Annotated in this window: 53 protein-coding genes, 2 pseudogenes and 1 riboswitch (1 of these 56 running past the window's edge); of the genes and pseudogenes, 17 read left to right on the plus strand and 38 right to left on the minus strand. The window is 44.2% G+C overall.

Annotation, left to right across the window (positions count from 1 at the left end):
- Both QD47_RS17150 and mntR read right to left on the minus strand, forming a co-directional pair.
- On the minus strand, positions 1-996 hold a 996-nt coding region (locus QD47_RS17150; RefSeq protein WP_044647269.1), incomplete at its 3' end, for a copper amine oxidase N-terminal domain-containing protein.
- 137 nt (positions 997-1133) lie between these two features.
- Positions 1134-1559, minus strand: coding sequence for a transcriptional regulator MntR (gene mntR, locus QD47_RS17155; RefSeq protein ID WP_044647270.1), 426 nt, complete (start codon positions 1557-1559; stop codon positions 1134-1136).
- A 246-nt stretch (positions 1560-1805) separates the two neighbouring features.
- On the opposite strand from mntR, the gene splB reads away from it, so the two are divergent.
- Entirely contained in the window at positions 1806-2870 is a 1065-nt protein-coding gene (splB, locus tag QD47_RS17160; RefSeq protein ID WP_044647271.1) for a spore photoproduct lyase, read from the plus strand.
- Here the strand turns inward: splB and QD47_RS17165 are convergent.
- The 8 genes from QD47_RS17165 to adhE form a co-directional block, all read right to left on the minus strand.
- A complete protein-coding gene (locus tag QD47_RS17165; protein WP_044647272.1) occupies positions 2863-3579 on the minus strand; it encodes a cytochrome c biogenesis CcdA family protein in 717 nt (238 codons plus the stop codon). The genes splB and QD47_RS17165 overlap by 8 nt on opposite strands.
- Before the next feature lie 151 nt (positions 3580-3730).
- Positions 3731-5749 carry a methionine--tRNA ligase gene (gene metG, locus QD47_RS17170; RefSeq protein ID WP_044647273.1) on the minus strand — a complete coding sequence of 673 codons (2019 nt, stop codon included), beginning with the start codon at positions 5747-5749 and terminating at the stop codon, positions 3731-3733.
- Positions 5750-6167: 418 nt separating this feature from the next.
- On the minus strand, positions 6168-6458 hold the full coding sequence (gene yidD / locus QD47_RS17175; protein ID WP_044647274.1) for a membrane protein insertion efficiency factor YidD: 291 nt from the start codon (positions 6456-6458) through the stop codon (positions 6168-6170).
- A gap of 1 nt (position 6459) precedes the next feature.
- Entirely contained in the window at positions 6460-6951 is a 492-nt protein-coding gene (locus tag QD47_RS17180; RefSeq protein ID WP_044647275.1) for a Fur family transcriptional regulator, read from the minus strand.
- Positions 6952-7204: 253 nt separating this feature from the next.
- Positions 7205-9424 (minus strand): copper amine oxidase N-terminal domain-containing protein, encoded by a 2220-nt coding sequence (locus tag QD47_RS17185; protein ID WP_044647276.1) that lies wholly within the window; start codon positions 9422-9424, stop codon positions 7205-7207.
- Positions 9425-9644: 220 nt separating this feature from the next.
- A complete protein-coding gene (gene pflA, locus QD47_RS17190; protein ID WP_044647277.1) occupies positions 9645-10403 on the minus strand; it encodes a pyruvate formate-lyase-activating protein in 759 nt (252 codons plus the stop codon).
- A gap of 65 nt (positions 10404-10468) precedes the next feature.
- Positions 10469-12730 carry a formate C-acetyltransferase gene (gene pflB, locus QD47_RS17195; RefSeq protein WP_044647278.1) on the minus strand — a complete coding sequence of 754 codons (2262 nt, stop codon included), beginning with the start codon at positions 12728-12730 and terminating at the stop codon, positions 10469-10471.
- A gap of 325 nt (positions 12731-13055) precedes the next feature.
- On the minus strand, positions 13056-15668 hold the full coding sequence (adhE, locus tag QD47_RS17200; RefSeq protein ID WP_044647279.1) for a bifunctional acetaldehyde-CoA/alcohol dehydrogenase: 2613 nt from the start codon (positions 15666-15668) through the stop codon (positions 13056-13058).
- Between the two features lie 258 nt (positions 15669-15926).
- Between adhE and QD47_RS17205 the strand changes: the two genes are divergently transcribed.
- Positions 15927-16643 carry a Crp/Fnr family transcriptional regulator gene (locus tag QD47_RS17205; protein WP_014282255.1) on the plus strand — a complete coding sequence of 239 codons (717 nt, stop codon included), beginning with the start codon at positions 15927-15929 and terminating at the stop codon, positions 16641-16643.
- 262 nt (positions 16644-16905) lie between these two features.
- Here the strand turns inward: QD47_RS17205 and QD47_RS17210 are convergent, their stop codons facing one another.
- Positions 16906-17673, minus strand: a complete 768-nt coding sequence (locus tag QD47_RS17210) for a DODA-type extradiol aromatic ring-opening family dioxygenase (protein WP_044647280.1) — start codon at positions 17671-17673, stop codon at positions 16906-16908.
- A gap of 339 nt (positions 17674-18012) precedes the next feature.
- Here QD47_RS17210 and QD47_RS30885 point away from each other — a divergent pair, with 339 nt between their 5' ends.
- Positions 18013-18291, plus strand: a complete 279-nt coding sequence (locus tag QD47_RS30885) for a hypothetical protein (protein WP_235332290.1) — start codon at positions 18013-18015, stop codon at positions 18289-18291.
- Positions 18292-18369: 78 nt separating this feature from the next.
- On the opposite strand, the gene QD47_RS17215 is transcribed toward QD47_RS30885, so the two are convergent.
- The 6 genes from QD47_RS17215 to QD47_RS17240 all read right to left on the minus strand — a co-directional run bounded on the left by QD47_RS17215 (position 18370) and on the right by QD47_RS17240 (position 23727).
- Positions 18370-18693, minus strand: coding sequence for a winged helix-turn-helix transcriptional regulator (locus QD47_RS17215; protein ID WP_044647281.1), 324 nt, complete (start codon positions 18691-18693; stop codon positions 18370-18372).
- Positions 18694-18961: 268 nt separating this feature from the next.
- The gene (locus QD47_RS17220) at positions 18962-19693 is read right to left on the minus strand and encodes a ThuA domain-containing protein (protein WP_044647282.1); all 732 of its coding nucleotides are present in this window, start codon (positions 19691-19693) and stop codon (positions 18962-18964) included.
- A gap of 20 nt (positions 19694-19713) precedes the next feature.
- Positions 19714-20682: a sugar phosphate isomerase/epimerase family protein gene (locus tag QD47_RS17225; RefSeq protein ID WP_044647283.1), complete on the minus strand. Its 969-nt coding sequence runs from the start codon at positions 20680-20682 to the stop codon at positions 19714-19716.
- A gap of 77 nt (positions 20683-20759) precedes the next feature.
- The gene (locus tag QD47_RS17230) at positions 20760-21842 is read right to left on the minus strand and encodes a Gfo/Idh/MocA family protein (RefSeq protein WP_044647284.1); all 1083 of its coding nucleotides are present in this window, start codon (positions 21840-21842) and stop codon (positions 20760-20762) included.
- Positions 21835-22602, minus strand: coding sequence for a sugar phosphate isomerase/epimerase family protein (locus QD47_RS17235; RefSeq protein WP_044647285.1), 768 nt, complete (start codon positions 22600-22602; stop codon positions 21835-21837). Before QD47_RS17235 ends, QD47_RS17230 begins: the two co-directional genes overlap by 8 nt.
- A gap of 18 nt (positions 22603-22620) precedes the next feature.
- Positions 22621-23727, minus strand: coding sequence for a Gfo/Idh/MocA family protein (locus QD47_RS17240; RefSeq protein WP_044647286.1), 1107 nt, complete (start codon positions 23725-23727; stop codon positions 22621-22623).
- 162 nt (positions 23728-23889) lie between these two features.
- On the opposite strand from QD47_RS17240, the gene QD47_RS17245 reads away from it, so the two are divergent.
- The gene (locus QD47_RS17245) at positions 23890-24708 is read left to right on the plus strand and encodes an AraC family transcriptional regulator (RefSeq protein WP_044647287.1); all 819 of its coding nucleotides are present in this window, start codon (positions 23890-23892) and stop codon (positions 24706-24708) included.
- Positions 24709-24816: 108 nt separating this feature from the next.
- Here QD47_RS17245 and QD47_RS17250 read toward each other — a convergent pair whose 3' ends face one another.
- The 5 genes from QD47_RS17250 to QD47_RS17270 all read right to left on the minus strand — a co-directional run bounded on the left by QD47_RS17250 (position 24817) and on the right by QD47_RS17270 (position 29163).
- Positions 24817-26301, minus strand: a complete 1485-nt coding sequence (locus QD47_RS17250; RefSeq protein ID WP_044647288.1) for an alpha-N-arabinofuranosidase — start codon at positions 26299-26301, stop codon at positions 24817-24819.
- A gap of 335 nt (positions 26302-26636) precedes the next feature.
- A complete protein-coding gene (locus QD47_RS17255; protein WP_044647318.1) occupies positions 26637-26921 on the minus strand; it encodes a hypothetical protein in 285 nt (94 codons plus the stop codon).
- Positions 26922-26976: 55 nt separating this feature from the next.
- Positions 26977-27297, minus strand: a complete 321-nt coding sequence (locus QD47_RS17260) for a hypothetical protein (protein WP_044647289.1) — start codon at positions 27295-27297, stop codon at positions 26977-26979.
- Between the two features lie 68 nt (positions 27298-27365).
- The gene (locus QD47_RS17265; RefSeq protein WP_044647290.1) at positions 27366-28310 is read right to left on the minus strand and encodes a Gfo/Idh/MocA family protein; all 945 of its coding nucleotides are present in this window, start codon (positions 28308-28310) and stop codon (positions 27366-27368) included.
- A 163-nt stretch (positions 28311-28473) separates the two neighbouring features.
- Positions 28474-29163: a TerC family protein gene (locus tag QD47_RS17270; protein WP_044647291.1), complete on the minus strand. Its 690-nt coding sequence runs from the start codon at positions 29161-29163 to the stop codon at positions 28474-28476.
- Positions 29164-29516: 353 nt separating this feature from the next.
- On the opposite strand from QD47_RS17270, the gene QD47_RS17275 reads away from it, so the two are divergent.
- Positions 29517-30134 (plus strand): TVP38/TMEM64 family protein, encoded by a 618-nt coding sequence (locus QD47_RS17275; RefSeq protein WP_044647292.1) that lies wholly within the window; start codon positions 29517-29519, stop codon positions 30132-30134.
- 306 nt (positions 30135-30440) lie between these two features.
- On the plus strand, positions 30441-31412 hold the full coding sequence (gene msrA, locus QD47_RS17280; protein ID WP_044647293.1) for a peptide-methionine (S)-S-oxide reductase MsrA: 972 nt from the start codon (positions 30441-30443) through the stop codon (positions 31410-31412).
- Positions 31413-31512: 100 nt separating this feature from the next.
- Here msrA and QD47_RS17285 read toward each other — a convergent pair whose 3' ends face one another.
- The gene (locus QD47_RS17285; protein ID WP_044647294.1) at positions 31513-32316 is read right to left on the minus strand and encodes a lipid II flippase Amj family protein; all 804 of its coding nucleotides are present in this window, start codon (positions 32314-32316) and stop codon (positions 31513-31515) included.
- A 149-nt stretch (positions 32317-32465) separates the two neighbouring features.
- Here QD47_RS17285 and QD47_RS17290 point away from each other — a divergent pair, with 149 nt between their 5' ends.
- A complete protein-coding gene (locus QD47_RS17290) occupies positions 32466-32918 on the plus strand; it encodes a DUF2188 domain-containing protein (RefSeq protein ID WP_044647295.1) in 453 nt (150 codons plus the stop codon).
- 63 nt (positions 32919-32981) lie between these two features.
- Here the strand turns inward: QD47_RS17290 and QD47_RS17295 are convergent, their stop codons facing one another.
- The gene (locus QD47_RS17295; protein ID WP_044647296.1) at positions 32982-33686 is read right to left on the minus strand and encodes a YitT family protein; all 705 of its coding nucleotides are present in this window, start codon (positions 33684-33686) and stop codon (positions 32982-32984) included.
- 463 nt (positions 33687-34149) lie between these two features.
- Positions 34150-35040, minus strand: a complete 891-nt coding sequence (locus QD47_RS17300; protein WP_044647297.1) for a DMT family transporter — start codon at positions 35038-35040, stop codon at positions 34150-34152.
- 137 nt (positions 35041-35177) lie between these two features.
- Here QD47_RS17300 and QD47_RS17305 point away from each other — a divergent pair, with 137 nt between their 5' ends.
- A complete protein-coding gene (locus QD47_RS17305; protein WP_044647298.1) occupies positions 35178-35585 on the plus strand; it encodes a hypothetical protein in 408 nt (135 codons plus the stop codon).
- Between the two features lie 6 nt (positions 35586-35591).
- Here the strand turns inward: QD47_RS17305 and QD47_RS17310 are convergent, their stop codons facing one another.
- Positions 35592-35873, minus strand: a complete 282-nt coding sequence (locus tag QD47_RS17310) for a hypothetical protein (RefSeq protein ID WP_412177983.1) — start codon at positions 35871-35873, stop codon at positions 35592-35594.
- Positions 35874-36002: 129 nt separating this feature from the next.
- Here QD47_RS17310 and QD47_RS17315 point away from each other — a divergent pair, with 129 nt between their 5' ends.
- The 3 genes from QD47_RS17315 to QD47_RS17325 are packed head-to-tail and all read left to right on the plus strand — an operon-like array spanning position 36003 to position 39695.
- Entirely contained in the window at positions 36003-37493 is a 1491-nt protein-coding gene (locus QD47_RS17315; protein ID WP_052646787.1) for a spore germination protein, read from the plus strand.
- Positions 37486-38577 carry a GerAB/ArcD/ProY family transporter gene (locus QD47_RS17320; RefSeq protein ID WP_044647301.1) on the plus strand — a complete coding sequence of 364 codons (1092 nt, stop codon included), beginning with the start codon at positions 37486-37488 and terminating at the stop codon, positions 38575-38577. The genes QD47_RS17315 and QD47_RS17320 overlap by 8 nt, the downstream gene beginning before the upstream one ends.
- Positions 38574-39695, plus strand: coding sequence for a Ger(x)C family spore germination protein (locus tag QD47_RS17325; RefSeq protein WP_044647302.1), 1122 nt, complete (start codon positions 38574-38576; stop codon positions 39693-39695). Before QD47_RS17320 ends, QD47_RS17325 begins: the two co-directional genes overlap by 4 nt.
- A 15-nt stretch (positions 39696-39710) precedes the next feature.
- Here the strand turns inward: QD47_RS17325 and QD47_RS17330 are convergent, their stop codons facing one another.
- Positions 39711-42227, minus strand: coding sequence for a transglycosylase domain-containing protein (locus QD47_RS17330; RefSeq protein ID WP_044647303.1), 2517 nt, complete (start codon positions 42225-42227; stop codon positions 39711-39713).
- Positions 42228-42443: 216 nt separating this feature from the next.
- Between QD47_RS17330 and QD47_RS17335 the strand changes: the two are divergent.
- Positions 42444-42911, plus strand: a pseudogene (locus QD47_RS17335) (Y-family DNA polymerase); the annotation flags it as partial.
- Between the two features lie 445 nt (positions 42912-43356).
- Here QD47_RS17335 and QD47_RS17340 read toward each other — a convergent pair.
- From QD47_RS17340 to QD47_RS17355, 4 genes are all read right to left on the minus strand, one after another.
- Complete coding sequence (locus QD47_RS17340) at positions 43357-43671, minus strand: DMT family transporter (RefSeq protein WP_044647304.1); 315 nt, start codon at positions 43669-43671, stop codon at positions 43357-43359.
- 3 nt (positions 43672-43674) lie between these two features.
- Entirely contained in the window at positions 43675-44016 is a 342-nt protein-coding gene (locus QD47_RS17345; protein WP_044647305.1) for a DMT family transporter, read from the minus strand.
- A 96-nt stretch (positions 44017-44112) separates the two neighbouring features.
- Positions 44113-44211: riboswitch (guanidine-I (ykkC/yxkD leader) on the minus strand.
- Positions 44212-44390: 179 nt separating this feature from the next.
- Positions 44391-44909, minus strand: a complete 519-nt coding sequence (locus QD47_RS17350; RefSeq protein ID WP_044647320.1) for a GNAT family N-acetyltransferase — start codon at positions 44907-44909, stop codon at positions 44391-44393.
- Positions 44910-44939: 30 nt separating this feature from the next.
- Positions 44940-45392 (minus strand): MarR family winged helix-turn-helix transcriptional regulator, encoded by a 453-nt coding sequence (locus tag QD47_RS17355; protein WP_044647306.1) that lies wholly within the window; start codon positions 45390-45392, stop codon positions 44940-44942.
- 114 nt (positions 45393-45506) lie between these two features.
- Here QD47_RS17355 and QD47_RS17360 point away from each other — a divergent pair, with 114 nt between their 5' ends.
- Together QD47_RS17360 and QD47_RS17365 are read left to right on the plus strand one after the other, a co-directional pair.
- Positions 45507-46151, plus strand: a complete 645-nt coding sequence (locus tag QD47_RS17360; protein ID WP_044647307.1) for a YczE/YyaS/YitT family protein — start codon at positions 45507-45509, stop codon at positions 46149-46151.
- Between the two features lie 314 nt (positions 46152-46465).
- Complete coding sequence (locus tag QD47_RS17365) at positions 46466-47380, plus strand: dihydrodipicolinate synthase family protein (RefSeq protein ID WP_044647308.1); 915 nt, start codon at positions 46466-46468, stop codon at positions 47378-47380.
- Here QD47_RS17365 and QD47_RS30890 read toward each other — a convergent pair.
- The 5 genes from QD47_RS30890 to QD47_RS17380 all read right to left on the minus strand — a co-directional run bounded on the left by QD47_RS30890 (position 47333) and on the right by QD47_RS17380 (position 52002).
- Positions 47333-47617 carry an arylamine N-acetyltransferase gene (locus QD47_RS30890; protein WP_082067215.1) on the minus strand — a complete coding sequence of 95 codons (285 nt, stop codon included), beginning with the start codon at positions 47615-47617 and terminating at the stop codon, positions 47333-47335. The genes QD47_RS17365 and QD47_RS30890 overlap by 48 nt on opposite strands.
- A gap of 110 nt (positions 47618-47727) precedes the next feature.
- On the minus strand, positions 47728-47967 hold the full coding sequence (locus tag QD47_RS34175; RefSeq protein WP_152643820.1) for a phosphoribosyl-dephospho-CoA transferase MdcG domain-containing protein: 240 nt from the start codon (positions 47965-47967) through the stop codon (positions 47728-47730).
- Between the two features lie 157 nt (positions 47968-48124).
- Positions 48125-49990: a beta-glucoside-specific PTS transporter subunit IIABC gene (locus QD47_RS17370; RefSeq protein ID WP_044647309.1), complete on the minus strand. Its 1866-nt coding sequence runs from the start codon at positions 49988-49990 to the stop codon at positions 48125-48127.
- A gap of 104 nt (positions 49991-50094) precedes the next feature.
- Complete coding sequence (locus QD47_RS17375) at positions 50095-51540, minus strand: glycoside hydrolase family 1 protein (protein WP_082067216.1); 1446 nt, start codon at positions 51538-51540, stop codon at positions 50095-50097.
- Positions 51541-51561: 21 nt separating this feature from the next.
- Positions 51562-52002, minus strand: coding sequence for a DMT family transporter (locus QD47_RS17380; RefSeq protein ID WP_023988632.1), 441 nt, complete (start codon positions 52000-52002; stop codon positions 51562-51564).
- A gap of 377 nt (positions 52003-52379) precedes the next feature.
- Here QD47_RS17380 and QD47_RS17385 point away from each other — a divergent pair, with 377 nt between their 5' ends.
- A complete protein-coding gene (locus QD47_RS17385) occupies positions 52380-53273 on the plus strand; it encodes a LysR family transcriptional regulator (RefSeq protein ID WP_044647311.1) in 894 nt (297 codons plus the stop codon).
- Between the two features lie 594 nt (positions 53274-53867).
- Here the strand turns inward: QD47_RS17385 and QD47_RS17390 are convergent.
- Entirely contained in the window at positions 53868-55136 is a 1269-nt protein-coding gene (locus tag QD47_RS17390; RefSeq protein WP_044647312.1) for a DNA polymerase IV, read from the minus strand.
- Between the two features lie 847 nt (positions 55137-55983).
- Here QD47_RS17390 and QD47_RS30895 point away from each other — a divergent pair.
- Positions 55984-56205, plus strand: a complete 222-nt coding sequence (locus QD47_RS30895; RefSeq protein WP_235332292.1) for a LysR substrate-binding domain-containing protein — start codon at positions 55984-55986, stop codon at positions 56203-56205.
- 251 nt (positions 56206-56456) lie between these two features.
- Here the strand turns inward: QD47_RS30895 and QD47_RS17400 are convergent, their stop codons facing one another.
- Positions 56457-56837: a VOC family protein gene (locus tag QD47_RS17400; protein WP_044647313.1), complete on the minus strand. Its 381-nt coding sequence runs from the start codon at positions 56835-56837 to the stop codon at positions 56457-56459.
- A gap of 458 nt (positions 56838-57295) precedes the next feature.
- On the opposite strand from QD47_RS17400, the pseudogene QD47_RS17405 reads away from it, so the two are divergent.
- Positions 57296-57671: pseudogene (locus QD47_RS17405) on the plus strand (DinB/UmuC family translesion DNA polymerase); its annotated part runs 167 nt beyond the window's last position; the annotation flags it as partial.

A 57671-nucleotide genomic window follows, 5' to 3' on the forward strand; every position in this document is an offset into this window, starting at 1 on the left:
TGCAGCTAAACCACTGGTCGTTCCTGTAGAATTGGCGCGGAAAGGGTTAAACCAGGCATGGAACTCCATCCCCCGCTTGTGCGATTCGCTAATCATAAATTTCATTGGATCATAGCCCGGATTTTTACCTTGGGTGTTCGTCAGGTACTTGCTCCATGGCACCAGATTGGACGGATACAGCGCATCACCGCTGGCCCGGACCTGAACAAAAACCGCATTAATACCCATCCCCTGCAAATCATCAAGCATTTTGGTAAATTCCTGTTTTTGCTTCTCGGTGCTGCTTCGGGCGGCGGAAGAAGGCCAATCCCCGTTAATCGTAGAAATCCAAGCCCCGCGCATGGAAGTCGAAGCTTTCACTTGCACGACATGTCCCTGCGAAGAATTGGAGCTGCCCTCATTGGTTGATGTAGACGGTGAAGTGACACTCGCCTGCTCATCATCATTGATTCCCTGATTCGTATCTACACTTCCCGGATTGTCAGATGTGGTCGTATTGGAGTTGGAGCCGCCACCGGAAGATGTTGTTCCGCCTGTGGCGGCACCCTCTTTACCACTATTTAACGTAATGACTCGCTCTGAAGCTTGCCAGTCCACTTTTAATCCCAACTCTTCCCCAACAAATCGCAGCGGCACCATGACTCTTCCGCTCGTCATACGCGCAGATGCGTCCAATCGAACTGACTTGCCATTCACCATAGCACTCTGTCCGCCGTTTTCCATAGAAATGTTCTTGTCTTGTGCTGTAATGGTTACCGTACCGGACGATGCTGACCAGTTGACCTGGGCGCCTAATCCCTCACTGATCACCCGCAAGGGTACCATCGTTACGTTGGCTCCCTGTACAATGTACGGCGACGCATCACTTTGCAGCGGTTGCCCGTCCAATATAATTTCAATCTCTCCGTTTGGAGCCGCTTGCGCTCCTGGCACAACTGCCATCTGCACCGCCAGGAGTAAACCCGCAGCCAGTGCCCATGTTTTCTTCCAATTCATATGATTACAATCCTCCGCTAACCCGTTAATTTTTAACCCCTGTCTTGTCCTGCTATATAATGGATAGACGCTAATACCCGGGTATTTGTTGCGGTAGGGACAAATAAAAAAGCATCTGTCCTTACGGACGATGCCTGTCAGGAATCACCACTCAATTCCTTGTGTATATCGTAAAGCTGGCGCAAACGATCTTCATCCCGGCGGAAATATTCGACCAATGTCTCAATGCGGGTGATGGAATCCCAGCTTAAATGGTGCTCAATACCTTCCACATCTTTATAGATCAGGTCCTTGTCGACCCCAATCATATCCAGAAATTGCTCTAGTAACTGGTGGCGATCAACCAGCCGTTTGCCGACCTTTTTCCCTTTGGGTGTTAAAATTAATCCCCGATATTTCTCATATACGAGATAGTCGTCCTTATCCAGCTTCTGGATCATCTTGGTAACGGACGAAGGATGGACCTCCAGACCCTCTGCGATATCCGAGACACGGGCGTATCCCTTCTCATCAATCAGCTGGTAAATGCGCTCCAAATAATCTTCCATGCTTGGCGTTGGCACTTGTTTCCCTCTTTTCTGTTATTGAACGGGCGCTTACCGCCTTCATTTCCTGCGTTGAACCTACATATGTAATGATACATGTTATCATTGCCTATTGGCAAGTCTCATCCCTCTGCTCACAGCTATTGCCACGATTTGTTCAATTTAAGCAGGGCACACTAATAGCGTCCCTGTATCATTCTCCTATGGCATGAGTTGGACACCCAAGCTGCTACTGGATATTTATTCCTGAAAGGAGCGTTACCCATGTCCACGCTTGAGCGTACTCCTGTCAAAACCAAAGGAACCAAACCGTTCGTGCCTGATCTGGTATTTTTCGAGCCGGACGCACTGAATTATCCCAAGGGTCAGCGTATTATGGATTGGGTCAAAGCCAAAGACATTCCGTATCGTATGACCACATCTCATAACCGGATTACCAATTTGCCGGGCGAAACCGAAGTTGAAAAGTATAGAATGGCGAAAAAAACGCTGGTCGTCGGTATTCGCAAAACGCTAACCTTTGACCAGTCCAAGCCCTCTGCTGAATATGCCATTCCCATTTCGACCGGATGTATGGGACACTGCCACTATTGTTATTTGCAAACGACATTAGGGGCAAAGCCGTATATACGTGTCTATGTCAATACGGACGATATCTTATCGGCAGCGAAAGGCTATATCGAGGAACGTGCACCCGAAATTACTCGTTTTGAAGCAGCCTGTACCTCCGACCCTGTTGGTTTGGAGCATATCAGCGGATCGCTCGGAGAATTGATTCGTTTTATGGCAGATGAAGAATTTGGTCGCCTGCGTTTTGTTACCAAATATCATCATGTCGATCCGCTACTGGATATTAAGCATAATGGTCATACCCGCATCCGGTTTAGCATTAATTCCGATTATGTTATTAAACAGTTCGAGCCTGCGACTTCACGCTTCGAAGAACGTATTGAAGCAGCGGGTAAAATCGCCCGAGCCGGTTATCCGCTAGGCTTTATTATCGCCCCGATCATCTGGTATGACGGCTGGGAAGAAGGATATGGCGAGCTGCTGCGCAAACTGGGTGAAGCCTTGCCTCAGGATGCCACAAAAGATCTGACGTTCGAATTGATCCAGCACCGTTTTACCAAAACGTCCAAGGCTGTGATCGAGAAGCGCTATCCGAAAACCAAGCTGGAAATGGACATGGAGAAACGCAAGAAAAAATGGGGCCGCTGGGGACAAAATAAATACGTTTACCCTGATGAACAGCAAAACGCCCTGCGAGAATTTATCACCGAGCGCATTTTTGAACATTTTCCATTAAGTCGTATTGAATATTTCACATAACCAGCATCCAATCCGGTGTAATCCGTTGTAAAAACAGCGTTACACCCGTCATATGATCCGTTACTAGCAAAATTCCGGTGATGATCAGCAGTATACCGCCTGTTTTTACAATAATTGACGTGTAACGTGAGGATAGACGAACAGAGCCAGCCAGTAAAGCCAATGCAAAAAATGGAATCGCAAAACCAAGCGCGTAGCCTGTGACCAGCTTGAACCAGGTATGATGCTCTACTGCCGCTAAAGCGATAATAGCTGTCAGCATGGGACCGATACAGGGAGACCAGCCTGCCGCAAATCCGATTCCGATCACAAAGGAACCGGCGTAACCGGCAGGCTTCCATGTCCAGCGAAGCTTATGTTCCCGCATTAAAATCAAGGGCCGTATCACGCCAAGAGATACCAGTCCCATCACCAAGATCCATAGCCCCGCAACTACCCTTAGCGTATCTTTATAATTGCCAAACCATTCTCCAAGCAACCCTACACTTGCACCCAAGGAATAGAATACTACGGAAAAGCCCAGCACAAAAGCTAGGGTATGTCCCATCGTACGATAACGTACCTCAGCCTTATGCCGCCCTTCGGCCAATTCACGTGCCGACATTCCCGTCATATAAGATAAATAAGAGGGGTATAGTGGTAAGCAGCAAGGTGAGAAAAAAGAAACCAGTCCCGCTATGATCGCCAACCCGGCGTTAACATCCGTCATCATCATTTCCTCCCGCCTGTCTTAAGTAAACGCGAGCAAAACAAGCTCTATTACTAAAACATACGTGAGGAAGCAGCCAAATATGTTGCAACCCAAAAAGCGTATGCCCTGGCATGAAAGCCGAAAGACATACGCTTATTACATGTTTTATTTATTTTACAATCGCGCCGTTAGGCATGCTTTCCGGTACTGTAGCCAGCGTGAGTTGATCTCCGTGCGATGCTGCCAAAATCATCCCTTGTGATAGCTCCCCACGCAGTTTCACAGGCTTAAGATTGGTCACACAAATCACCTTGCGTCCAACCATATCCTCCGGGGTGTAAAACTTGGCAATGCCCGATACAACCTGACGCTGCTCATAACCAAGATCAAGTTGGAGCTTCAACAGCTTATCGGCCTTCTTCACAGGCTCACAGGCGATAACCTGAGCCACGCGCAGTTCTACCTTGGCAAAATCCTCAATACCAATCTCTTCCTTCGTCTCGGGCGCTTCCTGACCCGCCTCAGTCGCATTCTGCGGTTGAACCTGCGCAGTAGCTTCCTCCGGCTTCTTGCCGCCCGTCATCGCTTCCACGATGAAAGCAACCTCCTGCTCTGAATCCAGACGTGGGAAGATAGGATTGCCTTTGATCAGTTGCGTTCCTTCCGGAATGCGTCCAAATTGCTTACCGCTTTCCCATGTCGTCAATTCACCTTCCTTGATGCCCAGCTGTTCCCAAATTTTATACGGAGCGCGGGTCAAGAACGGTTGGAGCAAAATGGACGCGATGCGCAAGCTTTCTACCAAATGCACCATAACAGATGCCAGCTCACAACGTTTGTCCTCATCCTTGGCCAGGTTCCATGGTTGTGTTTCGTCAATATACTTGTTGCTGCGGCTAATAAATTGACTGATCGCCGTTAGAGCCACGGAAAACTCCATGTTTTCCATCGCTTCTTCTACTTTACTGTAAGTCGCTGTTGCCATTTCCTCCAAAGCCCCGTCGAATGCTGTTACATTCGCTTCATAAGCCGGTACCTTACCTTCAAAATATTTGTCTACCATCGCTACGGTGCGGTTCAACAAATTGCCCAGATCATTCGCCAAATCAGAATTGACCCGATCAACGAAGCTTTCCGGGGTAAAGGTTCCATCCGCGCCGAAAGGCACCTCGCGCAGCAAGTAATACCGAAGTTGATCCAGACCATAGCGGTCAATCAGCGTTACAGGGTCAACGACGTTACCTTTGGATTTGGACATTTTACCGTCCTTCATGAGCAGCCAGCCATGTGCAAATACTTTTTTAGGCAACGGGAGATCCAGCGCCATCAGCATAATCGGCCAATATATCGTATGGAACCGTACAATTTCCTTCCCTACGATATGCACATTTGCAGGCCAAAATTTATCGTACAGCTCGGTATTGGAGGAACCATAGCCCAGGGCTGTAATGTAGTTGGAGAGCGCATCAATCCACACGTATACGACATGCTTCGGATCCCCCTTCACCTTAACTCCCCAGTCAAAGGTTGTACGAGATACTGCCAAATCCTCCAGACCCGGCTTGATAAAATTGTTAATCATCTCTTTTTTACGGGACTCCGGCTGGATAAACTGCGGGTTCTCCTCATAAAATTTCAGCAAACGATCAGCATACTTGCTCATACGGAAAAAGTAACACTCTTCCTTGACCAGTTCTACAGGATGCCCACTGTCCGGGCTTTTACCTCCAGCCACGTTGCCTTCCGCATCCTTCACCACGTCAACCAGTTGAGTTTCCGTGTAATAGGTCTCGTCAGGGATGCTGTACCAGCCTTCGTATTCACCCTTGTAAATGTCTCCTTGCTTGAGCAAACGATCAAATATTTCCTGTACAACGCTCTTGTGACGTTCTTCCGTTGTGCGAATAAAATCGTCATTGGAAATATCGAGCTTCCGCCATAAATCCTGAATTCCTGCCACAATATCGTCAACGAAACGTTGCGGTGTTTTGCCAGCCGCGCTCGCCTTCTGCTCAATCTTCTGTCCATGCTCATCCGTTCCTGTCAAGTAGCGCACCTCGTAGCCGCGCAGCCGCTTGTAGCGTGCCATCGCATCTCCGGCTACCGTAGTGTATGCATGACCGATATGTAGCTTGTCGCTTGGATAATAAATCGGTGTCGTAATGTAAAATGTTTTCTCATTGGACATGTGTATTGCCTCCTGTTTTGTTCATGGCAGCAAAATAAGGCATGCTCCCCTGAATTCGGTACTCCAATTCATGTTTTTCACACCAATTGGGCACAAAAAAGACCCCCGCCCCTATGGGACGAGAGTCACCTCACGCGTTACCACCCAAATTCCCCGTATCCTCGCAGACTACAGGCTTCACCAGTCACTTCTGACCGCCCATTAACGCTGGATCACGCCTTTCCCTTACGGTCGCCCCCTATAAACATTGAACTGGTGGCAAACACGCTCGGAAGAGGTTCCTCCAGGACCATATTCAGGCTTCGTTCCAGACCGGTTTGCAGCTAACCCCGGCTCTCTGTACTGGACGGCTGACCCTACTCATCCCTTCGCAGGAAAACATTATTATCCAAAATATAACCAAACCCGCATAGCTATGTCAAGTCAATCCCTTCCCGGTACGGTCAGCAAAACGATCTTCATCGGATTTATTCGCCCTCTTTTTAGCAGGAGGCACCAGATCTACACCGCCCGGATGAAAGGGATGGCACTTCGCTATACGTTTGGCTGCCAGCCAGGAACCTTTGAGCGCACCATGCACCTCCACCGCCTCAAGTGCGTACTTTGAACACGTCGGATAGAAGCGGCAGGTTGGTGGCTTTAACGGTGAAATATAGGATCGGTATACCTTAATCGGAGCTTGAACCACTCTGCGTGTGGTAATCTTCATTTCAGTAGCCTCCGTGGCTGTGAGTGTGACCGCTCGCCTGTTTGTATCCCCCATTAGAATTGGCCTCTGCTTGCCCGTTCTTCTTCTGGCATTCCTTGCAATAACCGAAAATCTCAAACTTGTGTTCAACGATTTGGAACTGATCTGTCGTATCTGTCATCTGCATCGGGCAGAAAGAGATCGGTAAAGTTTTCTGACAGCTCAGGCAAATCATATGATGGTGGTGATGATGCTCATTGCAGCTCACCTTGAACTTCATCCCATCCTCAAAAGATACCTGCTCCAGCACACCCAATTCCTGCATCACACGCAAATTACGGTAAACGGTGTCAAAGCTGAGTCCGCTGTATTTTTTACCCATATATTCATAAACGTCTTTTGGGGACAGATACCCTTCATTCTCGGAAAATAACGTGGCCAGCGTCTTGCGCTGATCCGTAATACGCAGCCCCTGAGTGGACATTGTTGCGATAATCTCATCCTTTGTCAGCATGCGTTTCACCCTCCCCTGTCTGTAGTTTCAGGTTATCTGATGCAGGCTTAGGCTTGCATCTACTTATTATACCACGATTAAAGTCAAAGTTATAAGAGATATTCGCGCGCTCTTGATAAAGAAAAAGACGTTCTCCTGTGCTTGAACCGAATCCGCAGCAGGAGAACGCCTTTATTCTGTAAGTGATCTGACTTTAAACGGTGAATGATGAGACCCTTCGGTCTAAACCGATAAACAAAACCGGATGTTCATATTAATTTTTAATAGCTGGTAATGGCATAACTACCACGGAAACTGGCAAGTTACTACCCGCCGCAGCAGTGAAATACATCTCTACACTTTCCTCGATATGACCTGTACGATACAGTACACTCATCTCATTCGGAGCCCATACGGAGCCGTTCGTCGGGATACCCACGACCTGATTATTCACCATAGCATAGCCAGAGTATTCACCACCACGCGGATTAAATGTAATCAGGGAATACGGCGCTACGCGATCCAGTTTAACCTTATACACAACACCAAAATTACCCGCATTGGAGGAAGAAGAACCGTCCAGACCGTCTGAACCAAGCAGGTTCGGGTCTACTTTATTGTCGCCAAGAACGATACGCTGAGCTGTTTTACCAACCTCTTCCGTATATTGAAGCGTAATATCCGAATTCGCATACGTTCCACGGTTATGAATTCCGTCCTTAGGCAGTTTTGCCAGAGTAGGCATTGCAGTCAACGGATCTGCATTTGCATCTAACACAACAACTGTGTATTGAATAGGTTGATCCGTATACAAGTCGGATAAGAGAGAAATGACCTGTTTTTGCTTAATTTTTTGCGCATTCAAATCCTGTAAAATAACACGGCTTTCGCCTGGATTCAGAACTGTGCTGGAACGTTTGCTTCCATCCTGCATGGATTGAAAGTACCGCTGAATCGAAATCTTACCCGCAGCCGTCGCAAACTCAGATGGGCCGGCGAAACCGGAATTTTCGACGTTCAGATTGGCAGCAGTAATATTATTGTTGGTTGCGATAACGTACATTTTTACATCTCTGCCCGTTTCATTCACATGATGGACGAGTATACGTGTGCTGCCTGATCCCATTTCCTGATACACAATACCATCCTGGAATACACGTTCCGGGCTGTTAGCACGGATCAGAAGGCGTGGTGAAGATGTACTGGTTACCGGAATGGTAGCCATGGTAGGCACCTGACTGCCGTCTACACTGTATTTATCACCAAAGGGCGTGAAGATTTTGTTGAAATCATCTTCATTGTACAGCAGTTCATTCGTAATTTTAATCGTTTGACTTACTGTACCCGTTTCGCCATGTTTGTCGGTCACGGTCAGTGTAATGGTCACATCACCTGGCTCGAAAAACGCCAACTTCTTGTTCACCCAGTCACGCTTGGTGATGGCATTCTCATCGTCCGTACTCAAGTCGGTAATGGTAATTTTTTCACCCATTTTGTATTCTTTTTTATCAGTCGTAAACAGAGCCACCGGCGGTTGGTTTGGCGGTCTTACTGTGATGGTCACGGAGTAAGGATCGCTCCAGTTCCCTGCCGAATCAAGAACGGAATATGTAACTACATATGTACCCGGCTCCTGAAATACATCCTGCTTGCCTTCCCAACGCTGGTTCACAATCGGAAGACCTGTAGGAGAAGATTCCTTCGTAAGATACGTAACTGTCGTTTGGCCTGCATAGATATCTTTTTGCTGAACCGTGAAGGAAGCTTTAGGCTTTTGATTCAAATCCATAATAACCTGTTTTGTAATATTATTTACAGTATAAGGAATATTTAAGGCCTGTGTAATAGAGGTCAACGGCACCATAAATACGTTCTTTTGCTGGAATGCCGGTCCCTTCATTTGTCGAGCCTCACCGTTAACCGTATAAATTTTGCTGTCAGTCTTGAAGCGTAGCACGTTTGTACCTTGGGTGATAACGGTTTCCTTGGTAGCAGTGTCATAACTAAACTGTAATCCGACGCGGCTGACAAGCGAACGGATAGCTACATAAGAAACACCGTCCTTGACTGTCATCGGCTGAGTCGCCGTGTACACCTGTCCGTTTTGTTCCATTTTTGCGCTGTTCAAATACAAAATCAGTTGATTTGCACTCATGGATGTTGGAGAACCACCAGGGTTGGTGATCGTTCCATCCCCACCGTATACATCATTGGATACGTTCGATCCGTTGGTTGTATCCGTCGGCAAACCGGACAATGGATCATTGGATACGCCTGTGTTATCAGGTGTCACCATGTCATTTTGTGTTCCTGTGCTATCTTGTCCCCCGATGCTATTATCAACGCCGGAATCTGTGACATTGGCCTGAGCCTGCTGTCCGCTAACCGAATCGGTGGATTGAACAGTGGATACTGCTTCTGCTCCTACAGGGGCTACTGCAGCCACCTGGGCTACCGCAAGCGCGGTGAGCATGGTCCATTTCTTGAAATTCATTCTCTGTCTCCTTCTATTACCAAATTATTATCATCCCCGTAAAAAGTCATACTATTAGACGCGGCTGTTGCCCAAAAGTTGCTGGGAATTTTGCTGAACATGAAAAAAAGGGAACTTTCTCCTGTGGCTGCAAGAAATACTACAACAAAAAACGCCGCCCCATCTGACCTGATGGGGCGGCGGCTTCATAAACAGAAAGTATTTTAACGGTCATTCAACATTATGACGGACGGACGGCGACATTTATCCCTGCAGTCTCCAGACGGCCCTCTTCAATGAGACGGTAAGCCCGTTGAACCTCTTCATCTGTAGGGGACGGAACCCCTTCCAGCGGATACGCCTTGCCGAGCATTTCCCACTTGTATACACCCATTTGATGGTAGGGTAAAATTTCGAACTTTTCGACTCCGTTCAACGTTCCGATAAACCGTCCCAAATTCAGCAGATCCTGCTCATCATCATGAATACCCGGTACAAACACGTGTCTAATCCACATCTTGCGCCCTTGTTCAGACAACCAGCGTGCCGTACTCAGCATACGGTCATTGGACTTGCCTGTAAGCTTAATATGCTTGTCGTTGTCAATATGCTTAATATCCAGCAACACCAAGTCCGTTACGTCCAGCAGTTCATGGATACGGCCTGCATCATTAAAACCGTTACTGTCCAGCGTCGTGTGCAAATTCCAGCGTTGCTTCACTTCTTTGAACAGCTCTGCTACAAAATGAGCTTGCAGTGTCGGTTCTCCACCGGATACGGTCAATCCGCCTCCCGAAGAACGGTAGTAGGCTAAATACGGTTCAATTTCAGCCAATACCTCCTGCAGTGTCATTGGATTGCCTTCATTTAAAGCCCAGGTGTCCGGATTGTGGCAATATTGACATTTTAACAAGCATCCTTGCATAAAAAGCACGAAGCGGATGCCGGGACCATCGACGGTCCCGAAGGTTTCCAATGAGTGTATGTGACCTTTCAACATGTTGCATCTTCCTTCCCGCATCCGCTATGCGTGCGTCGTTGTAATATATAATACGTAAAGCTTTGTTACATTGTACCGTGGAAAGTACGGTTAATAACATCCAGCTGTTGTTCACGAGTCAGCTTGATAAAGTTAACGGCATAACCCGATACACGAATTGTAAGCTGTGGATAGTTTTCTGGGTGATCCATCGCATCCAGCAATTGTTCACGAGCAAACACGTTAACGTTCAGATGATGCGCATGGCTTCCAAAGTAGCCGTCCATCATGGAAACGAGATTCGTTTTGCGTGTTTCTTCTTCTTTACCCAGTGCTTTAGGCACGATAGAGAAGGTATTAGAGATACCATCCAGACTGTGCTCGTAAGGCAACTTAGCTACGGAGCTAAGGGAAGCCAAAGCACCTTTTTTGTCGCGTCCGTGCATTGGGTTCGCACCTGGTGCAAACGGTTCGCCAGCTTTACGTCCATCCGGTGTTGTACCTGTTTTCTTACCGTACACCACGTTGGAAGTAATGGTCAATACAGATTGAGTAGGAATCGCATTCCGGTAAGCTTTGTGCTTGCGGATCATGCCCATGAAGGACTCTACCAGTTCTACTGCGATGTTATCTACACGATCATCGTTATTACCGTAGCAAGGGTATTCCCCTTCAATTTCAAAGTCAATGGCGATGCCTTTTTCGTTACGGATTGGTTTAACCTTCGTATGTTTAATGGCGCTCAGGGAATCGGCTGCAACGGACAGACCAGCAATACCACAAGCCATCGTACGGACAATATCACGGTCATGCAGCGCCATTTCAATCCGTTCGTAGCTGTACTTGTCATGCATGTAGTGAATAACGTTCAAAGTGTTCATGTACAGTTTTGCCAACCATTCCATCATTGGCTTGAAGCGGCTCAGCACTTCCTCGTAATCCAGCACTTCACCTGTAATTGCAGGATATTCAGGACCCACTTGAGCACCTGATTTTTCATCCACACCACCGTTGATGGCATACAACAAAGCTTTAGCCAAGTTGGCACGGGCACCAAAGAATTGCATTTGTTTACCGATTTTCATTGCCGATACACAACAAGCGATACCATAATCATCGCCATAAATCGGACGCATCAGATCATCATTTTCATACTGAATGGAGCTGGTTTCAATAGAAACTTTGGCACAATATTTTTTGAAGCCTTCAGGCAATTTTTCTGACCACAGTACAGTCAGGTTTGGCTCCGGTGCAGGTCCCAAATTGTACAGGGTGTGCAAGAAACGGAAGCTGTTTTTAGTAACCCGAGTTTCTCCAGTAATGGACATACCGCCAATGGATTCAGTTACCCATGTTGGGTCTCCGCTGAACAGTTCATTATAGTCAGGTGTGCGCAGGAATTTAACAATACGCAGTTTCATAACGAAATGATCGACCAATTCTTGTGCTTGCTCTTCTGTCATTGCGCCTTCTTCCATATCCCGTTGAGTATAAATATCAAGGAAGGAAGATACACGTCCCAAGGACATTGCTGCACCATTTTGTTCTTTGATCGCTGCAAGATAGCCAAAATACACCCATTGGAAAGCTTCTTTCGCGTTGTTAGCAGGCTTTGAGATGTCGAAACCATGCTCAGCAGCCATTTGTTTCAGCTCGTTCAAAGCGCGAATTTGCTCGGAAATTTCTTCACGCAGACGAATTACATCTTCCTCCATCGAATCCACTTCAAGGCTTTTCAGTTGAGCCTTTTTGTCTTTAATCAGGAAGTCTGCGCCGTACAGTGCTACACGACGGTAGTCACCGATAATGCGACCACGACCATATGCATCTGGCAAACCAGTGATAATACCCGCTTTACGAGCTGCTCTCATATCATCGGTATAAGCGTCGAATACACCCTGATTATGCGTTTTGCGAATATGAGTGAAGATATCAACAATGCTTTGCGGTACTTCAAAGCCATAGGCTTTGCAAGCGTCGATCATCATCCGGATTCCACCAAACGGCTGCAAAGAGCGTTTGAATGGAGCGTCTGTTTGTACACCGACAACTTGTTCTTTATCCCGGTCTAGATAGCCCGGCTTATGTGAAATAATGGTGGATGGCGTATTCACGTCTACATCAAGCACGCCGCCGTTTGCCAACTCTTTTTTGGTAAGATCGGATACAATATCCCACAGTGCAGTTGTGTTGGCAGTAGGACCAACTAGAAATTCCTCGTTACCGACATAAGGTAAGATATTGGTTTCAATAAAATCGTTGACGTTGACTTCTTTAGTCCATTTACCTTTTTTGAAACCTCTCCAGCCAGATTGTTGCTCTTGTAATTCTCTCTCAATCACCGACATGTAAATCCCTCCAAATTGTTTGGTCTTCCGGACTTGTGATTTTTTTCACATTAAAATAGTGTCTCGAGCCCGGCCTTTTCACCGATGCCTTACGCTCAGTGTCGGGACCTTTCTTACACCCTTATTGTAGAATAATGATAGAGTGTAGTATGTGACAAAAATCACAATACAGGTGACATTTATCACTTTATTTTCTTTAGCTTCACGCCCGTACTTTATCCTTGCCGTTCACCCCCCTTCCCAAACCAACAGGCCCTCTATATAGAGAGCCTGCGTTGGTATTAACGGGAAAATGCTTAGTCACAAGCCTCTTCGTACCTATATATTATTGGTCAAAACGTCCGTAGAAGGCATTGCGGTATACATCAGCCAATTCGGTAACCAGCGGCAGCTTCGGATTCGCAGTTGTACATTGATCCTCAAAAGCGCGGTCAGCCAGATAATCTACACGCGATTCAAAATCCTTCGCATCGAAGCCGATTTGCTGGAACGATTCCTCGATACCGAGTGTTTTGTTCAACTTGCGGATCGCTTCGATCAGACTGTTAACCCCTTCTTCCGTTGTACGGGCAGGCAGTCCCAGTATGCGTGCAATTTCTGCATAACGCTCATCCGCAACAAAGTGCGAATATTTAGGGAACGAAGCAAACTTCGTCGGTTTTTTCGCATTATAACGAATGACGTGTGGTAACAAAATGGCATTCGTGCGACCGTGCGCTGTATGGTATTGTCCGCCCCATTTGTGCGCAAGACTGTGGTTAATACCCAGGAATGCATTGGCAAACGCCATCCCTGCCAGTGTGGAAGCATTATGCATTTTTTCACGAGCCAGTTTGTCGCCACTCAGAGCCGATTGCTCCAGGTATTGGAATACCAGTTGAATGGCTTTAATTGCCAGACCGTCTGTGTAGTCACTAGCCATTACAGACACGTAGGCCTCGATGGCATGTGTCAGTACGTCCATACCTGTATCTGCTACAGCTGTTTTAGGCAGCGAGTATACAAACTCAGGGTCAATAATTGCCACATCAGGAGTCAGCTCATAGTCAGCCAGCGGATACTTCGTGTTGCCCTGATTTTTGTCTGTAATAACTGCGAACGACGTAACTTCCGAACCTGTACCCGAGGTTGTAGGAATGGCTACAAATTGTGCTTTCTGACCAAGACGCGGGTACTTGTAGATCCGTTTGCGGATATCCATGAATTTTTGTTTCAAGTTGTTGAAATCAGTATCTGGGTATTCATAGAACATCCACATGCCTTTAGCCGCATCCATCGGCGAACCGCCGCCCAATGCAATAATGCAATCCGGTTGGAAACGTCTCATCATTTCAGTACCACGTTCTACCGTAACTGTCGATGGATCTGGCTCTACTTCCGAGAACACTTCGATAGCTACTGGTGTTTGGCGCTGGTGTAAATAATGGATGACACGATCCACATATCCGAGTTTCACCATCATAGGGTCTGTGATAATGGCTACACGTGTGATATCAGGCATTTTAGCAAGATACTGAGTCGAATTTTTTTCAAAATAAATTTTGGAAGGTACTTTGAACCATTGCATATTCACCGTACGTTTCGCCACCCTTTTCACATTAATCAAGTTGACTGCCGATACGTTCGACGAAGTCGAGTTACGTCCGTACGAACCACAACCGAGTGTCAGCGATGGAAGGTTGGTGTTGTAGATGTCACCGATCGCACCATGTGTGGAAGGTGCATTTACAATGATACGGCCTGTTTGCAAACGGTTTGCGAACCGAGCGATAACGTCCTCATCGTTCGAATGAATAGCGGACGAGTGGCCCATACCCCCGAATTCCACGACTTCAGTAGCGCGTTGAATACCTTGTTCAGCATTTTTTACTTTATAGCAAGCCAATACAGGACTCAATTTTTCCGCAGACAATGGGAATTTTGTTCCTACTCCTTCAATCTCAGCGACCAAAATTTTAGTTCCTGCTGGTACTGTGATACCACTCATTTCAGCAATTTTCACAGCAGACTGTCCGACGATAGCTGGGTTCACTGCACATTTCTCGACATTCATAGCTCCTTGAGTGAGCTTAGCTGCTTCTTCTTTATTTACAAAGTAGCAACCGTTAGCGATCATCAATTTTTTCACTTGTTCGAAGATTGGCTCTTCGATAATAACCGCTTGCTCGGAAGCACAGATCATACCGTTATCAAAAGATTTTGAGAGGATCAGATCGGTCACAGCTTGCTTGATGTCCGCTGTCTTTTCAATGAAGCAAGGCACGTTACCAGGACCTACGCCCAGAGCAGGTTTACCGCAGCTATATGCCGCCTTAACCATGCCTGATCCACCAGTTGCCAGAATCAGCGCCACATCCGGGTGATTCATAAGTGAATTTGTCTTATCCATCGATGGAGCTTCAATCCATTGAATACAATCGGCCGGAGCACCATGTTTGACGGCTGCTTCAAGCAAGACGCGAGCTGCTTCCGCACTACACGATTGAGCGGATGGATGGAAACCAAAGATGATCGGGTTACGTGTTTTAATAGCAATCAACGCTTTGAACATTGTAGTTGAAGTCGGATTAGTCACTGGAGTGATCCCCATAATGATGCCGACGGGTTCTGCTATTTTTTGAAAACTGTCAAAGTCATTATCTTCAATGACACCGACGGTTTTTTCATTTTTGATACTATGATAGACATTTTCTGTTGCAAACATGTTTTTGGTGATTTTATCCTCGTACACACCGCGTCCTGTTTCTTCAACAGCCAGCTTCGCCAGGTGCATGTGCTTATCCATCCCTGCGAGTGCCATAGCTTGTACGATTTCGTCAATCTGCTCCTGATTCATACTCATGAAAGCCTGCTGTGCCCGGTTCCCCCGGTCAATCAGTGTTTGAATATACTGCTCAGCGCTTTGCTCTTTTTGGATAACCTCGTTTTTAACAGCCATTTCCCTCATCCTCCTGTTATCTCGTGTACTATCTCTTGTTCACGCACTGATCGTAACACAGCTTTTCAAGATATATTGTGATTTTTTTCACAATCTATTTAAAATTTTATTTTATGGAGTGAATTAAATCACAAAGTTTGGAATTCTGCCACTTTTACCCCCTCTTCTTGCCCCAAAAACGCATAGCACAGGTATATAATGAATTTGAATTGATCAAGTTGCAGATAAAAAACAAAGGAAACAAAGGGGAAATGGACGATGAGAAACCCTGCAAACGTAATGGAAGCCCGCGGCAACACCTGTTGCTTCTCGGAGGCCAGCTTCAACCGGCTGCAAGTGATGATGAAAGATCGGGTCATGCCAGAAAGCTCACATCTGTTCTGGGAAGGAGATACAGCGGATAAGCTGTTTTATATCAAGCGCGGACGCGTGAAAGTAACGAAAACAACGGATGAGGGTAAGGAACTTATACTATATATGTACCAAAGCGGCGATCTGATTGGTCAAGCTGATCCATTTTTCGGTACCAAGCACTCCTTTTCTGCCGAAGTTCTGGAGGACAGTGATATCGGTGTTGTCGATCATACGGATTTGGAGCTGCTTATTTGCCAGCACTGTGATTTTGCCATTGACTTTATGAAATGGATGGGGTCTCACCACCGTATTACTCAGACCAAATTTCGCGATCTGATGATGTACGGCAAGCCCGGTGCTCTATGCTCCACGCTAATCCGCCTGTGTAACACCTATGGAGAGCCTCATGGGGAACATATCCTTATTCATAAAAAAATCACTCATACCGACCTCTCCAATATGATCGGTGCCACCCGCGAAAGTGTGAACCGGATGCTGAGTGATTTGCGTAAAAAAAATGCAGTGGAATATGATAATGGCATGATCGTTGTAAAGGATTTGGAAATGCTGCAAGGCGTATGTCATTGTGAACTGTGCCCGCGTGAGATTTGCCGGATCTAATAATTAGTTTTTAATGTAAAAGGGAGTGTTTTGAGCCATTTTGGCTATAAAACACTCCCTTAATCTTTTTGCTATCCCCCTAAAGGCGGGCAGTAGCGGAGCGGTCCATTTGAATCTGAAGAAGCGAAGCGTTCGCCTTTGCAGCGGGATTCTCACCTCTAAATGTCTTATACAACCCAAAAGAATCCCGCTGCAACAGCGATCATAAAATCAAATGGATCGCGAAGCGGCTAACACTACGCCAACATTCTTCTCCACACTTTTAGAACTGAAAGCACAGATAACTTAAATTCCCCATCTCATAGCTCCTGTGGATGACCTTGGCCTTATTCGCCGAATCTCCACTCCCCATGGCAATAAGCAACGGTACAAAATGTTCAGCTCTCGGTACCGCTTGACGAGCATATGGGGCTTCGCTTTCATAGCGATCCAAAGCCTCCACATCTCCACTCTGTACATTTTCAATAATCCAGTCATCAAAATCAAGTGCCCAAGGCTCTGTTTTCGTTTCTCCCCATTTGACGATGCGCAGATTATGAACAGTTACACCACTGCCAATGACCAAAATATCCTGCTCACCCAACCCCCGCAGCACTTCACCAATAGCATATTGTGCTTTCGGCGATAGAAACGGATTCACGGAAATCTGGACTACCGGAATATCCGCCTCAGGATACATACGATGCAAGAGTGTCCAGGACCCATGATCCAGCCCTCGCACCCGGTCCGTTTGTACGTCAATACCCTTTTGCTCATATAATTCTTTCAACTTGGCCGCCAGCTCCACCGAACCATGCGCTGGATATTTCACCGCATACAGCTCCGGCGGGAAACCGCCAAAATCATAAATCGTATCGTAAACGTCGTCTATCGAACTAATGGTCAATGCCTGCGTCTCCCAATGGGCGGTAAAGATAACAATAGCTTTCGGGCGAATACTCTTTCCAAGCTGCTCCAGAAAAGCAGTATATTCTGTCTGTTCAATAGCAAGCATAGGTGATCCGTGGGCTAAAAACAAAGATGGCATCATGTGAAAATCCCCTTATCATTTATCAATTTATTTTTCTCAACAAGTAACTTTATGTAAGTGATAATACATAAGTAACAAGGTTATGTCAATGCAGATTTTAGCATACACTTAAAAAACGTCGCTTCCTTAAATAAAGATTGATATAGGTATAAAGTCATAGTAATATATAACTAATAAATTTAAATATTCACTATAACTCGATATAAAGGACTGGTTTCTATGGAGATACATACTGCTAATTGCCCAAAGTGTGGTTCCGTTTTCCGTAAAAATCTTAGAAACCTGTGCAATACTTGTATTCAAGAAGAAAATTTATTTTATGACCGCTGTTCTAACTATTTGTGGAAACATCCCACTACTCATACTCGCCAGCTTAGTGAAGTAACCGATACACCTATGGATTTGCTCACAGACTGGGTGAGAGCAGGCAAGTTTCCCTCCACCTATAGCCAGCTTGATTATCCTTGCGAGTCTTGCCATTCCCCAATTTATGCGGGAAGGCTTTGCCATTCCTGCCTCGGTACATTCCGTACAGCAGCGCTCGATATTCAAACCCGTGTCCCCCGTCGTACTGCGACAGGATTGTTTTCAATCGCAGGCCACGCCAAAGGCTATTAAGTATTACAAAATAAAAAAACAGCCTTTTTCCTAGGAAAAGGCTGTTTTGCTATGAAAAACGTTTATTCGGCTTGGTACTCATCTAATCCATTCCTCGGCCCAATATTGAATCTGTTCCATGACCGGCTGAAGTGCACGGCCTTTGGTTGTCAGCTCATATTCAATGCGGACAGGAGTTTCCGGGTATACATGACGTGTAAGAATTCCTTCATTCTCCAGATCCTTCATCCGCTCAGACAGCATTTTATCGCTCATTGTGGGAATCAGATTGGAAATATCCTTAAAACGCTTGGGACCGCTCATCATGGATTGAATAATGAGTCCGTTCCAACGCTTACCCAGACATGAAAAGGCACTTTCAAAACGCGGACACATTTTTGTAAGTTGCGGTTGAACCTCCATATTTTTCACCTTCTTTAGCATTTCGGTTTGATAAAGCTTTCCTTTTGTTAGTATATATCATTTTAGCATACTTTATCCCGAAAGAAAACACTTTCTTCTTAATTTAATATCAGATCCGATAAAGTTGCCATGACCAAAGCTGATTATACAACAAACCAACATAAGAGGTATATGGCAAATGCGTTAAATCAAAAACAGACGGAATCTCAAGAGATTTCCGCCTGCCAGTCTGTTCAATATCATGCTTATTGGAATAAATAAATGGAAATTATACCAATACCCCACCGAGAGGTCTAACAGGCTCGCTTTTACCATATATTGGTTTAACTATGCCTGTCGGATAAGCCCAGCGTATACTATTGGCAATGACCTTCAGAATATCGGGCTGGTAATAGGTCGGATACGTTTCATGACCCGGGCGGAAATAAAATATTTTACCACTGCCACGACGGAAGGTACAACCGGTTCTGAACACCTCTCCACCTTCAAAGTTGCTGACAAAGACCAATTCATCCGGCGCTGGAATATCAAAAAACTCACCGTACATCTCTTCGCGCTCTAACAAAATTTTGGCGTCAATTCCATTCGCAATGGGGTGGGATGGATTTACGGACCAAATAATTTCCTGTTCTCCTGCCACTCTCCATTTGAGATCACAGCTTGTGCCCATCAGGGCTTTGAACGGCTTGGAAAAATGTCCCGAGTGCAGCACGATTAAGCCCATGCCTTCCTCTACCCGCTTTACAACACGAGCTGTAACTTCATCACTCACCTGATCGTGTGCTTTATGCCCCCACCACAGCAGCACATCTGTGGAATTCAGGATTTCTTCTCCCAAACCATGTTCAGCATCATCACGTAACGTAGCTGTTCGAATTGCGAACCCTTCGCCTGAGAGGCCATCAGCCAGTGCCTTGTGTATTCCATCAGGATATACCTGTTTTGCTTCGTCATTCAGCTTCTCGTTCAAAAATTCATTCCAAATGGTGACGTTAATCATCAATACTTCCCCCTATTAGGTTAGACCCACCACATCTCGCTCAGAGGTTCTTCAATGAGGACCTGGCGAAGATTGTGGACGGCTTTAGTAAAGCCTTCCTCAACGGACATCAGACCATCCTCGTGCTCAATACTCACTACATAATCGTAACCCACCAGGCGAAGAGCACTAATAATATCCGCCCATGTTTTGATATCATGTCCATAGCCGACAGTACGGAACTGCCAAGCGCGATCCAGCATATTCGAGTAATCCTGCATATCGGTCAAACCGTATTTATTCACATTAATCGGGTCAATCGTCGTATCCTTGGCATGAAAATGGTGAATGGCTCCCTCTCGGCCCAGAATTTGAACCGCCTGTACCGGATCAATACCCTGCCACCACATATGGCTCGGATCCAGATTGGCACCAATGACCTCCCCGACCGCTTCACGCAGACGAAGCAAGGTCGCTGGCGTATGAACGGAGAAGCCACCGTGCAACTCCAGCCCAATTTTGACATGATGATCTGCTGCGAATTTTCCGGCTTCGGTCCAGTAAGGGATAATTTTATTTTCCCATTGCCATTTTAGCACTTCCTGAAAATCATTCGGCCACGGCGCAACAGGCCAGTTCGGGTACTTCGCATCCTCATGATCACCCGGACAGCCGGAAAAGGTGTTCACAACGGGAACCTCCAGCTTTTCTGCCAAACGAACCGTTTTAAGAAACGCCTCGTGATCGGCCTGTGCCAAATGCTTTTGCGGATGGAGCGGGTTGCCATGACAACTGAGTGCGCTAATGGTCAGTCCACGGGACTCTACTGCTTTTTTGAAGTTTTTGAGCGCTGTTTCGTTGTCCAGCAGTTCATCCGGCTTGCAGTGTTTATCGCCCGGGTTACCGCCTGTGCCGATTTCTACTGCATCCAGTCCTTGGGATGCTACATAGTCCAAAGCCTCTTCCAGTGAACGTCCGCCGAACAATACCATAAATACTCCAAGTTTCAAACGTATTCCCTCCCTGTATTATATGTGAAAGAAGCTGCTTATCTTATAATGATGGCCTATTCAGGATGCTTGCGGGCTTAATCAAAATAGACGGCTTTTCCTGTACGCGCCGATTCATAGATAGCTTCTAAAATTTCAGTAACTACCAGCGCCTGTTCCGGCTTCACAAGCGGCTCTTTATCGTCCAGAATGGCTTCGATCCACAGACGGGCTTCGCGATCCGCTTCGTTTTCCGTTTCTCCAGAGTAAAAGGCTACACCGCCCGCATCCAGATCAATTTTCGTATCAAACAAGCGGCTGTTCTTCTCCCCGTTAATACGCAGACCGTCCTGCATATCGGCTCCGCCCTCAGTCCCGCATAACAGTGTCTTGGCTTCGCCAAATTCTACAACGTTCAGTGCCCAACTGGATTCCAATACAATAGTGGCTCCATTTTGCATGGTAATAAAACCAAAGGCAGAATCCTCCACCTTAAATTCCTCAGGGTTCCACGGTCCAAAGGCATTCGCCGCGTTTTTACGATCTCCGAGTTTATGGAAGGTTGAGCCCAGCACGCTTTTAGGCTTGTAATTATCCATCAGCCAGAGAGTCAGGTCGAGCGCATGCGTCCCAATATCAATAAGTGGACCGCCGCCCTGCTTATCCTCATCCAGAAATACTCCCCAAGTCGGAACCGCGCGGCGACGCAGAGCGATGGCTTTGCCTAGGTAAATCTCGCCAAGCTCTCCCTGCTCGACCAATTGTTTCAGGTACAAGCTGTCGTTACGATAACGGTTTTGATACGCAATGGACAGCTTTTTACCTGTACGTTTTGCGGCATCCAGCATTTCCCTAGCCTGCTCGGCGGTTTTGGCCATCGGCTTTTCGCACAGCACATGCTTACCTGCCTCAAGCGCAGCTACCGTAATTTCCGAGTGCGAGTCGTTGGGCGTACATACATGTACGACTTCAATGTCTTTATTTTCAAGCAGCTTCCGATAATCGCTAAAAACTTGTGAACCTTCAACACCAAATTTTTCTGCCGCTTCCTCAGCCCGTTCTTGAATAATGTCACAGAAAGCGACGATCTCTGCACGTTTTTGCTTGGCAAGACTAGGCAAATGCTTGCCGTTGGCAATCCCCCCACAACCAATAATTCCGATTTTGAGTGTTTTAGACATGAATATTTCCTCCCTGAGCTGCGTATTGTTGGAGCCACTTAAAGCTGGTTTCAATGCTTTCGATTGGAGGATTTGAGCTGAAATCCTGTTCCACAACAACCCAATCCACGCCTGCCTCAATAGCGGCGTCTGTAATGGCCTGAAGCTGCACTTCTCCTTTGCCAAGCTCTACGGTAACTGCTTTTTGCTGCTCGTCACGTGCCATATCCTTTAAGTGAATGATAGGCAGGCGTCCACGATAACGTCCGATGTATTCCACAGGATCATAGCCTCCGTAGTATACCCAACAAGTATCCATTTCGACCTGCAACAAATCAGCCGAAACCGCATCATATAACGCATCAAAAACCGGACGATCACCGATTTTTTCCGTCAGTTCAAAATCATGATTATGGTAAGCCAGAACTAAGCCATGTTCTTTCACTTTTTCACCAATACGATGCAAATTGGCAAAAAGCTCATCCCACTGGCGCTGCTCCTCGGTTAAATAAGGAACGATCAGGTACTTATTCCCTAATTCTTTGTGATAAGCGATCTCCTCATCCAAATGGTCCAACAGACGGGTATATTGAACATGGGTTCCGACAACTTCCAAACCTAGCTCATCCAAAAGTGCTTTTACATCCTTGGCACTACGTCCGAAAAAGGCATGAAATTCAACCCCTTTATAGCCCAGCTCAGCTACCTTGCGCAACGTACCTTCAAAATCCTGTTCAAGTTCTTCCCTTACTGTGTACAATTGCAATCCTACTTTAGCCATTGCCCTTCACCTCTTCAATTAGGATGGATGAATCGTTATATCTGTTCCATGATACAAATCCTCGTCTGGCTCAAATGTACTTTCCAACGTAATATGCTTACCTTCCAATGAGGAGCGCTGAAAAGCGTGCATAGCCTCTAATACATGATAGGCCAGTTCCACGTTAGCACGGTGGTTCTTTTCACTGCGAATGGCTCTCACCATCTCACCCGCACCTATTCCGCGTTCGTTCTTCCCACACTCAAATAAAGGTTCCACGAGCTCTGCGGTTTCCTCTCCAGATCGGCGAAGCTTGACATCTCCGTTAAAAAAGTTCGGATCAGGCAGGATTAAGGTTCCTTCCGTACCATAAATTTCAATACGCGGCAGATCCGACGCCCCCTGAATGTCAAAGCTGGCAATGAGCGTTACAATGGCTCCGTTATGGAAATCCATCGTTCCGGCCAAATGCGTTGGTGTCTGTACCCGCAGCGGTGTGCCGCTTTTGGGACCGGAATGTATGTAACGATCAGGAATCTGAATGCCCACTGAACTGCTGATTCGCCGGACCGGACCCAGCACATGGATCAGCGACGTCAAATAGTAAGGTCCCATGTCAAACATCGGACCGCCTCCAGCGGCATAGAAAAATTCCGGATCAGTATGCCACCACTCGGGACCTCTACCCATAAAAAAAGCAGTAGCGGCTACGGGCTGCCCAATCATTCCGTTTTGTATGGCATAGCGTGCAGTCTGAATACCCGCACCAAGAAATGTATCCGGGGCACAGCCGACACGCAGTTTTTTTGCCTTGGCTAGATCCAGAACGCGTTTACCATCCTCCAAGGAAACCGCCAAAGGCTTTTCACTGTACACATGCTTGCCTGCCTCCAGTATCGCCATATCTGTCAGTGCATGGCTGCCAGGCACGGTCAGATTAAAAACAAGCTCAATCTCGGGCTGACGAAGTAATTCATCTACATTGTATGCGTTTTCAATGTTAAATTCATCGGCCCTCGCTTCGGCCCTTTCCTCCAATAAATCAGCCACGGCCACCACTTCGATAAGCGGACTGTTTTGGAGATTTTCAAGATATACCGCGCTAATGTTACCGCAGCCTATAATACCGGCCTTCATTCGTTTCACTTCGTCACCCCCCCTGGCCTCCAACATGTTCTGTATTCTGCTATAAGCCTTACAGACACAATAGTATTCTATTTCCGTTTCGTTTAAAATGAATAATATGATTAAAACATGAACAATCTGGTCAATATTTGAAGCAGCCATATGCCCAAAGGAGTCATCATCATGTCTATCGTCGAGCCTTGTCAGGTTCTTACCGCAGGCTATTCCTTCCATCGTAAGCCCTTTTATTCGAACCAGCCTGAAGGGATCAAAAATTATTTGTTTCGTCTACAAACAGACGGACGCTGCCAGGCCCGCATTAACGGGGAAATGACACGGATTGAGGCGGGTGACCTGCTGCTGTTCAATCCTACCGAGCCTTATGAGCTGGACATTCACAGTGAGTTAAATCCCATGGGGGAACAGGTCGTGGAGAGCGGAGATTATCACATTTTTTTTGGAGGCTCCTGGGTAGATGAGTGGTGGCACCATCACAAACGGCCCAACCGCATCAAGGTCCAGCTTACCGAAGCACTGCTTGGCCTATTTCGGCAGCTTGTGATGGAGCAGCGGCGTATTTCTAATCCTTATCCGGAAATATCGAGCTATTACATGCGCATTCTTTGCCTGGAGTTTGACCGTATGCTATCCGAGCATCCGACTTCCACCCATCATAATTATCTCGCTTATCAGATTAAAAATTATATTGAAGAAAATGCTTCTTCCAATTTTAAGCTGGATGACGTGTCCTCACACATCGGCATCAGCGTATCCAGAGCTGTACATTTGTTCAAGGAAACATTTAATACGAGTATTATGCAGTACACACTGGATATCAGGCTCAACATGGCGAGGGAGCGCATTATTTTCAGCCCCATGTCTTTGGAACAGGCAGCCGAATCGTCCGGTTTTGCAAACTATACGTATTTTCACCGCGTATTTCGCTCCCGCTTCGGCATGTCGCCCAAGGAATTCAGAGGGATCCACCGCGAGCAATTGTAGTATTGGTAAAAATAAAACCTTGAGAGAGCCTTTCTTGGCTCCATCAAGGTTTTGTTTTGTTCCGATTTCAAAATTATACTTCTTATTTTTTCTGAGTCTACAAAATATCTACGGTGCAATCGTCAGCATCACTACTGACATCGGTGGCAGTGTAACATCCAAGCTCTGATCTTGCTGCTGGAAGGACGTGAAAGTTTCCGTTTTCACACGCTCCGGCTGATCAAATGTATTGTGTGCCTGCATATCGTCACTGGCGAGAACAACGCCGCTGATTTGCTTAACGTTTTCCAGCCCTCTCAGCTCCAGATTCAAGGAAGCCGCCTCGCCCGGATGGACGTTGCACAAACTTACATGAATATATCCGTCCTGCGCCTTGGAAGCGGACACACTCACCTGTGGAATGGAATCACCATCATATTCATAATTGCCTACGGTTACATGGGTAGCCAGCGCTTGTGCATCCTGATGCACCTTGAACATTTCAAATACATGGTATGTCGGCGTCAGTAGCATAGCAGGTCCTTCGGTCAGGACCATAGCCTGCAAAACGTTGACCATTTGAGCAATATTCGTCATTTGTACACGTTCATGATGATCGTGGAAAATGTGCAGGTGCAGCCCGGCTACAAGCGCATCGCGCATCGTATTTTGCTGATACAGGAAGCCCGGATTTGTACCCGGCTCGGTCATGAACCAGGTCCCCCATTCATCTACAATCATTCCTACCCGTTTACCAGGATCATATTGGTCCATAATAGCAGAATGGCGTGTAATCAATTCATCCATACGTAATGATTTTTTCATCGTCTCAAACCATTCCGCTTCATCAAAACCGAGTGCTTGCCCTTTCGCTTCCCAGGTACCCGGGACCGTGTAGTTATGCAGACTCAAGCCATCCATAAGATGCCCAGCTTCACGCATCAGCACTTCGGTCCAACGATAATCGTCCACATTGGCCCCGCCCGCAATCCGGTAGATACGGTTATCACCATAGTTGCGGACATACGTCTGATAACGACGATACAGATCGGCATAATATTCCGGACGCATATTGCCACCACAGCCCCAGTTTTCGTTACCTACGCCAAAATATTTAAGCTTCCATGGCTGCTCACGCCCGTTTTCCTGCCGCCATGCGGCCATTGGGGATTCCCCATCAAAGGTCATGTACTCTACCCACTCCGACATTTCCTGCACCGTGCCACTGCCAACATTCCCGCAAATATAAGGCTCAGCCTCTAACAGCTCACACAATTGGAAAAACTCATGGGTGCCAAAATGATTATTTTCAACCACACCGCCCCAATGCGTGTTGACCATTCTTTTGCGATTTTCCTTCGGCCCGATGCCGTCCTTCCAATGATATTCATCGGCAAAACAGCCTCCTGGCCAACGCAGCACAGGAATATTTAGCTTTTTAAGCGCTTCTACCACATCATTACGAATCCCGTCCGTATTTGGAATCGGGGAATCCTGTCCAACCCACAAACCTTCATAAATACATCGTCCAAGATGCTCGGCAAATTGTCCGTAAATATTTTTATTAATAACGCCTTGCTCCCAATCTGTATGCACAACAATAGAACCCTTCATGACAAGCCCTCCTCAAAAATAGTAAAGTTCATTGGACTATACACTTTAATGATTTCGCTTTCATAAAATTAAAAAAATATGGCTTATACCTGATCTCTTTTCCATCTCAACATTTACAATCATCCAATGTAACAGCTTGGATAGTTAATATAAATATTAATAATTAAACAAAAATATTTTACATGTTTAATATATTTTATTGCCTTCTATTTGTCAATCGTTAACCCATAGCTCCACCCAAACCAAAAAGTCTGCCCTCAAGGCAGACCATGGTATGACCACTTTAGCGCGTGATCACAGAAACAGCCGCATGTTCAGTGAAGTCTGAGCCTACTTCATTTCAAGGATGTCCCTTGCCAGCGAGAACCGTTATAGCCGGGACAATTTTGATTGACTGCCAGAGCGCGTACACGGACAATACTTCCGCTGATGCTGCACGTATGCCCACCCATTAACTCATCACATTGCGAACAAGCTAACAGTCTGGCCTCGTACACATTATCGGTCACACATTCCATTCCCGGCCTCATGTTGTTTATAATTCTGGTAATTTGCTCTTCCGAAATAGCGGTGTCCCTTTCACACCCTTTACAGGTGTTTGGTGCGGTTATACCTTCCATCATCAGCTTACCCTCTCTTTCAAACAACGTCCTGAGTACATGCGGGTGGAGGACCTTATTTCCGTTCCGGCGGGAGCTGGGTAGCCGCTTCAGATACGACCATCGCCAAGTCCTCATTTCCGAACATGGACAGCACTCCTAATACTGTGTCTAGCGGAATATCTCCCGCTTCTTCACGCGATACGGTCAGCTTGCGCACTCGCAGCAAACGCTCATTGCTATCCTGCTGCGGATAAGCTGCATGATACAGTTCCTCTGGCTCCAGCCCGTGATTGATGCACCATTGCGCAAACACAAGGATCATCATATCCTCTTCCTGCTTATAATTTTCGATGATAGCCTCTTCTAACTGTTTACCGCTGTTGTGCTCTTCCATTCGTTCATTTCTCCTTCAATCTATTTCTCGATGTCTGGACTGCCTTGATGGCTGTCGTTCCTTCTGTGTTAGTCATTCAAACGGCTAATGAGTTCGTCCGCCAACATATGACTTTCCAGCACCCTGCCAGCACGCACACTGCACTCCTCTGGACGATGAATATGCTCCAGAAAATGATTTACCACTCCAGTGAATCCTCGTCTTTCCAGAATTGTGTCCCAGCTTCCAAAAGATTGTGACAATGACGGCTTATTTTTTTGCATAAAAATAGCCTGTTCCATGTTGGTCACCTCGACGGAACGACCTGCCCCATGCAGCTCCAGCCTCTCAATGTCAGCCCCTGCCTGTCTGTTCATACTGTAGCTACCAGAGGCATTTCCCAAACGTACCGACCCGAATGCAGCGTTCATATATCCTTCACTCGTCGTGTCCAGACTGCTATGCAGCAGTTCATAATCATCGCCACCCAGCCACAATAGCAGATCGAGCATATGAATCAAATCATCATAAACCGTCTGTGCCGCAAGTCTCGGATCATATCCCGTCCGATGCTTGATCGCTGCGCATTGGCTGAAGCCTCCTGCTTCCTCCAGCCACGCTTTAGCAGCTACATAATGCGGGGCAAAACGTCGGTTAAAGCCGACCGCCAGCAGCACAGCCTGTGCCTCCGCAAACGCGGTCATTTCCAAATTATGGCGCACATCATAGGACAGCGGTTTATCCACATACACCGCAACACCTTTTTCAATACACGCCATAACCAGATCAAAATGGGCTTCGGTCGCAGCATGTATGAATACAGCCTCCGGCTCCCATGCCAGCATTTCCTTCACATCCGTCGTTCCTCTCGGCAGCCTGTATTGCTCCATAATGGAACTAACCGGCTCCTGCGAACGGTTCATGACACCTACAATATCTACACCTTCGTGCGCAGTCAGCAGCGGCAAATACACTTTGCGGGCAATGCCGCCCAGACCTGCAATAACCACTCTTGTTTTCGTTTGCTTATTCATATCATACCCACCTCTGATGACTCATTTCTTCTGTTGTCTAGTTTACATGGAAGTCCGCTGACAAGCAAAGAAAAGAGGCTGCCCCCGATCCAGTTAGACCTGACGGGACAGCCTCTATGCATGAGCGTCCAGCTTCAGCTACGATGATTTCAGTGTGCTTAGCTTAGGCGTGCAGCGCTTGTTTTCTTGTTTTTTCACTTTTTATTTTTTTAACACGCATTCCAATGGCTACGACCAGAACAACGACTAGAACTTCAAATCCGTATTTGACGACCCCATTCGTGAACCAATGTGCAATCAGCGGCTCGGCCACTACCATTTTGGCAGCAGTATAGGCCAGTACAGCAGCTCCAATTGTAATGACCATCGGAAAACGTTCGGTCAGCTTCAAGATAATTGTACTGCCCCATACCATAATCGGAACAGAAATCGCCAGTCCCAAAATAACAAGCAACATATTTCCATGAGCTGCTCCCGCAACGGCAAGTACATTGTCGAGCCCCATCATGGTGTCAGCAATAATAATGGTACGAATCGCGGCCCACATTTGATTGGTTGCAGAGATTTCATGTTTTTTCTCCTCAACCAGCAGCTTGTAAGCAATGTAGATGAGCGCAAGCCCCCCGATTAAACGTAAGCCGTAAATTTCCAGTAAGTACGTGACCAGCAAAGTAGCGATAACACGAATGACAACCGCGCCGACCGTCCCCCAAATAATGACCTTTTTTTGATTGGCCTTCTCGACATTACGGGCTGCCAGACCAATCACAATCGCATTGTCACCAGCCAGCACCAAATCAATGATAATGATTGATAATAGCGCGGTTAAAAACTCGATTGACAAAAAATCCATACGTTTCTCCCACCTTCTTTATTTATTTGTTATACTGTACATAGTTCTGCGCTTTATACTAAAAAAGCGCCATTTCACGGAATCCGGAAACGGCGCTTGACCCAAATTTAGCATCAAAAAAAGACCATTTACCCGGATTCCAAAAATCCTGGCAAAGGTCTCGCTTACAACATTACGTTGCCAATAAAGCCGGGGATTTAAAAAATCCCGTAATGACGACTTTACTCGTTGAGCTACTCCCCTTTGGGAACTATTCTGTTAGTGGCAGTATAGCACACATTATTGGGAATGTGAACCCTATTTTTTTCTGTATAAGCGACAAGCCGAACAGGGATATTGAAAGAGGTATGTAAATGAAAAAATGGCTATTCGCTACGGCTTATGTTTCGCTGCTCTGCATCGCGTTTATCTACAAAGATGATTGGCTCGCCTGGGCGAACAAGCAAACCTCATTTCCAGTTCTGCTGCTGCTCGCATTTCTATTCGCGTTAATTCCATTTGTGCCTTACAAGCTGATTATCGCTTCCATTGCTTATGCAGCAGGTGCCTGGCAAGGCGCTCTGATCTGCTGGCTTGGCACTACATTCGCTGCGCTGGTCGTTTACGGCGCGGTCCGTATTCTCTTCCGTGACAAAGGACAGGCTTATCTGGAGCGAATTCAAGCGTTGGAGCGCTTGAACCGGGTCATGGAGCGAGAACCTTTTGCTGCTGTGCTGTTGGCCCGCCTGATTCCGATCATCCCGCAGGCAGCGGTGAATGTATATGCCGGGGTCGCAGGCTTTCCGTTCTGGAGCTTTATGCTGGGTACGGCGATTGGCAAGCTTCCTGCAATTGCGGTATACGCTTATGCAGGCGGGGCTATTGCCGAACGTCCGGTCACTGGCTTGCTCATTTTGCTGCTGTATACAGCACTGGTGGGCGGTGGCTTTGTGCTTTACCGCAAAAAGATTCAACGTGTTAATAAATCATAGCTTCTGTGAGCCTGCCGCTAGATCAGTAAGGATGAAGGTTGGCGGTGGCTTTTAGTCCAAAGAAATTTGCAAAGCTGGTTTGTTTCTGTCGTTCCATTGGATTTTGCGAACATGTCGTATATAATTTAATTGTAAGCTATTTAAATCAGGATTTCGCAAAATTTCGATTCCAGTCTCTCTAGTGCAATATTATATACGAACTAGACATTTCGATCTATATATTGTTCATTGAAAGTCGCTTATTGGATTTTTGCAAAATCCTCAAATAACAACTAATTGAAACTTTCTCAGAATGGAGTGACAAATATGAGCACCAACAATCCAAACACCGTGGAGAAGGCAACTTTTGCAGGCGGCTGCTTCTGGTGCATGGTTTCCCCCTTCGAGGAACTACCCGGCATTTTAAAGGTAAGATCCGGTTACACAGGAGGACATACGGAAAACCCGACCTATGAAGAGGTATGTTCCGAAACAACGGGACATGTAGAAGCAGTACAGATTACATTTGATCCGCAAATCTTCCCATATGAAAAATTATTAGAGCTGTTCTGGCAACAGATTGATCCGACGGATGAAGGTGGACAATTCCACGATAGAGGTTCATCCTACCAAACAGCTATTTTCTATCATAACGAAGAACAAAGAATCAAGGCAGAAGCTTCCAAAAAAGCGCTGGGTGAAAGCGGCCGTTTTGACAAGCCCATTGCTACACCGATTCTGCCTGCGGCAACCTTTTATGAAGCGGAAGAATACCATCAGGACTATCATAAGAAGAATCCCGCCCATTACAAGCGCTACCGTAAAGGTTCTGGACGTGAAGATTTTATTGAGCAAAATTGGTTAGGTAAAATCGATAAATCTGATTTGAAAGAGCGACTGACACCTATTCAATATGAAGTAACACAAAAGAACGCGACCGAGCGCCCTTTTCAAAATGAGTTTTGGGACCATGAGGGTGAAGGTATTTATGTGGATATCGTATCGGGAGAGCCTTTGTTCAGCTCGCTTGATAAATATGATGCAGGGTGTGGTTGGCCCAGCTTCACTCGTCCGTTACGCAGCTATAATGTCAAAGAAAAAACAGACCTCAGCCACTTTATGATTCGTACCGAGGTCCGCAGTCGCGAAGCCGACTCCCATTTGGGACACGTATTTGATGATGGCCCGGGTCCAGATAGCCTGCGCTATTGTATTAATTCCGCCGCTCTCCGTTTTGTGCCTCAGGAAGACTTGGAACGTGAAGGCTATGGAGCCTATAAGTCATTATTTGAAAAGTAAGTAGACTTCAAAAACATTTTAGGCTGGCCCAGAAATCATCTTTCGCAGATGGCTTCGGGTCAGCCTTTTTTGAATTAAACTGGTGAATTCAGTTTCCGGCTCAGCCCATAATCCATCCAAGCCAGATTGCGAGCGGCACCAATAGCAATTGTGCAAGCAAGGTACCTCCCAGACGCGAAATGATCATCCAGCCGTACATACTGTTCATACGATTTAAGGGCAGCTCCCCGCGCAGCGTTTTTTCAGACAATACCGCCAATCTGGGATCAATTAGCAAAGTTAGCAGTACCGTTGCCATACCATTGATTAGACCCGATGACATAGACATTGCTGTACCCTGAGCGGGCCACAGGAATGATGCGTATAAAGCAGACACCACTCCAGTCGTATATATCGCGGTCACAGTCATATTCAGAGTAATCAGACGCTTTGGGATCGCTCCCTTGAACAGCGAGGTGAGCATGGACCAGGTTGGGCGCTTCATGTAGTAGCCTGCATGCTTCCAGCGGTTGCGCACCATTAAATGACGCACCAATGCCGGAATAGACCCAGTATGCTCCAGATGCACAATCCATCTGGCCGACATGCGTACCACCGTCGGATACAAAATTATAGCGATCATGGTTCCAACGGTTGCTGCCAGTAGGACCCCGTGCATATACAGCTCCAGTCTAACATCAGCCCCACCCGCTCGCATGGCGGCCTTAGCCTGATCGACCATACCTCCGAGTAAAGGTCCCTGCGCCATATTAGAGGTGCGCGAAACCAACAGCAGCATGCCCGCTACGGTTAAGGCCAATCCAATTCGACGCGCTCGCAAACCGCCAAGACGTAGGGCATAGGTCAAGCTGTCTGTAGTATGTATAATGATGGTTAGCATAAAGACGAAACTCCAGGCAAGCAATTGCTCCACTCCTTTTCAGGTATTCTGCACACCATTATACGCTTTTTCACCAAATACATTTTACAATATATTCATTTCTTTGATTTCCGTTTGTTTAAGTGGACAGCGGGTAATACATACTACATCATCTGCTATAAGGAGTGTTGGGTATGCCTTGGACCAAACATGATTACCCCCCATCTATGAAAAATCTGGAGCCGCGTGTGCGGGAAAAAGCCGTTGATATTGCTAACGCACTACTTCGTGACGGCTACGAAGAAGGACGTTCCATTGCGATTGCAACCTCTCAAGCCGAGGAATGGGACGATAATCACCCAACTGAACGAGACGGGAAACAGAAAAAACATGAGCAACAACATTCAAGTAGAAACGGGAAAAACATGAATTCTGCTTCTTCGGAGCCTCAGGAGCCTATTCATGTCGTGCCACATGAGTATGGCTGGGTTATTAAGGAAGAAGGGCATGATAAACCTGCTTCCACTTTCCGGCACAAAAATGAAGCGGTGAACGAGGCTCAAAAATTAGTAAACCGCCAGCAGATTTCGGCGATTATTCATGACCAAAACGGACGCATTCATTCTACTTTAAAACCTTCCTGCTGAAGCATGGATACAGCGAAAGGGTGTCACGCAGGAAGATTTCTCTTCTAACGTAACACCCTTTCCTTATTGACGAAGGCTGTGGACGATCGGCACTGTTTTGGCAACTACCTTTTGGGCTGGAATAGCCGCAGGCAGTACCTTTTTCACAGGTCGGTGTAGTTGGAACGTTGTCGTCCATGTAATTATTTTTCCGGCGAGCCACACAGCCAGTATGGTAAACATTGTTTCCTTCACAGGCAGATACAACAGCGATAATCCTAATACGATGATGTCACTAACGATAAACACGTTACCGATTTTCCATCCACGCCACTCGCTGATCAGCAGGGATAAAATATCATCGCCCCCGGTTGCTCCACCAAATCGCAGTACGATCCCGGCTCCCAAGCCTGTAAGCACTCCGCAAAGCAGAGCCGCTACCAGCAAGTTGCCGTGCAGATCTATAACCAGCGTCGAATACTTTTCAAATCCTGCATAAAACAGGGAAAAGGCGACCGCCCCGATTAATGCCAGCAGCATGAATCTTCTGCCCTTCAGTACCCAGGCCAATAATATGACGGGGATATCAAGCAGCAGCATACTCCAAGCCGGAGACACGCCAAATGCGTAATGTCCCAGCAGAGCCAGGCCCGCAAATCCGCCTTCTGACAAATGATTTTGAGCATTGATGTGATAATACGTAAAAGCTAAAATGCATGTTCCGAGCAGCATGACAGCAATCTGCCTTAATGCTCCATTGTTCACGATAGATTCGTAAGTTTTCCTCATACAGGCTCCCTCGGTTTCTCGTAAGTTTGATGTGGATGAACCCACTCTTACGGAAGCTACCGGGTAAGATGTGCCTGGAGGACTTGGTCCTTCGCATGTACAATCCCCTCTTCCGCAGAGTTGGCTTTCGCAACTTGACGTTACTCCGCGGAAAAGCTAAGTATAAGACAGATCAAATCGTTTCCAAATCGTCCTTTGGGGAAGTATCCTTCGGGGACACATGGTATCCTGATCCTTTCTTTTGTGGAATAAAACTCCGACATTTCTGTGGTACATGTAATTCTATTATTTATTATACCACACCTTACCACCTGCTAAACAGCTTGCTTTTTATGCCGCACCATATTTTTATTTTATGCGTGAGCATGCTTTATTGTATGTGCGAATAACCGCATTATACCGAAGGTTTGGCGAATGCACATAGAATGTGTTTATAGCTTGGTTATGCAGGTTTTCAGTGATACTATCCGGCTAATTTGACTGTTCTGCGCTGGTTGGCCATAAAGACCCCTCCGAGTATGAGGATCAGCCCGGTCAGAACGTTCCAGCCGATGTGTTCATCCAGAAGCAAAAAGCCCCATACGATAGCGCTCACCGGTACAAAATAAGTCACCGAGGAGGCAAATTCCGGACTTCCCCGCAAAATCATATAATTGAACAAAATATAAGCTACTCCCGATCCCAAAACCCCCAGCCCTATAAGGGAACCCAACACACCAGGGATGAAGACGACCGACAGATCAGGTCGATCCACAATTGCCGTCATGATGCCGCCCCCTGCCGCCGCACCCAATAGTGTCGCAAAGGTTGCCTGATACATCGACAGATTGGATAAAAACCGTTTGGACAACTGCGTTCCGAAGCCATAGCAGAGAGTCGCAAGCAGCATACATCCAAAGCCGACGGGGTCGACAGAAATAATGGATACAGGATTAATACCCAGTAAAATAACGATTCCTACAAAAGCGAGTCCCATTCCAAACCACTGCATTCGATGAAAGATAGCTCCGAACAAGACAAGTCCGACCAACATGGTCCAGATTGGCGTGGTGGCATTCAATACGGAAGCCATACTGCTAGCAATTCTGGTCTCGCTAAAACTAATCAAGGCCCATGGCAAAACCATGTTCACCAGAGCTACGAGAATAACCGATTTCCATGGAATACTTCTGAATTCAAATGGCTTGCGCATAAGCAGCATCAACAAAACAATAAAAATGAGGCCAAAGCTGGAACGAAGAAATACAATAGTCCAAGGCCCTACGTGATGAAGCAATAATACCTTGATAAACAAAAAAGATCCGCCCCAAATGAGGCTTAGCATCAAAAGCGCCGCATATAACGAGCGTGACAATATGTATACCTTCTTTCTTTCCAATAATTGATGATTGCTTTGGCAAAGGAATAATTTCTATGATGAAGTATAAAAAGAACATTTGTTCTGTATGCTGATTATAATTGTATTCCTGCTATGAGTAAAGGAGATTTCTTATGAAAAAGATACTGGACAACAAGAATAAGGCCCCACTGCCTTCCGAGGAAGACGCAGGGCTGATCAAAACTTGTGTACTTCTGACCCTCGTGCTGGATGTGCTGGAGCGGGACATTCGCATTCTGAATGCCTCTGCCTTAAAAATGCCCGATCTGTACGTTCGCAGCCTGACCGGGGTGCAACAGCGTGTAGCTGTTCAATTGGCGGAGACAAAGGCGCGAATGAAAAGGCAGGGAGTTAAAATATACAAGGAAACTCGGAATCACGAAGGCGTGGAGGTTCTGTATGTATGCCGTGGCTACCAAAAGCGGTTTTTCATGCTTTCCTCCTTTGCACGCAGCGAGGTTCGACGAGAATTGGGACATTATTTAGGAATTGATGTGACCCAAAGCCACTCGACTGTGTAGTCTCGTTTACAATCCTTGTACGATGAGTTTTCCGCGTACCGTTGCTTGTGCGAGCACCTCTTTCTCGTCTATTGTTAGCAACTGTCTTCCGCGCATTAGCACACACCCATTCACAATGGTCGTATCAACATCCGCGCCGTTTACACTGTAAGCAAGCAGTGACTCTATCTGGTGTATTGGCTGTAAATGCGGCTTTTGCATATCTATCAGAATGTATCCATTATCCGGGTGCTTAACAGGAGCAATCATCCCTTTTTCCTCATAGAATCGTATCATGCGTGCAGATATATGTAATTGAGTCTCTCGTTTTCAGCCTTCTATTATAAAACATTCACGTTACGTGAGGTGAAGATGATGCGGGATATGGATAGGGCGCCAGATCATGGATAAATCCAATCCATTTGGCACACATTATGCATATCTCATCCAAAAGAAGGTGTTTTCTTGACTGGACATAACGCAGCTCCCTTTGAATTGAACAAGAATATTTCCTTTATCGAGCAAGCTCTTTTTTATACGGATGATTTAAAAAAACAGGCTATTTCTGTTGACGGGAAAGTTGGCATTCTTCTCTATATAGACTCACTCGTGGATCAGGAGATCATTCAGACGCACATTCTGGCCACATTGTATAAGAAAACCGATTCTGGCTCTCATCAAATGTTTACCACCCTGAACAGCCAAAAGGACACCGACCTCCGAAATGCAGCTGATTCGCTTATTGAGGGATACTCCATTTTAATGGTGGATGGCGCAGAAGAATTTTATATCCTTTCCTCCGAAAAAACATACGCCCGTAGTACGGATGAGCCGGAGAATGAGGGAATTATCCGCGGGCCGCACAATGGATTTATTGAGCAGCTGTCCGTCAATCTGAATCTTATTCGCAAACAAATCATCAGCACATCGCTGATTGTGCGCTACTTTTATGTCGGATCTAAAACCCGGACCAAAGTCGCTATCATGTATATGCAAGACTTGGCCAATCCTGAGCTAGTGGAGGAAGTGGAAAAAAGAATACAAGCCATCTCCTCAGATCTGGTACTGCCTCCCGGTTTTATTCAGGAATTCACGGAGGACAATCCCTTTTCCCTGTTCCCTCAGCAACTCAGCACAGAACGTCCAGATCGGGTAGCCGCTAATTTAATGGAAGGACGAGTAACTATTTTGGTCGAAGGCAGTCCTACTGCCTTAATCGTTCCCGTCTCTTTTTTTGCATTTTATCAAAGCCCGGATGATTATAACGGTCGCTGGATTATTAGTTCCTTTCTGAGAATGATCCGAATGATGAGCTTTCTGATCGCTTTTACACTGCCCGCCGTTTATATTGCAACGATTGCCTTTCACTCAGCCATTCTACCGCTAGAGCTCGCACATACGATCAAAAAATCGTTAGAAAATGTTCCATTTCCCGCCATTGTGGAGGCGATGTTGCTTGAAGTGATCTTTGAGGTGCTACGGGAAGCCGGGATTCGTCTGCCCAGCCGAGTAGGCCAAACAATAGGCATTGTTGGCGGTCTGGTTATCGGGGATGCTATCGTTCGGGCAGGTCTCGTGTCATACACGATGATTATTGTCGTTTCGTTAACAGCTATCTCTTCTTTTTTGGTACCTTCCCATGAAATGAGCTCAGCTGTCCGCATTCTCCGTTTTCCAATGATGATTGCTGCAGCCTTGTTCGGATATATTGGCATTGCCTTCGGAATGCTTATTCTCCTTATTCACCTTTGTAAGCTGGAAACATTTGGTTCACCTTATTTTGCTCCTCTGGCACCTTTCCGGCTTGGCGATATGAAGGATGTTTTTATTCGCTTTCCCATTTGGACACTCCAACAGCGGCCGCATGATTCCCGACCCCAAAAAATGAAGCAGCAGAACTACTCTAGGAGCTGGAAACGTCGTGAATAAAGAAAGTACAATTACACAGGGTCAATTGTTTTTTTTGATTATCAAGTTTGAGATTGGCGTGGATATTCTATCACTTCCTTATCAGATGCATTTGTCATCCAAGGGAGGGGGCTGGATATCCGTCATTATTGGAGGCATTTTGATCCAGCTTATCATTTTAATGTGCTGGCTCCTGTTAAGACGTTTTCCCTCCTCCTCCATTTACCAAATCCTCACTCGGATTACTGGTTCCTGGATGGGTAAAATTTTGACGGTGGCTTACATTATGTACTACTTGCTTATGGGAACTTCGGTTCTTGTGAGCGCCTATGACGTCATTAATCGCTGGATGCTGCAAAAAACCCCGCGTTGGGCTATATTGGCTCTGATTCTGTTCAGCAGCATCTATCTAGTTCGCGAAAATTTGAGGACAATTGCCCGAGTGCTTGTTTTAATCTCCTTCCTGATCGTACCGATGATGTTTTTAATCAGTTATGGAATAAAACAGGCCAATCTGCTCTATCTGCTGCCTTTGACTGAGGCTGGATGGCCTCATATTATTATAGGTTCCAAAGAAACGCTTCTAGCCATGTTCGGCTTTGAATTCATCCTCGTGGTCTTTCCCATGGTCGAGGGCAAAAGTAAGGGGAAGCTCAAGTCGCTCCTGCTAGCTGACGGGGTCGTGGTTCTGTTGTATGGTTTTACCATATTAACCTGTACAAGTGTATTTAGCCCCCAGCAGCTTGATTTGATGCCGGAGCCTGTCATTTACCTGCTCAGATCTATTCCGCTGGGAACGATGGACCGGGTTGATTTTATTTTCCTGCCCATCTGGTTAATTTCAATCTTTGGCTCCATAAGCGGTTATTATTATGCAGCGTCCTATGGACTAGGCTATTTGTTCAAGCAGAAAAATCACAAACAAGCCGTTCCTTTCGTAGTATTCGTCTCATGCATTATTGCCTGCATCCCTCAAAAAAGAGAGGATTTTGACCTCGTCGGTACAATTGCCAACAATTCGGCTTATTTTTTCCTGATTGCACTACCTCTGCTGTTGCTGATTCTATCGTATATATTCAACAAAAAGGAGGAGCCCGGAACATGAAAAAAAAGAGGAGAGCACTTGGTATGCTGGCTCTACTCATTTTTATGACTGGCTGCTGGGATCAGGACAGCTTGAAGGATGCCCGGCTGGCAAATGCTTCGGCCTACGATCTTACTCCAGAAGGCATATTGCTGCAAACACTCGAAATTGTAGACGACTCTGGAAATAACCAAGGGAAAAGCACTAATGAAATTCATTCAGGCACCGGAAATTCCGTCCGGCAAAGTACAGACAAAATCCGAGCCAAAGTAACAGGAGATATCCGTTACTTTAAATATGGGGTTACTTTGTATGGCACAAGCTTGGCCCAAAAAGATTTGTATCCATATCTGGATGTCCTGTATCGGGAGCCGGATCATCCAACCTCACATGTAAAGGTAGCTATAGTAGAAGGATCAGCTGGAGAATTAATGAACAAGAAAAGTGTAGGCAGTCTCTTAATTGGCGAATTTATAACGAAAAAAATCCGAAGCCTGGAGGAAATGTGCGTATTTCCCGAAGTGACGCTAGAAACACTGCTTCCCCCTATGCTTGATCCAGGACAGGACTTTGTTCTCCCCTATCTCTCCAAAGATGGAGAAGACATCGTAGCACGAGGGATTGCCTTGTTTCACGGACAAAGATTTACAGGAACCCTTAACGACGAGCAAGGGGTGCTTTATGTCCTGATGACCGGGAAATGGAAGGACACAGCGCGCTTTGTAAAAAGGGTTCACTCGGGACCTGCCAGTGATTTGCAAAACTTTATTACCTATCAGGCTCATATTCGGAACATCAAACGCCAGCTTATAGTGAAAGTTGGACGCGATGGTCAAATTGATGTGTACCTCAACCTGAAGCTCCCTGTCGATGTTGTTGAATACGCGCGGGATCATCTTCAGGATAAGGAAAATGTCATGCGCCTGAACCGTCAGCTTTCGGAAATCATGACCCAGGATGCGGAGGGAATTATCCGTATGCTTCAAAAAAGCGGTTGTGATGCCTTTGGCATCGGCAGACAATTGATTGCCCATCACCCGACCATGTGGAAGAGTCTGGAGTGGAATAAAGAGTACCCTAATGTTCGTTTTCACCCACAGATCACCGTCAATATTGTCGGGAACGGCATTCTGAATTAGGTCGCTCCCTTTGGTTCAGTTTTTCGGCTGATCGGGTGTTTCGGTATGAATAGTTTCGCTTGGTTTATTTTCTGGAGCTTCCTTCTGGGTTTCTGGCTCAGAAGGAGGCTCCTGCTTATTTTCAACAGATGGTTGCGAACCATCTGCTGGTGGCACATCATTAATCTCACCATTCGTATCTATTTCTGTCTCCGGATCAGAAGGTACTGTTTCTTCTGGTAGAATCTCCTTCTGATCCGTTGCAGGTTCTTGTTTCTCTGGAGCTGCTTTATCCTTCGCATCCGGTTTGGACGGCACGACAGGTGTGGACGAACGTGTTCGTTGCTCCCTCCCAACTTCCGTTGGCACGTATTTTTGGTTAAACCAGTCTGTCACAAGTTGACCGGATTGACGGGAATAACTTCCCGGCAGCTTACCTGTAAGGCTGGAGACCGTAACTTTTACAACACCTTCCGGCTGTGTAAAATGCTTGTTTTTGAAAAGCTGGGGCTGATCCTTAACCGCCTCGTTCATGATAAGCGCCCACACCGATTGTGCTCTGGAGTGCCCTTCTTGAGATAGCGTGTTAACCTGTTGACGGTAACCTGCCCAGACGCCGAGTGTAACATCCGGGGTATAGCCCATGAACCATACATCGCCAAAGTTTTGTGTCGTACCGGTCTTGCCAGCAATATCAATGGTACCATAGCTTTTAAAAGCATTTTGCATACGTTTGCCTGTACCCCTAGGGTCCGATATAACCGTTTTGAGCATATCTGTCATCAAAAACGCGGTTTGCTGGGAATATACACGCTTCGCCTGCGGTTTGAATTCATATACGATCTTGCCGTCGGCATCCGTAATTTTACTGATCAAATGGGGTTCATTGTATACTCCCATATTGGGAATCGTACCATATGCCGCTGTCAGTTCCTTGACAGATACTCCCTTACTCAGCCCACCCAGAACGCCTGTCTGAGCATGTTCATCCTGCGGCTGAATCGTTGTAATCCCAAGGGAACGCACAAAATTCCAGGCATTTGGAATTTTAACTTCATATAAAAACAATCTCAGCGCAGGAATGTTGATCGACCGATTGAGTGCTTCGCGGGCTGTCATCAATCCTTCGTACCGTCTGTTATAATTTTTAGGGATATGATAGCCTTTACGTCCGTCTTTCAATACAATTTGCGAATCATCAATAAGACCAGCAGGCTGAGTGTAGCCTTTTTCCAAAGCAGGCAAATAAGCTGCAATAGGTTTCATGGCAGAACCGGGCTGACGCGTCATCTGGGTTGCATAGTTCATTTGCTCAGTATTAAAGTCCCTGCCCTCAATCATACCGAGTATAGCCCCCGTTTTATGATCAATCATGATGGCAGCAATCTGTTCCAGTCCCTTCTGCTTACTGTATGGAGAAAAGTTTTGCGGATTGGCTGCAATCTGTCTCATATCGTTATAAACTTTCTTATTTATCGTTGTATAAATCCGATAACCGGACCGTTGCAGCTCTTCCCGTGTATTTTGAAGGAGTTCAGCATGCTCAGGTTTGGAAATCTCAGCTGTTGTAATATCCGGATTTTCCTGGAGCGCCAACAACCGAGTGGCCTCCCGCTCCGTCTCCAGCATCAAATAAGGGAATGTATTGTAGCTTTTCTCGCGATGTGGTGCAAGAGTAGCTTTAATATCAAAATGAAGTCCCTCGTTATATTCCGTTCGTGTGATTTTACCTGTTGCCAGCATTCTTCCCAGCACGACATGCTGGCGCTCGATAGCTTTGTCGAAGCCTTCTTCATCAAACTTCCCTTTACCGTCAAAAGCTGAATAAACAGATGGTAATTGTGGAAGACCAGCCAAATAAGCCGCTTGAGCAATATGAAGCTTATGTAGATCACTTACATTAAAAATCCCTAACGAAGCCGACTTGATCCCGTACAAATTGTAACCTGCGGAGCCATTGCCAAACGGCATTTTGTTTAAGTATGCCGTTAATATCTTATCCTTGCTCATAAAACGCTCCATACGCAGTGCGAGCAGCATTTCCTTTACCTTGCGGCTGTCCGTCTTATCCAGACTGAGGAAAACTCGCCGGGCTACCTGCTGTGTCAGTGTGCTGCCGCCTGTTTGGCGATTTTCGTTCAGAAGCTTCTGTTTGACGGCGCGAGCCGTCCCTTTTAGATCAACACCCTGATGCTCATAAAATTGGCTGTCTTCTGTTGAAATAAGGGCATCTACAATGGATTGGGGAACATCCTTCAGATCCACGAGCTGCCGATCCTCCTCCATGCGCATTCGTCCAACCGGGGTTACCTGGTCATTAAAAAATACAAAGCTGGTCAGAGCGTTCTCGTTTACCTTTTCATATATCAACTGGCGTGATCGTACAGGTTCATCATGAACCAGCGCTGCCACATAACCGGATATAAGACCTCCGGCAAATAGGACCCCAAGTATGCCCGCTAGCGAGAACCACTTGATATTAATCAGCAAAACTCTGCCAAAAATACGCCACCTGCTGCGTTTTTGAGATGATGGTCGACGTTTTGGGTTCATAAAAATGGTTTTCTCCCCTCAATATGCATTCATTTCCACATGCTTTCGTTCAAGATAATATGATACGCCATGTTAGGTTTTCCGTAAACTATAACGTTCCAGAAAATACATTTGGATTAAGAACACCTGTTCTGTATATAATACTACTATATGAATTTACATTCAAGAATATTTTGGAAAGACGATCAGCATACATCTGGAGAGGTGGTTGTAACATTGAACAAACGCGGAAAAAAAACTATATTTTTAGCAGACTGCCAAAGCTTTTATACCAGCATTGAAAAGGCCGACAATCCCGAATACCAGCATAAGCCGCTAGTTGTTGCTGGTGACCCTTCGCTGCGTTCAGGCATTATCTTGGCTGCGTGTCCACTTGCTAAAAAATACGGTATATCTACAGCAGAGCGTCTGGGGGAAGCGATAAAAAAATGTCCTGACCTTACCATTGTACGCCCGCACATGCAGCATTATATCGACGTCTCATTAAAAATAACAGAAATTTATAACGAGTATACCGATTTGGTTGAGGTTTTCAGTATTGATGAGCAGTTTTTAGACATAACCGGAAGCCTCTCCCTGTTCGGAGATCCGGTGAGTATCGCAAGTGAAATTCAACAAAAAGTAATGGCACAGACAGGGGTATGGATTCGCATCGGCATCAGTTCCAATAAAATGCTCGCTAAAATGGTATTTAGACAAACTAAATTTCTTGTACATAATTATAGAATCCTGTACGAACAAGATATTTAACGAATAAAGTGATGTACAGTATTCAATTGCTTTGTTTATTGTCTTCTGAAAAAAGTTTTAGATTAAAAGATTAAGTTATAGACTAGGAAAATAAAGGATTCGACTGGTCCTAGAAGGAGGGCTAACATGCCTGATAACAATTCACTAACTTTACCTCTAATTTCTAAATATTGTAGAGGTCTTTATGTTTATTAAACTGTTAGATAAGGAGTATAAATCCATTTTTTAAGTCTGTTAAAATTCAAATCAGTATCCTATTCCAGAAGGATCTAAAGTAGTTTCTAGCAACCATACAGCAAACCATGTCGTTATAGTCCATAAGCATTCAGATAGTTTGCTGCTATTCTAAAATAACGAATTTATCTAATACCATCATTATTCAGCTTACCAGCTTTAGACCAACTGCTGAACCAAGTACCATCGCAATGAACAAAATTCTCGCAGTATTACGTGGTTCACCATAAAAGATCATACCCAATATGGCCCCGCCCGAAGCTCCAATACCGGTCCAGACGGCATAGGCTGTTCCCATTGGTAGTGCTTCCATGGCCAGGTTAAGAAAGAAAAAGCTCAATCCAAAGCCTCCAAGCAAGTAGAAAATGGACAGGAAATTCCGGTCTTTATGGAGCTTATTAATCATGAGAACTCCAATCATCTCAAATACGCCTGCCAAAATTAGTAATACCCAGTTCATACGTCAGTGCACCTCTTTTCCTTGTTTCTTCTCTTTGCTCTGTATTTTGAGTCCTACAACTCCGAACAGAAGTAGCCCGATCAGCATCAATTTAGATCCCTGTACCTCAGCACCAAACAACAAAATTTCTGCCAATACAGTACCGGCCGTTCCCAAACCGACAAACACTGCATATACTGTTCCTACTGGAAGCGTATGGGAAGCCATAATCATGAGTATGAAACTTACAAAAATGGCGACTAAAGTCCCTCCCCACTCTAACCATCCACTGGCATGTTTCAGGCCGATAACCCATCCGACTTCAAATAATGCCGCAATTACAACAGATAACCATGTCTTGTTCATTCTGTGCTTCCTCCTTTTTGATAACGCTGCAAATGTAGTATGGGTTTAAAGCAGCAATTGAAAAAAAGCCTGAGATCATACTGCATACAGCAGTTTTTCTCCCAGGCTTTTATCCCTCCGTGACACAGTACGATGACTGTGAGTTTTCTCTCGGACCAGCCGATATTACATCGCGGAACCCTAGAAAACATTTTTGAATTCAATTATAGTTAATATTATACATATAAGTAAACAAATTACAATATAAAAATAATAAAGATTCGGATATTATCAGGTAGTACTTGCTAAGTAAGCTGTCGAATGTTAAAAAGGAGTAGACCCGAACCCTTGCTCAATATCACAGTTTTATTACTGGAAAGATGCATTTACTAAACCTATATCATTGTTTTGGTCATTATGAAATCAATTTGCTCTTCATCACCCATATAAAAAGAGTGTGCACCCGTTTGAACAAACCCCATCTTCTTATAAAAAGCAATAGCGTTTTCATTTTTTTCCCATACACCGAGCCAGATTTTCTTTTTATTTTGTTCCATTGCAATTTCCATAGTTTTATTTAGCAGATATTTACCAAGCCCATGTTTTTGATATTTGTTTTTTATATAAATCCTCTCAATTTCGAGTGACTCATCACCCATTTTTTCGGATTGGGCCTCATTCATATTTACCTTTAAATATCCAGCAAGTTCTTCATTGAAATAGATGAAAAAGATTTCTGAAGAGACATTGGACAATTCCTTATCCAACTGTTTAGAGTTAAATGCTCTTTCCAGATAGGTTTGCATATTTTTAGGTGAATTCTGATCTTTAAAAGTATCGTTGAATGTTTCAATACTTATTTCTTGGAGTATTTGTAAATCTTCACGGCTGCACTTTATAATTTTTACAGTCATTTCAATATATCGCTCCTTCATATAAATCAATCAATAATTTCTCTTGTTCCCCTTTTTCACAAATTCCCAGTCATTCCCTATATTTATTCTTACTCTTTGAAGAAGATTGAAAATGGTTTCTACTTCTCTTTCCGAAAATCCCTCTAATGCAACGTTATTGGAATGATCATTTTCTCTTTTTATAAATGGATAGACATGGTTTCCTTTCTCTGTTGGAAAGAGTTTTTTAATTTTTTTGTTATGTTTATCTTCTTTCTTTTCAATGAAACCATTAATTACAAGTTTTTTTATAGCACGAGATGCAGTTGTTCGATCTACTTTTATCATCTCAGCTAACTTTTCTTGAATGATTCCTGGGTTTTCACATATTCGCACAATGTACAAATACTGCCCTTTTGTAAGATCATATTCTTTAAATTCTATATTACTTATAGAATCTAATGCCCTTGCTATCATTCCAATTTCACGAAGTACTTCCTTCATAATTAACTCCTTTGCACCTATTTTGTTGCAAACGCAATAAAAATGGTATATATTAAATTTACCCTAATTTTGTTGCGTTTGCAACATTAAATTATGATAAAGAGGTCAAGTAAAGTGAAATATGTTTTTTTTGTATTAGGAATTTTTATATTATCCCTTGGTATTTCGTTCACTATACAATCAGACCTTGGGACTTCACCTTTTGATGCACTTTTGATAGGACTATCCATAAATGTGGGGCTTACTGTGGGAAGTTGGGAAATAATAATAGCTTTAATATTGATATGTTGTAATTCACTTTTAAAAAGACAAAGACCAGAATTTTTAGGGTTGTTAACAGCATTTATAACGGGTATTGGTATTGATATGTGGCTTTTTTTATTGCACAATTTGATAACACCTGAACTATGGTACAGCAAAGTTGTTTGTTTTGGAATTGGTTTAGTTTTTGTAGGATTAGGAACTGCAACATATTTACAGACAAATTTTGCACCAATTCCAGTTGACCGATTAACATTAATCATACAAGAATTAACTAGAACAAATCTATTTTTTTCGAGAACATTCATTTACCTCATATTCTTGATAATAGCAGTGATTTTAAATGGACCCATTGGCGTTGGAACTTTGTTAACCGTTTGTTTAGGGGGGCTAATACTCAATTACTTTATGCCATTTACTGAAAAGGTACTTGACCGCATACTAACACACTCTGGTACATCACCAAATCATGATAAAGATAAAAAGCATTCTATATAGAATGCTTTTTATCTTTCTTGTTCAACTAACCTGATCCGTTAAAAGATGTAATATCATAACGTTGATTTCGATACAGAATTGTATTTTGTACTTAGTTCCAGACCTACGGCCGAGGAAATTTCTTACGTATTGAACCTCATTTTTTTCCAAGTTGACACTGAAGCTTGATGCTCATATTTCTTTGTTTCGATCTTAAGTTTCTCTAGAAGAATTGGTACTGTTATTTGTCTCTCAATTGGTACTTTAATTGTGCCTAATTCATTTTTATAATGTGTTTGTATTTTGAAGGTCAATTAATAAAGGAGTGTAGCATTATGTTCTGTGGATTATCTGCTTTTCCACTCACCCCAGTTAACGAGACAGGTATTAACGAAAAAGCATTTGTAACACTGATTCAACAATTAGTTGCAGCTGGTGTAGACTCAATTGGTGCATTGGGTTCAACTGGAAATTATGCATATCTTAATCGAGAAGAACGTTTACGTGTTCTTCGACTTGCTGTCCATTCAGCTGAGGGGATTCCCGTGATGATAAGCATAAGTGCGATTCGTACTTCTGAAGTACTTCGATTAGCGGAAGATGCACAAAGAGCAGGAGCAAGCGCAGTGCTGCTAGCCCCTATCTCCTATCAAACACTAACTAATGACGAAGTATTTTTACTCTATGAACAGGTGACGAATTCACTCTCCATTCCACTTTGTGTATATGATAATCCGAGTACCTCACATTTTCATTTCAGCGATGAGTTGCACGGTCGAATTGCTGAGCTACCTAACGTTAGTTCTATCAAGATTCCTGGAGTACCTTCTGATCCTGAAGCAGCCAAGACACGCATTAGAAAACTGCGAACGGCCATTCCTCCCCATGTAACTATAGGAGTAAGTGGAGATTCATTTGCAGTCACTGGCTTGAATGCAGGCTGTGAAGCATGGTACTCAGTTCTCGGTGGTTTGTTTCCAAATGTGTGCCTAAAAATGACCCGTTTGGCCCAGGCCGGTTTTGCTGACGAAGCGAAACGACTCTCGGCACTACTTGAACCGATTTGGACGTTATTTCATCAATATGGTAGCCTTCGTGTTATTTCAGCAGCAGCAGAAATAAGTGGCTTGATCTCAAGTCCCAGTCTTCCTTTACCCTTACAACCATTGAATCAATTAGCTAGAGAACACTTGGAATTCATACTAAAGGATATTCAGACTACAGAAACATCCTGTTCCCCATTCGGCTAATACCTTTTCGAAGGGGAGACTACTAAGCACGTTTGCTGTAAAATAATAAAATAATGAATTTAATTCATAGCAAAGTCCACCTTCATTGCGTTCGATTATTTTTTTTATTAGATTTTCAGGTGTTATTTTACTCGACGAACTGTTTATAATACTTAAATTCTCAAATGGAATTGTTTTTGCTGTTTTTTTAATAATAGTATTTAAATCTTCAAGTTCTAATATTTCAAAGCAAGACACCTCTTCCGGGGGGAAATGTAGACATTGAGTCTATCATTTGCTAGCAAAGAGATGTGTTGGATATCGTACGGAATTAAAACTTCATTCGTGGTCGGTTAAAGAAAATACTATTAACGGATACGATAAAGTGTTGATTTAATTCTCCCATATGTCTTGTTCATCAACAAGTAGAGGTCCGTTCGCGACCTTAACAAAATGTCTTCTCTTACATGTGCGTATTCCTTTAACGAGAGTGCACACTTAGGAGTTTCCAGTTTTACATCCACTCTTGTAGGCATCGTCATCAACTCTTTTACGATTGTTTCTGCAATATCAAAAGACAAAGGAAGCTCCGTTTTTGGTTTATCCACTCTAGTTAAAGCTGTAAAATTCGTAATATCTTAATCCTTTTCTTCGTTAGCAACAGAACTATCTACTAAAAACTAAAAAAACAACCAGCTATAGCTATAGCTGGTTGTTATACGTTTTTTTAATTTACTTCCAAGATCAAATCCATGCTGTCCTGTGTTAAACCAAATTTGAAGATGAAACCCCAGATTCTGCAGGAATCACATGTAATAACTGTTTTGAATTTGGATCCTCCAGATTCACATGCACTTGATCATAATTAAATGAATTCGTAACAATAACCATTACCGTAGGATCATAACCCGCAGCCTTAATTTGCTCCAGATCAAACTCAACTAATTTGTCACCAATTGTAATTCTGTCATTTTCTTTAACCAAGGGTTTGAAGTGTTGTCCCTTTAATTTAACGGTATTAATGCCGATATGGATCAAAAGTTCCACACCAGAATCCGAAACAATGCCGATAGCATGTCCGGTTTTGTACACGCTGCTTATCGTTCCGTTTACCGGAGCTGTAACAATTCCGCTTATTGGAACAATTCCTGCTCCTTTACCCATCGCTTCAGAAGCAAACACCTCATCGCTTACACTGCTTAAAGGAACAATTTGGCCATCCACAGGTACCACAACGTCGTTTGGATTTGCTTGAACGCTTATGGAATTCGGCCCAGACTTATTAGATACACCGAAGAAATACGTTAAAATGACGGCTCCAAAGAATGCAATAATCAATCCGATGACTTCTCCAATAAAGCCTTGTCCTAAATACGTTGGAATTGCCAACAAGCTAGGAAATGTGAAAGTGGATGCATGTACTTCAAACGACCCAATAACAGCGCCTCCAATACCGGCAGCAATCATTGCACAGTAGAATGGACGCTTTAATTTAAGTGTTACGCCGTAAATTGCCGGTTCAGTGATTCCAAATATGGCTGTGATCGCTGCGGAACCCGATAGGCCTTTGATTTTGGCGTCCTTGCTTTTCAAAAATACGCCGAGAGCAGCACCTGCTTGAGAAAGTACAGCTGCACATACAATTGGCAACCATTGGTCGTATCCTTGATTAGCGACATTGTTTATCATCAGCGTAATCAGCGCCCAATGGACTCCAAAAATGACGATCGACTGATGGAACGCTCCTAAAACCAACCCAGCAAGTAATGGGGAGAACCCGTAGATTGCCAACAATACCATGGCGAACAGGTCACTGATCTTTGTGCCTACAGGGCCAATAGCAGCCAAAGTTAGAGGCAACATGATCACTAGCGAAAACAGAGGGGTTAACATATTACGAATCGATTCCGGAAAGAATTTGTTCAACAAAGGTTCCAAGTAAGAGAGGCCCCAAATCGACAACAGAATGGGAAACACAGACGACGTATACGTAATTGGTATGATCGGTATGCCAAAGAAATCAATCGTTTGTGAATTGGATACGATCTCTACTAAAGACGGATGAATGAGTGCACCAGCTAACGAAACGGCTACGAATTGATTGACTTTCAGCTTCTTGGCCGCAGTAAATGCCAAGAAAATCGGCAAGAAGTAGAAAATTGCATCACTTGCTGCATTCCATACTTTATACGCACCACTGTCGATCGATATCCAGCTCATTGTTGTAAATAAAGCCAGAATGCCTTTCAAAATTCCGGATCCGGCCAAGGCTCCCAGAAATGGCGTAAATACGGCCGAAACAAAATCCATCAGCTGACTGACAGGATTAAATTTTCCGGTGCTTTTTTCTGAAGCGCTTTCATTGCTGGTAGAAGCATGTACTGCCATTCCAGGTAATGATGTTAGCGCATCATAGACTTGAGCAACGGAATTACCAACAACAACCTGATACTGTCCGGCACTATTGACGACGGTAATGACCCCATCTGTGTTTTCGATCTTTTTGGTATCTGCAGTACTCGCATCATTTAATTTAAATCGCAATCTCGTGGCACAATGCCAAACCGCATTGACGTTCTCTTTCCCTCCTACGCCATCCAGAATATCCTTTGCCAACTTTTGATAACTCATAGTTGTCCCCCTATTATAAATGCCCGGACCATTTTCAACATACCGTATAACTGGCACGATACAAAATGATCCGGAGGTGCCTTAATCATTCAGTCATTCTCATCTTAATCGTTGGTATTTTTATGAAGATCCTCGCCGTTTGAATCAATAACTTGCTTATACCAGTAAAAACTATCTTTAAAATGGAATTGCCCACTTCCGTTACCTTCATCATCATAGTCCACATAAATAAAGCCATATCTTTTGCTCATTTCGGCAGTACCTGCGCTGATGATGTCGAAAGGGGCCCAGGTGCAATAGGCAAAAACATCTGCCCCTTCACGTATTGCCTCTTTCAGTGCCGCAATATGCTCCTGGTGGTATTCGATGCGATAATCGTCATGAACTTTGTTGTCCGCTGTTAAAACATCTTTGAAACCAAGACCATTCTCAGCCACCATCATGGGAACATGATACCTGTCCCAATACTTGGACATGCAGAGATATAATCCTGAAGCATTAATGGACCAGCCCCAGCGATTCGCTTTCAAATGGGGATTTTTGACGGTAGAATTAGGGTCCATCGTATTCTCGCTAGCTTTAACGGTATTGGACCAGTAATAAGAGACTGCAAGGAAATCGGCTGTATTGTTCCGAAGCAGTTCTTTCTCCGATTCCGTAATTTCCAGCTGGATGTCATGGTCTTCGAAATACGTCAATGCATATTCTGGATACTCTCCTCGGATCAGAACATCGCTGTAGAAATATTGCATTCGATTCCGTCTGAAATTCAGTTCGACATCTGCAGGTTCACATGAATAAGGGGCGGTTAACGTATCGGCCAACATCATTCCCATTTGAAGGGATGGGTTTAGCTTGTGGCCAAATTCGGTGATTTTTGCAGACGCAACGAATTGATGATGAACCGCTTGAAACTGGGCCTGCTCGTAATGGTCAACTTTATCTTTCAATATGCCTAGGGAAGCAAACGCCTCTTTGTGCACAAGATTAATCTGATTGATAATAATCCAATATTTAACGGTTTGATGATATCTTTGCAGTACGGTTTGTCCATACTTTACGAAATAATCGATTAATTTCCGATTCGTCCAACCGCCATATTGCTCAACCAGATTCAAAGGCATTTCATAATGGAAAATGGTGACGATCGGCTCAATATTTTTTTCTTTCATGTACCTAAATAGTCGATCATAAAAGGCCAAGCCCTGCTCGTTTGGGCCGGTATCATCCCCATTCGGAAAAATCCTGCTCCATGAGATGGACAACCGCAATGTTTTTACATGCATGTCCGCTAACGCATCGATATACTCACGGTATCGTTCGTAGAAATGTACTCCTTGGCGCTTAGGGAAATAGTATGTCCCATGTTTGTATTTTTCATATGTTTCTGAATCCATATTATTAAAATGTAGATCAGTAGGATCAGCCCCTGGAATAAACGGCTGAATATCAGCGGTACTTAAACCTCTTTCATCCCTGCGATGTGCACCTTCTGCTTGGTTAGCAGCAATAGCTCCTCCCCACAGAAAGTCTTTTCTTATTTTGCTCATGTACGATTCCCCCAAGCGTATTTAAAATTTTTGTACGATAAAGACTCCTGCAATAACCAAAAGAGCTCCCAATAATCGAGGAATATTCAAAGTGTGCATACTAGCACCAATTAATCCAAAATGATCAATGATCACCGACACGATTATTTGTCCAGCTAAAACGTATCCAACCGTAGCTGCTACTCCTATTCTGGGCATGAGAATGGTTGTCGCCAATACATAGAAAGCACCCAGTAGTCCTCCTGTCCACATCCACCAGGGAGCTTCAAACCATTCTTTTTTGAACAACGATCCTTTTACAAAAAAAGATATGATTATTAATGAGATGGCACCTACTGTAAAAGAAATGGCCGAAGCAACAATAGGTGATCCCACCACCGTCCTTAGCTGCGCATTAACACTAAATTGCGTAGGTAAGGCCATTCCTGCTAATAATGCGAAAATTATGAATATGATAGCCATGTATGTTCCCCTTTCTCTTACTTTGATCAATTAGCCAATCGGAAATTGAACGAAGTGCTTCAATAAATCGTTTATCCGATTTCAGAACCACGAGAAAATACCAAAAGAACGGTTTCAAGTGTGTCCATTGCAAAAGTAATCCCACCTACTATTTAGAGAGCAATGGAATAGAAATCAGAAACATTCAGTATTATCCCCTCTCAAATTCTGAAGATTGAATATCCCCTACAGATGATTCAATAATATATCTTAAATATGGGAATACTAGATTGATCACCTTCTCAATTTATCGATTAATCATTGACAACCCGAGTATAATTCACGCAGTATAATAAGTAAAATTAATAATAAGTATAGGAGGTATACTAATTACTTATATGGATATTAATTATGAGCTCTATAAGATCTTCTATATCACAGTAAAAGCTGGAAGTATGTCTAATGCGGCAAAAGAACTGTTTACATCACAATCGGCAGTTAGTCAGTCCATAAAATCACTTGAAAATAAGCTAGGTGGACAGTTGTTTCATAGAAGAGCACAAGGAGTGTCCCTTACTGTAGAAGGAGAGGCATTATTTCAATATGTAGAACAAAGCTATGAGTTATTACAGGCGGCTGAAAGAAAATTTTCGGAATTAAGGAATTTAGATGCTGGCCAACTAAGAATAGCCGTAAGCACAACAGCTTGTAGTAACTTCTTGATGCAATACCTAGAAAGATTCTCCTTGGCTTACCCTAATATCGAGATTTATATCAAAGATCAATCTACTCATTCTACAATTAAGCAGCTAGAGTCAGGCGAAGTTGACATAGGAATCATCAATCTGAACGGAAGCAGAGATTCTCTGACGGTGATTGGAAAAATAGAAATACAAGATTGTTTTGTAGTAAGTGAGAGATTTAAAGAAATATGTGATAAACCAATATTCTTAAAAGAACTAGTAGTAAATTACCCGATCATTCTAATGCAGAAAGGACTTAATACAAGAAAGTACATTGACAACTTTTTCACTTCATATGGCTTAAAAGTAATACCTAAAGTAGAGCTGAGTACCATGGAACTGTTAATTGAGTTTGCTAAAAAAGGTTTGGGCATATCATGTGTAATCGAGGATTTTGTTCGCAGCGATTTGGATCAACAACAGCTATTCAAAGTACCAATCCAAGAAACCATACCTAAAAGGTTTCTAAGTATTGCTATCAAAAAAGATTTGCCCCTTTCTTCAGCAACTCAAAGGTTTATTGAGCTTTTTCAAAGTAGTACAGGATAAATTTAATTATATAAAGAGCTTCCTTTTTTCTAGTCAACGAAGAATATGCACCTAGAATCTTAACTACAGTAACTAGAATACGATCTAATAGAGCCATCGTTCCTCTATAACAAATTTTTTGTTCAATAATCAAGCAATTTTTTAAATTCGAAATGACTTTTCAGAATATCTTGAAATATGCTTCTATCATTTTCTGCATCTGTCCATCCACCCATTTAGTGAATGAGGTATCCGATCTGTAAAAGGATCATGTGTATGTCCTTTACGGCAAAGGAGAACAAGTTCTTGTCCGAAGAAGTGGGGAGAATTCGGATTGAGGCATCCACTGCGTGCAAAGATCTATTTCACAGCTTCCAGACACGCACCGAACAAAGCTCGGTATGAATATTCAGGATGAGATCGAATACGAAATTTCTCCAACAACCACGCAATAAGGCGAAGTATACGAGCTACAATCTCTATGTCTTCGTCCTTTACAAGCAGATAAACGTAGCCGAGGTCCAGCGAACCTCGCTTCAACCGCTCCAGAATGAAGTCCGTCTGCTCCTGTGCTATAATAAATGATTAGTTTTATTTTCCTTATCTGCGAACTGTTTATTTATAATGCCCCCCGATTTTTAGGGACCTTTCCAGCGCCTGACCGGCGTTGGTCAAAGAGGAAGCTCTTACAATAGCTGCACTACCATAGCGTTCTTTAATGCTATCTGTTGCTTTTTCCAGGGAACGTGTACGCTCCTGATCTTCAAAGAAGGAGAGTTGATATGTTTGATCGTCAACCAGTTCACTTAAAGTGACACCTAGGCGTCGTATCGGCATGCCATTCCAAAAATTATAAAATATTTTTTTTGCTGCATCGTACACTTTATTCGTATTGTTAGTCGGGTCAGTAAGCTTCATTTGCCTGGAAAATCCAGTAGGGGCTTCATATGGACTGCATATACAACTGACAGTCACAACAGAACCCATATACCCTTTACGACGGCTGTCTCGACAAACCTCTTCGGTGAGTTCAAGCAAAATCGTTTCAATCTCATTCTTGTTCGAATAATCCTTGGGCAGGGTCATTGCATGGCTTATCGACTTTTGCGGGGAATCGAGCGTAGATGGGATAACAGGACTATCGTCCAAACCGTTAGCAGTTCTCCACATAATCTCAGCCTGGATGTCCGACTGTTTTCCAAAATGACTGCGGAGTTTCGTCTTAAGTTCTGGCAAAGTCATTCTGCCTATATCTCCAATAGTTGTTATGCCAAGCCGTGCAAAATGTGCTGTCATCCGCGATCCCACTCCAAACATTTTGCTGACCGGCTGTGGCCACAATAAATGTTCAACTCCTACTCTGGATAGTGTGAAAATCCCGCTTTTGTTCTTCTTGGCCCAAATGTCAGTTGCAATTTTTGCAAGTATCTTATTGAAGCTGCTTCCTATTCGAACCCAAACTCCAGTTTGTAAAAGAACATTTTGCTGAATGTCTTTTGCAATAACTAATGGATCACCAAACGTTCTTACACTACCAGAAATATCCAAGAACTGTTCATCAATACTAAACACTTCTACAAGATCAGTATACTCCTTGTATATATTCGTGATTGCTAAAGAAACATCAATATAGTATTTCATCCGTGGTCGTACAATAACAAGTTTAGGACACTTTTTCACAGCTTCTCCCAGACGCTCTGCTGTAGTTACACCAAAACTTTTTGCAATGGGGCACGCCGCTAAAATGATTCCCGACCTACGTGAAGGATCGCCAGCTACCACAAGTGGTTTATTTCTATATTCTGGGTGAGAAGCTTTTTCCACGCTAGCGTAAAAACTTTGACAATCTGCTAAAAAAATAGTTCTCTTATCTTTTTTAATCATGTTGCACCTCCAAAAAGCAAATGAATAAGAGCATATCACAAGTCAATTATATACCAAACATACGTTCTATATACAAAGTAAATACTGGAATTAAAAAAATAGTGGAGACAGCAATTAAAGAGCTATCTCCACTATTTTTGTTACTTATATCGTGTGCTAAGCATCCTGCCTTTTATAAAAAATGTATTACTAATAAAGAGCTTAAGTCTATCTAAGATGTTTAGGGATATAAAAACAATTACTCCAAAAGCATCATATCGATTAAATCTGCTGCTAAAGATTTAGATCCACTCACACCTTTTACATATTTTAAAGGACCGTCAGATGACCAATTCATTGTACTGAGCTTCTTTACTCTCTTATGCATCATATTATAATCGATTCTACCACGCTCATTTATGCACATTGTTAGAAGCTTGGACCCCGCAATAGAAAGAGCATCTAGACAAACAATATGAGTGATACGGTACTCCCCGTAGTCAATCCATTCCTTGGAGAATGTATCTTTAATTGATCGATAATAGTTTAATGCAACTTCGTATCTCTCTTCGTTGCTCGTCCCTATTAACTTTTGTTCCTTAAATAACAACTGAGTAGTTCGATACAGATTTTGGAGAGTAATGTGACGTCCGCGAGTGCGTTTACCTATTATGCTGCCAATATTGTGGAAAGGACTCTTTGGTCTAGTGATAAGTTCAGTCGCGATCCAGGGCGTTAAGATAGTGCATTGTAAACCCTCTACATCAAATCGACTCAACCTGATAATCTTATGGTATCATCAACGATGACAGAAGTATAATTTATGATAAGTATGCTTTCGATGCATTTCAGTAATGAATAATGTGAAATGAATTCAGGAAGACATGCAACCGTTGCGGGACTGGTGGGCTCAGGCCTTGGCGTATCGTTGCTTCCAGACTTACAGGGACTGGACACCCATAAGGTTGTCCAAGTCCGCCTAAATGTCCCAGAATGCCACCGATCCATAGGATTAGCATGGAGGATTGAGAGATATTTACCGCCCGCTGCTGGGAGTTTTAAAAATTTTATTATAGCCAAATTTTCTTAGGGAAATTTTACAACTGGGAACAAGATGAAAAAGATTAGAGCAGCGGGCCGATTATAAAATTCATCTCTATTGGATGCTAAAGATTAACCGATATTTCGGATGCATCTGATACGCAAATAAAATTAAAAGCATGGGAAACCTGTCTCCTCTTTAATGAACCAGTTACTACGACCTGATATTTTGGAATTGAAGTGAATAGAACTCCTATAACTTGTGGGAAATAGAGTGCGGTTTGGTCACAACATGTAAAATCACACTAAATACTGAGATATTTCAATGAGATTTTGATCCGGATCTCTAATATAAACAGATACAATAGGACCTAGCGCGCCTGTTCTGGTTACGGGTCCCTCCTCAATATTCACTCCAATGGTGTCTAGATGATTCACAATCTCTTCGATGTTTTTATCGGTAATGAAACACAAATCAGCAGACCCGGACACCGGGTTTTGGGCTTTGGGTTCGAATTCTTTTCCAGCTTCATGTAAATTTATTTTTTGATCGCCAAAACGCAATGCTTTACGATTTAAACCGAACGTTTCCTCCTTCATACCCAAAACATGGGTATAAAAATGTACGGATTCTTCAATTTTTCTAACAGTTAAAACGAGATGATCAAGCCTTTTTATCATTATTTCTCCTCCTATTTTAAAGATGGGTGGCTTCTCCAGTATCTTTTATTACAAAGGAATGTTCTCTTCGTTTGGACTGTATTAAGTACAACAAAAAAATAACAGATTATTTAGATTCTTGAATATGGAAGTCACCTAAAAACATTGTTCTAGAAGAACTCAACATAAGCTATCCCCATCTTACCTTATCATAAAATGCATAGAACCATCCTTAACTGGAACAACATTGATAGTTTCAGTCACTGGTATCCCCTCTCCCAAGGTATTATATCCCATATCTCACTTTTTAAAAATTATTAATCTCATTTTCTAATTATCTATAAATAATACAACATTTAACAATATATATACAGTTGTTAATTATGTACATTGTAATATAAAGTAAAATCACAATTAAATCTTTATAATGTAGTACATATAGAAACAATTATGTACAAATATAATATGCACACTTTTTTGCTGATACTCTGGATCACAGTCCCGTCAAGCCGGAAACATTGGATACGCCCCCAAAATCCATCGGTCATATGATGACTCTGCCCCGGGATTATGTCCAGTCTGCGGAGGTGGAGACTATCCTGCTTGAGTTGACAGAAGAGGTATGCCGGGACTCCCGCCGCAAAGGATATATGGGCTCGGTTGTGACCGTTCATTGTATATGCAGTCCGCACGAGGCACCGACCGGGTTTTCCCGCCAGATGAAGCTGCCCGATCCTACAAACCGTACCGAAAAGATAAATGAAACCGTAAAAAAAATCTTTTATACCTTTTGGAACCATATGCCTGTGAAGCGCGTGGGTATCACCTTAAGTGGCCTGATGGATGATCAGCTGT

Source organism: Paenibacillus terrae (assembly GCF_000943545.1).
GTDB lineage: Bacteria > Bacillota > Bacilli > Paenibacillales > Paenibacillaceae > Paenibacillus > Paenibacillus terrae_A.

Coding starts and splice junctions, on each gene's coding strand:
- splB (WP_044647271.1), top strand. CDS start 1,806: ATGTCCACGCTTGAGCGTACTCCTGTCAAAACCAAAGGAACCAAACCG.
- QD47_RS17165 (WP_044647272.1), bottom strand. CDS start 3,579: ATGACGGATGTTAACGCCGGGTTGGCGATCATAGCGGGACTGGTTTCT.
- metG (WP_044647273.1), bottom strand. CDS start 5,749: ATGTCCAATGAGAAAACATTTTACATTACGACACCGATTTATTATCCA.
- yidD (WP_044647274.1), bottom strand. CDS start 6,458: ATGAAGATTACCACACGCAGAGTGGTTCAAGCTCCGATTAAGGTATAC.
- QD47_RS17180 (WP_044647275.1), bottom strand. CDS start 6,951: ATGCTGACAAAGGATGAGATTATCGCAACAATGTCCACTCAGGGGCTG.
- QD47_RS17185 (WP_044647276.1), bottom strand. CDS start 9,424: ATGAATTTCAAGAAATGGACCATGCTCACCGCGCTTGCGGTAGCCCAG.
- pflA (WP_044647277.1), bottom strand. CDS start 10,403: ATGTTGAAAGGTCACATACACTCATTGGAAACCTTCGGGACCGTCGAT.
- pflB (WP_044647278.1), bottom strand. CDS start 12,730: ATGTCGGTGATTGAGAGAGAATTACAAGAGCAACAATCTGGCTGGAGA.
- adhE (WP_044647279.1), bottom strand. CDS start 15,668: ATGGCTGTTAAAAACGAGGTTATCCAAAAAGAGCAAAGCGCTGAGCAG.
- QD47_RS17205 (WP_014282255.1), top strand. CDS start 15,927: ATGAGAAACCCTGCAAACGTAATGGAAGCCCGCGGCAACACCTGTTGC.
- QD47_RS17210 (WP_044647280.1), bottom strand. CDS start 17,673: ATGATGCCATCTTTGTTTTTAGCCCACGGATCACCTATGCTTGCTATT.
- QD47_RS17215 (WP_044647281.1), bottom strand. CDS start 18,693: ATGGAGGTTCAACCGCAACTTACAAAAATGTGTCCGCGTTTTGAAAGT.
- QD47_RS17220 (WP_044647282.1), bottom strand. CDS start 19,693: ATGATTAACGTCACCATTTGGAATGAATTTTTGAACGAGAAGCTGAAT.
- QD47_RS17230 (WP_044647284.1), bottom strand. CDS start 21,842: ATGTCTAAAACACTCAAAATCGGAATTATTGGTTGTGGGGGGATTGCC.
- QD47_RS17235 (WP_044647285.1), bottom strand. CDS start 22,602: ATGGCTAAAGTAGGATTGCAATTGTACACAGTAAGGGAAGAACTTGAA.
- QD47_RS17245 (WP_044647287.1), top strand. CDS start 23,890: ATGTCTATCGTCGAGCCTTGTCAGGTTCTTACCGCAGGCTATTCCTTC.
- QD47_RS17250 (WP_044647288.1), bottom strand. CDS start 26,301: ATGAAGGGTTCTATTGTTGTGCATACAGATTGGGAGCAAGGCGTTATT.
- QD47_RS17255 (WP_044647318.1), bottom strand. CDS start 26,921: ATGGAAGGTATAACCGCACCAAACACCTGTAAAGGGTGTGAAAGGGAC.
- QD47_RS17260 (WP_044647289.1), bottom strand. CDS start 27,297: ATGGAAGAGCACAACAGCGGTAAACAGTTAGAAGAGGCTATCATCGAA.
- QD47_RS17265 (WP_044647290.1), bottom strand. CDS start 28,310: ATGAATAAGCAAACGAAAACAAGAGTGGTTATTGCAGGTCTGGGCGGC.
- QD47_RS17270 (WP_044647291.1), bottom strand. CDS start 29,163: ATGGATTTTTTGTCAATCGAGTTTTTAACCGCGCTATTATCAATCATT.
- QD47_RS17275 (WP_044647292.1), top strand. CDS start 29,517: ATGAAAAAATGGCTATTCGCTACGGCTTATGTTTCGCTGCTCTGCATC.
- msrA (WP_044647293.1), top strand. CDS start 30,441: ATGAGCACCAACAATCCAAACACCGTGGAGAAGGCAACTTTTGCAGGC.
- QD47_RS17290 (WP_044647295.1), top strand. CDS start 32,466: ATGCCTTGGACCAAACATGATTACCCCCCATCTATGAAAAATCTGGAG.
- QD47_RS17295 (WP_044647296.1), bottom strand. CDS start 33,686: ATGAGGAAAACTTACGAATCTATCGTGAACAATGGAGCATTAAGGCAG.
- QD47_RS17305 (WP_044647298.1), top strand. CDS start 35,178: ATGAAAAAGATACTGGACAACAAGAATAAGGCCCCACTGCCTTCCGAG.
- QD47_RS17325 (WP_044647302.1), top strand. CDS start 38,574: ATGAAAAAAAAGAGGAGAGCACTTGGTATGCTGGCTCTACTCATTTTT.
- QD47_RS17330 (WP_044647303.1), bottom strand. CDS start 42,227: ATGAACCCAAAACGTCGACCATCATCTCAAAAACGCAGCAGGTGGCGT.
- QD47_RS17340 (WP_044647304.1), bottom strand. CDS start 43,671: ATGAACTGGGTATTACTAATTTTGGCAGGCGTATTTGAGATGATTGGA.
- QD47_RS17345 (WP_044647305.1), bottom strand. CDS start 44,016: ATGAACAAGACATGGTTATCTGTTGTAATTGCGGCATTATTTGAAGTC.
- QD47_RS17350 (WP_044647320.1), bottom strand. CDS start 44,909: ATGACTGTAAAAATTATAAAGTGCAGCCGTGAAGATTTACAAATACTC.
- QD47_RS17355 (WP_044647306.1), bottom strand. CDS start 45,392: ATGAAGGAAGTACTTCGTGAAATTGGAATGATAGCAAGGGCATTAGAT.
- QD47_RS17365 (WP_044647308.1), top strand. CDS start 46,466: ATGTTCTGTGGATTATCTGCTTTTCCACTCACCCCAGTTAACGAGACA.
- QD47_RS17370 (WP_044647309.1), bottom strand. CDS start 49,990: ATGAGTTATCAAAAGTTGGCAAAGGATATTCTGGATGGCGTAGGAGGG.
- QD47_RS17375 (WP_082067216.1), bottom strand. CDS start 51,540: ATGAGCAAAATAAGAAAAGACTTTCTGTGGGGAGGAGCTATTGCTGCT.
- QD47_RS17380 (WP_023988632.1), bottom strand. CDS start 52,002: ATGGCTATCATATTCATAATTTTCGCATTATTAGCAGGAATGGCCTTA.
- QD47_RS17385 (WP_044647311.1), top strand. CDS start 52,380: ATGGATATTAATTATGAGCTCTATAAGATCTTCTATATCACAGTAAAA.
- QD47_RS17390 (WP_044647312.1), bottom strand. CDS start 55,136: ATGATTAAAAAAGATAAGAGAACTATTTTTTTAGCAGATTGTCAAAGT.
- QD47_RS30895 (WP_235332292.1), top strand. CDS start 55,984: ATGAATTCAGGAAGACATGCAACCGTTGCGGGACTGGTGGGCTCAGGC.
- QD47_RS17400 (WP_044647313.1), bottom strand. CDS start 56,837: ATGATAAAAAGGCTTGATCATCTCGTTTTAACTGTTAGAAAAATTGAA.